This is a genomic window from Pseudarthrobacter sp. NPDC059871 (assembly GCF_042731175.1).
Taxonomy (GTDB): Bacteria; Actinomycetota; Actinomycetes; order Actinomycetales; family Micrococcaceae; genus Arthrobacter.
Genome location: NZ_JBHWJV010000015.1, coordinates 57672 through 114879 on the forward strand (window position 1 = coordinate 57672; position 57208 = coordinate 114879).

The 57208-nt window shown below is 65.6% G+C and carries 52 protein-coding genes and 1 tRNA gene (1 of these 53 running past the window's edge); 11 read left to right on the forward strand and 42 right to left on the reverse strand.

Annotation, left to right across the window (positions count from 1 at the left end; translation table 11 throughout):
• From dnaE to dinB, 23 genes are all read right to left on the reverse strand, one after another.
• Positions 1-2501 carry the 5' portion of a DNA polymerase III subunit alpha gene (gene dnaE, locus ACFV4R_RS18525; protein ID WP_377203814.1) on the reverse strand. 1057 nt of this gene lie to the left of the window's left edge, so the window shows 2501 of its 3558 coding nt (coding positions 1-2501); the start codon lies at positions 2499-2501; the stop codon falls past the left edge of the window.
• A gap of 50 nt (positions 2502-2551) precedes the next feature.
• Positions 2552-3478: an RluA family pseudouridine synthase gene (locus tag ACFV4R_RS18530; RefSeq protein WP_377203813.1), complete on the reverse strand. Its 927-nt coding sequence runs from the start codon at positions 3476-3478 to the stop codon at positions 2552-2554.
• Positions 3471-4043 (reverse strand): signal peptidase II, encoded by a 573-nt coding sequence (gene lspA / locus ACFV4R_RS18535; protein ID WP_314216304.1) that lies wholly within the window; start codon positions 4041-4043, stop codon positions 3471-3473. The genes ACFV4R_RS18530 and lspA overlap by 8 nt, the downstream gene beginning before the upstream one ends.
• A gap of 91 nt (positions 4044-4134) precedes the next feature.
• A complete protein-coding gene (locus ACFV4R_RS18540) occupies positions 4135-4821 on the reverse strand; it encodes a DivIVA domain-containing protein (protein ID WP_377203812.1) in 687 nt (228 codons plus the stop codon).
• A 176-nt stretch (positions 4822-4997) separates the two neighbouring features.
• Positions 4998-5285, reverse strand: coding sequence for a YggT family protein (locus ACFV4R_RS18545; RefSeq protein WP_056077522.1), 288 nt, complete (start codon positions 5283-5285; stop codon positions 4998-5000).
• Positions 5286-5406: 121 nt separating this feature from the next.
• On the reverse strand, positions 5407-5937 hold the full coding sequence (locus ACFV4R_RS18550; protein WP_015936785.1) for a cell division protein SepF: 531 nt from the start codon (positions 5935-5937) through the stop codon (positions 5407-5409).
• Between the two features lie 90 nt (positions 5938-6027).
• Positions 6028-6765: a YggS family pyridoxal phosphate-dependent enzyme gene (locus tag ACFV4R_RS18555; RefSeq protein WP_377203811.1), complete on the reverse strand. Its 738-nt coding sequence runs from the start codon at positions 6763-6765 to the stop codon at positions 6028-6030.
• Positions 6758-7447, reverse strand: a complete 690-nt coding sequence (pgeF, locus tag ACFV4R_RS18560) for a peptidoglycan editing factor PgeF (protein WP_377203810.1) — start codon at positions 7445-7447, stop codon at positions 6758-6760. The genes ACFV4R_RS18555 and pgeF overlap by 8 nt, the downstream gene beginning before the upstream one ends.
• Positions 7448-7455: 8 nt before the next feature.
• A complete protein-coding gene (gene ftsZ / locus ACFV4R_RS18565) occupies positions 7456-8703 on the reverse strand; it encodes a cell division protein FtsZ (protein ID WP_377203809.1) in 1248 nt (415 codons plus the stop codon).
• Positions 8704-8888: 185 nt separating this feature from the next.
• Positions 8889-9824: a cell division protein FtsQ/DivIB gene (locus ACFV4R_RS18570; RefSeq protein WP_377203808.1), complete on the reverse strand. Its 936-nt coding sequence runs from the start codon at positions 9822-9824 to the stop codon at positions 8889-8891.
• Complete coding sequence (murC, locus tag ACFV4R_RS18575; RefSeq protein ID WP_377203807.1) at positions 9817-11211, reverse strand: UDP-N-acetylmuramate--L-alanine ligase; 1395 nt, start codon at positions 11209-11211, stop codon at positions 9817-9819. Before murC ends, ACFV4R_RS18570 begins: the two co-directional genes overlap by 8 nt.
• The gene (murG, locus tag ACFV4R_RS18580) at positions 11208-12308 is read right to left on the reverse strand and encodes an undecaprenyldiphospho-muramoylpentapeptide beta-N-acetylglucosaminyltransferase (RefSeq protein ID WP_377203806.1); all 1101 of its coding nucleotides are present in this window, start codon (positions 12306-12308) and stop codon (positions 11208-11210) included. Before murG ends, murC begins: the two co-directional genes overlap by 4 nt.
• Before the next feature lie 6 nt (positions 12309-12314).
• The gene (ftsW, locus tag ACFV4R_RS18585) at positions 12315-13658 is read right to left on the reverse strand and encodes a putative lipid II flippase FtsW (RefSeq protein WP_377203805.1); all 1344 of its coding nucleotides are present in this window, start codon (positions 13656-13658) and stop codon (positions 12315-12317) included.
• 2 nt (positions 13659-13660) lie between these two features.
• Positions 13661-15238: a UDP-N-acetylmuramoyl-L-alanine--D-glutamate ligase gene (gene murD / locus ACFV4R_RS18590; RefSeq protein ID WP_377203804.1), complete on the reverse strand. Its 1578-nt coding sequence runs from the start codon at positions 15236-15238 to the stop codon at positions 13661-13663.
• Positions 15220-16329 carry a phospho-N-acetylmuramoyl-pentapeptide-transferase gene (gene mraY, locus ACFV4R_RS18595; protein ID WP_056077552.1) on the reverse strand — a complete coding sequence of 370 codons (1110 nt, stop codon included), beginning with the start codon at positions 16327-16329 and terminating at the stop codon, positions 15220-15222. Before mraY ends, murD begins: the two co-directional genes overlap by 19 nt.
• Positions 16326-17792, reverse strand: a complete 1467-nt coding sequence (murF, locus tag ACFV4R_RS18600; protein WP_377203803.1) for a UDP-N-acetylmuramoyl-tripeptide--D-alanyl-D-alanine ligase — start codon at positions 17790-17792, stop codon at positions 16326-16328. The genes mraY and murF overlap by 4 nt, the downstream gene beginning before the upstream one ends.
• Before the next feature lie 6 nt (positions 17793-17798).
• A complete protein-coding gene (locus ACFV4R_RS18605) occupies positions 17799-19436 on the reverse strand; it encodes a UDP-N-acetylmuramoyl-L-alanyl-D-glutamate--2,6-diaminopimelate ligase (RefSeq protein ID WP_377203802.1) in 1638 nt (545 codons plus the stop codon).
• Positions 19437-19515: 79 nt separating this feature from the next.
• Positions 19516-21318 carry a peptidoglycan D,D-transpeptidase FtsI family protein gene (locus ACFV4R_RS18610; protein ID WP_377203801.1) on the reverse strand — a complete coding sequence of 601 codons (1803 nt, stop codon included), beginning with the start codon at positions 21316-21318 and terminating at the stop codon, positions 19516-19518.
• A 44-nt stretch (positions 21319-21362) separates the two neighbouring features.
• Complete coding sequence (locus ACFV4R_RS18615; RefSeq protein WP_377203800.1) at positions 21363-22007, reverse strand: hypothetical protein; 645 nt, start codon at positions 22005-22007, stop codon at positions 21363-21365.
• Positions 22004-22996, reverse strand: a complete 993-nt coding sequence (rsmH, locus tag ACFV4R_RS18620; RefSeq protein WP_377203799.1) for a 16S rRNA (cytosine(1402)-N(4))-methyltransferase RsmH — start codon at positions 22994-22996, stop codon at positions 22004-22006. Before rsmH ends, ACFV4R_RS18615 begins: the two co-directional genes overlap by 4 nt.
• 181 nt (positions 22997-23177) lie before the next feature.
• A complete protein-coding gene (gene mraZ / locus ACFV4R_RS18625; protein WP_009358613.1) occupies positions 23178-23606 on the reverse strand; it encodes a division/cell wall cluster transcriptional repressor MraZ in 429 nt (142 codons plus the stop codon).
• A gap of 347 nt (positions 23607-23953) precedes the next feature.
• Positions 23954-24328: a DUF3040 domain-containing protein gene (locus tag ACFV4R_RS18630; protein ID WP_091719476.1), complete on the reverse strand. Its 375-nt coding sequence runs from the start codon at positions 24326-24328 to the stop codon at positions 23954-23956.
• A 271-nt stretch (positions 24329-24599) separates the two neighbouring features.
• The gene (gene dinB / locus ACFV4R_RS18635) at positions 24600-25760 is read right to left on the reverse strand and encodes a DNA polymerase IV (RefSeq protein ID WP_377203798.1); all 1161 of its coding nucleotides are present in this window, start codon (positions 25758-25760) and stop codon (positions 24600-24602) included.
• Between the two features lie 140 nt (positions 25761-25900).
• On the opposite strand from dinB, the gene ACFV4R_RS18640 reads away from it, so the two are divergent.
• Both ACFV4R_RS18640 and ACFV4R_RS18645 read left to right on the forward strand, forming a co-directional pair.
• Positions 25901-26431 (forward strand): hypothetical protein, encoded by a 531-nt coding sequence (locus tag ACFV4R_RS18640; protein WP_377203797.1) that lies wholly within the window; start codon positions 25901-25903, stop codon positions 26429-26431.
• The gene (locus tag ACFV4R_RS18645) at positions 26428-27522 is read left to right on the forward strand and encodes a polyprenyl synthetase family protein (protein WP_377203796.1); all 1095 of its coding nucleotides are present in this window, start codon (positions 26428-26430) and stop codon (positions 27520-27522) included. Before ACFV4R_RS18640 ends, ACFV4R_RS18645 begins: the two co-directional genes overlap by 4 nt.
• Before the next feature lie 9 nt (positions 27523-27531).
• Here the strand turns inward: ACFV4R_RS18645 and ACFV4R_RS18650 are convergent, their stop codons facing one another.
• On the reverse strand, positions 27532-27885 hold the full coding sequence (locus ACFV4R_RS18650; protein WP_377203795.1) for an Rv2175c family DNA-binding protein: 354 nt from the start codon (positions 27883-27885) through the stop codon (positions 27532-27534).
• Between the two features lie 241 nt (positions 27886-28126).
• Between ACFV4R_RS18650 and ACFV4R_RS18655 the strand changes: the two genes are divergently transcribed.
• Together ACFV4R_RS18655 and ACFV4R_RS18660 are read left to right on the forward strand one after the other, a co-directional pair.
• On the forward strand, positions 28127-29500 hold the full coding sequence (locus tag ACFV4R_RS18655) for a LysM peptidoglycan-binding domain-containing protein (protein WP_377203794.1): 1374 nt from the start codon (positions 28127-28129) through the stop codon (positions 29498-29500).
• Positions 29501-29601: 101 nt separating this feature from the next.
• Complete coding sequence (locus ACFV4R_RS18660) at positions 29602-31725, forward strand: PASTA domain-containing protein (protein WP_377203793.1); 2124 nt, start codon at positions 29602-29604, stop codon at positions 31723-31725.
• A gap of 79 nt (positions 31726-31804) precedes the next feature.
• Here the strand turns inward: ACFV4R_RS18660 and ACFV4R_RS18665 are convergent, their stop codons facing one another.
• Complete coding sequence (locus tag ACFV4R_RS18665) at positions 31805-33199, reverse strand: class II 3-deoxy-7-phosphoheptulonate synthase (RefSeq protein ID WP_015936763.1); 1395 nt, start codon at positions 33197-33199, stop codon at positions 31805-31807.
• A gap of 109 nt (positions 33200-33308) precedes the next feature.
• Positions 33309-34076 (reverse strand): lysophospholipid acyltransferase family protein, encoded by a 768-nt coding sequence (locus tag ACFV4R_RS18670; RefSeq protein ID WP_377203792.1) that lies wholly within the window; start codon positions 34074-34076, stop codon positions 33309-33311.
• 112 nt (positions 34077-34188) lie between these two features.
• On the opposite strand from ACFV4R_RS18670, the gene ACFV4R_RS18675 reads away from it, so the two are divergent.
• From ACFV4R_RS18675 to ACFV4R_RS18685, 3 genes are read left to right on the forward strand one after another with little or no spacing between them, the layout of a single operon-like run.
• Positions 34189-34977 (forward strand): alpha/beta hydrolase, encoded by a 789-nt coding sequence (locus tag ACFV4R_RS18675; protein WP_377203791.1) that lies wholly within the window; start codon positions 34189-34191, stop codon positions 34975-34977.
• Complete coding sequence (locus ACFV4R_RS18680; RefSeq protein ID WP_377203790.1) at positions 34974-35789, forward strand: alpha/beta hydrolase; 816 nt, start codon at positions 34974-34976, stop codon at positions 35787-35789. Before ACFV4R_RS18675 ends, ACFV4R_RS18680 begins: the two co-directional genes overlap by 4 nt.
• Positions 35776-36318, forward strand: a complete 543-nt coding sequence (locus ACFV4R_RS18685) for a hypothetical protein (protein WP_377203789.1) — start codon at positions 35776-35778, stop codon at positions 36316-36318. The genes ACFV4R_RS18680 and ACFV4R_RS18685 overlap by 14 nt, the downstream gene beginning before the upstream one ends.
• 4 nt (positions 36319-36322) lie before the next feature.
• Here ACFV4R_RS18685 and ACFV4R_RS18690 read toward each other — a convergent pair whose 3' ends face one another.
• Positions 36323-37414: an ROK family glucokinase gene (locus ACFV4R_RS18690; RefSeq protein ID WP_377203788.1), complete on the reverse strand. Its 1092-nt coding sequence runs from the start codon at positions 37412-37414 to the stop codon at positions 36323-36325.
• A 182-nt stretch (positions 37415-37596) separates the two neighbouring features.
• Between ACFV4R_RS18690 and ACFV4R_RS18695 the strand changes: the two genes are divergently transcribed.
• On the forward strand, positions 37597-39405 hold the full coding sequence (locus tag ACFV4R_RS18695) for an AMP-dependent synthetase/ligase (protein WP_377203787.1): 1809 nt from the start codon (positions 37597-37599) through the stop codon (positions 39403-39405).
• Between the two features lie 85 nt (positions 39406-39490).
• Here the strand turns inward: ACFV4R_RS18695 and ACFV4R_RS18700 are convergent, their stop codons facing one another.
• The gene (locus tag ACFV4R_RS18700) at positions 39491-42889 is read right to left on the reverse strand and encodes a pyruvate carboxylase (protein ID WP_377203786.1); all 3399 of its coding nucleotides are present in this window, start codon (positions 42887-42889) and stop codon (positions 39491-39493) included.
• A 301-nt stretch (positions 42890-43190) separates the two neighbouring features.
• On the opposite strand from ACFV4R_RS18700, the gene ACFV4R_RS18705 reads away from it, so the two are divergent.
• The gene (locus ACFV4R_RS18705) at positions 43191-44009 is read left to right on the forward strand and encodes a ParA family protein (protein ID WP_377203785.1); all 819 of its coding nucleotides are present in this window, start codon (positions 43191-43193) and stop codon (positions 44007-44009) included.
• Between the two features lie 68 nt (positions 44010-44077).
• Here the strand turns inward: ACFV4R_RS18705 and ACFV4R_RS18710 are convergent, their stop codons facing one another.
• From ACFV4R_RS18710 to gcvH, 5 genes are all read right to left on the reverse strand, one after another.
• The gene (locus tag ACFV4R_RS18710; protein WP_377203784.1) at positions 44078-44671 is read right to left on the reverse strand and encodes a MerR family transcriptional regulator; all 594 of its coding nucleotides are present in this window, start codon (positions 44669-44671) and stop codon (positions 44078-44080) included.
• Between the two features lie 229 nt (positions 44672-44900).
• Positions 44901-45404, reverse strand: a complete 504-nt coding sequence (locus ACFV4R_RS18715) for a bifunctional nuclease family protein (RefSeq protein WP_015936753.1) — start codon at positions 45402-45404, stop codon at positions 44901-44903.
• On the reverse strand, positions 45404-46120 hold the full coding sequence (locus ACFV4R_RS18720; protein WP_015936752.1) for a MerR family transcriptional regulator: 717 nt from the start codon (positions 46118-46120) through the stop codon (positions 45404-45406). Before ACFV4R_RS18720 ends, ACFV4R_RS18715 begins: the two co-directional genes overlap by 1 nt.
• Positions 46121-46143: 23 nt before the next feature.
• Complete coding sequence (locus tag ACFV4R_RS18725) at positions 46144-46620, reverse strand: FHA domain-containing protein (protein ID WP_015936751.1); 477 nt, start codon at positions 46618-46620, stop codon at positions 46144-46146.
• Between the two features lie 157 nt (positions 46621-46777).
• Positions 46778-47164 (reverse strand): glycine cleavage system protein GcvH, encoded by a 387-nt coding sequence (gcvH, locus tag ACFV4R_RS18730; protein WP_015936750.1) that lies wholly within the window; start codon positions 47162-47164, stop codon positions 46778-46780.
• A gap of 163 nt (positions 47165-47327) precedes the next feature.
• Here gcvH and ACFV4R_RS18735 point away from each other — a divergent pair, with 163 nt between their 5' ends.
• Both ACFV4R_RS18735 and ACFV4R_RS18740 read left to right on the forward strand, forming a co-directional pair.
• Positions 47328-48197, forward strand: a complete 870-nt coding sequence (locus tag ACFV4R_RS18735) for an Fpg/Nei family DNA glycosylase (RefSeq protein ID WP_377203783.1) — start codon at positions 47328-47330, stop codon at positions 48195-48197.
• Between the two features lie 584 nt (positions 48198-48781).
• The gene (locus tag ACFV4R_RS18740; protein WP_377203782.1) at positions 48782-49072 is read left to right on the forward strand and encodes a hypothetical protein; all 291 of its coding nucleotides are present in this window, start codon (positions 48782-48784) and stop codon (positions 49070-49072) included.
• Positions 49073-49154: 82 nt separating this feature from the next.
• On the opposite strand, the gene ACFV4R_RS18745 is transcribed toward ACFV4R_RS18740, so the two are convergent.
• From ACFV4R_RS18745 to ACFV4R_RS18785, 9 genes are all read right to left on the reverse strand, one after another.
• Positions 49155-49231, reverse strand: a tRNA-Pro gene (locus tag ACFV4R_RS18745).
• 158 nt (positions 49232-49389) lie between these two features.
• Entirely contained in the window at positions 49390-50940 is a 1551-nt protein-coding gene (der, locus tag ACFV4R_RS18750) for a ribosome biogenesis GTPase Der (protein WP_377203781.1), read from the reverse strand.
• 10 nt (positions 50941-50950) lie between these two features.
• The gene (locus tag ACFV4R_RS18755; protein WP_377203848.1) at positions 50951-51631 is read right to left on the reverse strand and encodes a lysophospholipid acyltransferase family protein; all 681 of its coding nucleotides are present in this window, start codon (positions 51629-51631) and stop codon (positions 50951-50953) included.
• Positions 51632-51662: 31 nt separating this feature from the next.
• Positions 51663-52376 carry a (d)CMP kinase gene (cmk, locus tag ACFV4R_RS18760; protein ID WP_377203780.1) on the reverse strand — a complete coding sequence of 238 codons (714 nt, stop codon included), beginning with the start codon at positions 52374-52376 and terminating at the stop codon, positions 51663-51665.
• Complete coding sequence (locus tag ACFV4R_RS18765; RefSeq protein WP_377203779.1) at positions 52376-53485, reverse strand: prephenate dehydrogenase; 1110 nt, start codon at positions 53483-53485, stop codon at positions 52376-52378. Before ACFV4R_RS18765 ends, cmk begins: the two co-directional genes overlap by 1 nt.
• A gap of 3 nt (positions 53486-53488) precedes the next feature.
• Entirely contained in the window at positions 53489-54700 is a 1212-nt protein-coding gene (locus tag ACFV4R_RS18770) for a pseudouridine synthase (RefSeq protein WP_377203778.1), read from the reverse strand.
• A 112-nt stretch (positions 54701-54812) separates the two neighbouring features.
• Positions 54813-55478 (reverse strand): SMC-Scp complex subunit ScpB, encoded by a 666-nt coding sequence (locus ACFV4R_RS18775; protein ID WP_377203777.1) that lies wholly within the window; start codon positions 55476-55478, stop codon positions 54813-54815.
• A complete protein-coding gene (locus ACFV4R_RS18780; RefSeq protein WP_377203776.1) occupies positions 55475-56287 on the reverse strand; it encodes a segregation and condensation protein A in 813 nt (270 codons plus the stop codon). Before ACFV4R_RS18780 ends, ACFV4R_RS18775 begins: the two co-directional genes overlap by 4 nt.
• Positions 56288-56294: 7 nt before the next feature.
• Positions 56295-57194: a ParA family protein gene (locus tag ACFV4R_RS18785; protein ID WP_045732436.1), complete on the reverse strand. Its 900-nt coding sequence runs from the start codon at positions 57192-57194 to the stop codon at positions 56295-56297.
• Between the last annotated feature and the right edge of the window lie 14 nt (positions 57195-57208).

Sequence of the window (57208 nt, forward strand, 5' to 3'; positions counted from 1 at the left end):
ATGCGACGGCACTCGTTGAGGTAGATGGCCGACTTGTCCTTGTCGTCACCCACCGACGTCAGCAGCGCAGCCATGTATTCGGGTGCGTAGTGCGCCTTCAGGTAGGCGGTCCAGTACGAAATAACGCCGTAGGCGGCCGAGTGGGCCTTGTTGAAAGCGTAGTCCGAGAACGGGAGCAGGATGTCCCAGAGCGTCTTCACGGCCGCCATGGAGTAGCCGTTGTCCTGCATGCCCTGGGAGAAGCCGGCGAACTGTTTGTCCAGTTCCGATTTCTTCTTCTTGCCCATGGCGCGGCGGAGGATGTCTGCCTGGCCCAGCGAGTAGCCTGCCAGCTTCTGCGCCACGGCCATAACCTGCTCCTGGTACACGATCAGGCCGTAGGTCCCACCGAGGATCTCCTTGAGGGGTTCCTCCAGTTCCGGGTGGATGGGGATGACTTCCTGGATGCCGTTCTTGCGGAGCGCGTAATCGGTGTGCGCGTTGGCACCCATGGGACCCGGCCGGTAGAGCGCAAGGACAGCGGAAATGTCTTCGAAGTTGTCAGGCTTCATCAGCTTGAGCAGGGACCGCATGGGTCCGCCGTCGAGCTGGAACACGCCCAGGGTGTCGCCGCGGGCCAGGAGCTCGTAGGACGGCGCGTCGTCGAGCTCCAGGTTCTCGAGGTCCAGGTCGATGCCGCGGTTCATCTTGATGTTCTCGAGGGCGTCGGAAATGATCGTCAGGTTACGCAGGCCCAGGAAGTCCATCTTGATCAGGCCCAGGCCCTCGGACGTGGGGTAGTCGAACTGGGTGATCACCTGGCCGTCCTGGAAGCGGCGCATGATGGGGATGACGTCGATGATCGGGTCTGAGGACATGATGACGCCGGCGGCGTGCACGCCCCACTGGCGTTTCAGGCCCTCAATGCCCAGGGCCGTCTCGAAGACCTTGGCGGCCTCCGGATCCGTGCTGACAAGCTGCCGGAAGTCCCCTGCTTCGCCGTACCTTTTTGATTCCGGGTTCTGGATGTCTGCCAGCGGAATGTCCTTGGCCATGACGGCCGGGGGCAGGGCCTTGGTGAGCTGCTCCCCCATGCTGAACGGGTAGCCCAGCACGCGCGAAGAGTCCTTGAGAGCCTGCTTGGTCTTGATGGTGCCGTAGGTCACGATCATGGCCACGCGCTCGTCGCCGTACTTGCGCGTCACGTAGTCGATGACTTCGGAGCGGCGCCGGTCATCGAAGTCGACGTCGAAGTCGGGCATGGACACGCGGTCCGGGTTAAGGAAGCGTTCGAAGATCAGGCCGTGCCGCAACGGGTCGAGGTCCGTAATCCGCATGGCGTACGCCACCATGGATCCTGCACCGGAGCCACGGCCGGGGCCGACGCGGATGCCGTTGTTCTTGGCCCAGTTGATGAAGTCCGCCACCACAAGGAAGTAGCCGGGGAAGCCCATCGAGGTGATGACGCCCAGCTCGTAGTCCGCCTGCTTGCGGACCTCGTCCGGGATGCCCTTGGGGTACCGGTACTGCAGGCCCAGGTCCACTTCCTTGACCAGCCACGAGGTTTCGTCCTCGCCCGGCGGGCAGGGGAACCGCGGCATGAAGTTGGCGTTCGTGTTGAACGACACTTCGCACCGCTCGGCGATGAGCAGCGTGTTGTCGCAGGCCTCGGGGTGGTCGCGGAAGAGTTCGCGCATTTCCTGCGGGGACTTCAGGTAGTAGCCGCTGCCGGAGAAGGCGAACCGGGAGCCGCCGTTGTCGTAGGTGGGCTCCAGCAGGGTCGAACCTGACTGGATGGCCAGCAGCGCCTCATGCGCCTTCGCGTCGTGCTCGTGCGTGTAGTGGAGGTCGTTGGTGGCCACCAGCGGCAGGTTCAGTTCCTTGGCCAGCCGCAGCAGGTCACCGGTGACGCGCCGCTCGATGTCCAGGCCATGGTCCATCAGTTCGCAAAAGTAGTTCTCGGCACCGAAGATGTCCCGGAATTCCGCGGCGGCTTCCACGGCCTCGCGGTACTGTCCCAGGCGCAGCCGGGTCTGGACCTCCCCGGAAGGGCAACCGGTGGTGGCGATGAGGCCCTCGGAGTAGGTGTTGAGCAGTTCCCGGTCGAGCCGCGGCCACTTACCGAAGACAGAATCCAACGAGGCGATGGAGGATGCCCGGAACAGGTTCCGCATGCCCACGTTGTTGTAGCTCAGGAGCGTCATGTGGGTATACGAACCGCCACCGGAGATGTCGTCCTTGCGCTGGTTCTCCTCGCCCCAGCGGACGCGGGTTTTGTCCCCGCGGGCGGTTCCGGGAGTCACATAGGCTTCGACGCCGATGATCGGTTTGATGCCCTTGGCCTGGGCTTTCTGCCAGAAGTCGAACGCACCGAACAGGTAGCCGTGGTCCGTAGTGGCCAGCGCCGGCATGCCCAGCCGTTCGGTTTCGTCGAACAGCTCCCCCAGCCGGGCGGCTCCATCCAGCATGGAATATTCGGTGTGGGTGTGCAGGTGGACAAACGAATCATTGCTGGAAGTCACCGGACTATTCTATGCGCTGCCCGGTTACGGCCCTGCCAGGATGATCCAGTTCAGGCCTGTCCCGAGGCGAGCACGTCGAGGGCGAAGGCCAGGTCCTGGGGATAGTCGCTGGTCACGCGCACCCGCTCACCCGTCACGGGGTGGTCGAAGCCGAGTTCCCGTGCATGGAGCCACTGCCGCGTGAGCCCAAGGGTTGCAGCCAGGCGCGGATCCGCGCCGTACGTGAGGTCGCCGGCGCAGGGATGGCGGAGTGCGGAGAAATGGACGCGGATCTGATGCGTGCGGCCGGTCTCGAGGTGCACTTCCACGAGGGACGCCTTGCCAAAGGCTTCCAGTACCTCATAGTGGGTCACGGACGGCCGGCCCTCTTCCGTCACGGCAAACCGCCAGTCGTGCCCCGGGTGGCGGCCGATGGGTGCATCGATGGTTCCGGTCAGGGGATCCGGCAGGCCCTGGACCACGGCGTGGTATACCTTGTCCACCGTCCGCTCCTTGAACGCACGTTTGAGGGCCGTGTAGGCCCTCTCGGATTTGGCCACCACCATCACACCGGACGTCCCGACGTCGAGCCGGTGCACAATCCCGGCCCGTTCCGGCGAACCCGACGTGGAGATGCGGTAGCCGGCACCGGCCAGCCCACCCACCACGGTGGGCCCCACCCAGCCGGGAGAAGGGTGCGCGGCAACCCCCACCGGTTTATCGACGACGACGAAATCGTCGTCGTCGAGCAGGATCTTCAGGCCTTCCACAATTTCCTCCACGACTTCCAGCGGATCACGCCGCTCCGGAATGGTGACCTCCAGCGTGTCGCCGGCCGCCAGTTTCGCTGACTTGCCAAGGGCTTTACCCCGGCTGAGCACGTGCCCTTCCGCGATCAGGGCGGCGGCGGCTGAGCGCGAAATGCCCATGATGGCTGCAAGGCCCGCATCCGCGCGGGTCCCACCGTATTCTTCCGTGACGACGATCTGCTCAGGCATCGGCGTCCGTGCCCTTCCGCTCGGCATGCACCCGTGTTCCATCAAGGGAAATGCCGCGAAGAGTCAGGATGCAGATGATGGCCACGGCGGACACCACCGCGGAATCGGCGATGTTGAAGATGGCGAAGTTGGGCAGCTGGATGAAGTCCACCACATGGCCCATGCCGAACGAGGGTTCCCGGAAGAGCCGGTCCGTCAGGTTGCCGAGCGCCCCGCCCAGCAGCAGGCCCAGCGCAAGGGCCCACCAGACAGACCCCAACTTCCGGACCTGGAAGAGGATGGCGACGGCGACGGCGGCCATGATGATGGAAAACACCCACGTGACGTTCTCACCGATGGAGAAGGCTGCGCCGGAGTTTCGGATGAAATACCAGTGCAGGAGCGGCGGCAGGACCGGGATGCGTTCGCCCTCCACCATGGAGGACGTCACCCACATCTTGGTCAGCTGGTCAAAGACGTAGGCAAATACTGCGAATCCGGCGAAGAAGGACAGCAGCACCCCGCGTCGTGGGCGGGGTGACGGCGGGACAGGGCGTGCAGCGCCGGCGGCAAGTTCGTCAGTCATGGTGCTTTCATTCGTAAAACCGGGGTCAATGCCAAAAGCCGGTGGCCGAGGAATCCTCAGCCACCGGCTTTCAGAATACGTGCTGTACGTGCTAGTTGGCTTCGCTGACTTCCGGCGTCGCCACGGAGCCGCGGGCATCCAGATCGCGCAGCTGGCCTTCGATGTAGGCCTTCAGGCGTGAGCGGTAGTCGCGCTCGAAGCCGCGGAGCTGCTCCACCTTGCGTTCCAGGACGGAGCGCTGCTGCTCGAGTGCACCGAGGATCTTGCGGGACTTTTCTTGGGCGTCATTGACGAGGCTGCTGGCTTCGATCTGCGCCTCGGCGATGATCTTGTCCTTCTGCGACTGGCCGTCGGCAACGTGGCGGTCGTGCATCTGCTGCGCCATGGCCAGCAGGCCGGCAGCGGATTCAGCGGAGGGAGTGGACGTGGAAGCCGCTGCAGCAGCAGGGGCTGCGGCGGCGGGAGCGGCCGGCTGGACGTCCTTCTTCTTCGCCTCGGCAGCTTTGGCCTCAGCTTCGGCCTTTTCGCGGGCTTCGTCCTTGTCAGCCTTGACGGGCGCGGGAACCTTCTCCACCACGGGGGCGGCAGCGGCGGTTGCCGGAACGCTGGAACCAGCGTCGGCGAGCTTCTTACGGAGCTCGTCGTTCTCCTGGTTCAGGCGGCGAAGTTCAACGACGATCTCGTCCAGGAAGTCATCAACTTCGTCCTGGTCGTAGCCCTCGCGGAACTTGGTCGGCTGAAAGCGCTTGTTGACAACGTCTTCTGGCGTCAAAGCCATCTGGTCACCTCACTGGTCTGGTTAGTCAGTAGGCCTTCCGGCCGTCAAAACTACGGTACCTAAATTTGGTCTGCTATCTCTAATTCAACACTGCAGTGTCAAACTCGAGTTTCCCTGCTTCACACTATCCGGTCCCGGTGGCACCGTCCTGCGTTGCATGGGTGTAAATCTTTGAATCAGGCGAAGCTTCTGGTGATTCCCATCGCAATGCTGACCGCGATGAAGAGGATCAGGAATCCGAGGTCCAGCGAGATGCCGCCCAAACGCAGCGGCGGGATCAGCCGGCGGAGCACTTTCAGGGGCGGGTCCGTGATGGAGTACACAGCGTGCGCCACCACCAGGGCAACGCCGCGCGGCCGCCATTCCCGGGCGAACATCTGCACCCAGTCGAATACCAGGCGGATGATCAGGGCAACAAAAAACAGCAGGAGCGCGAGATAGACAAGTCCGAAAACAATTCCCATGCCTTAACTCATATCTCCATGTTCAAAAAGCCGATGCCGCGGTGGCGCCGATGTGTTGTGTCTATTTCAGCACAGATGCCAGACAGGTGTCCCTGCCTGGCATCCGTTCAACGTCTGCGGGTCAGCTCTGGTTGAAGAAGCTGGCCTGGGTGTCGCTGGCCTTCTTGTCATCGCCGATGACCTCAACGTAGGACGGCGACAGAAGGAATACCTTGTTGGTGACCCGTTCGATGCTGCCACGCAGGCCGAACACCAGCCCGGCGGAGAAGTCCACCAACCGCTTGGCATCCGACTCACCCATGTCGGTGACGTTCATGATCACCGGAATGCCGTCCCGGAAGCTCTCACCGATGAGTTTGGCATCGTTGTAGGAGCGGGGATGGATAGTGGTGATCTGGCGGAGGCCTGAGGTCTCTTCGCGGCTGGAAGCCGCACGCTTGATGGGAGTCACTGGGGCGCGGTATTCCTCTTCAGGGGTGTAGGACGTTTCACGGCTGACCTCGCGGACGGGTGCAGGAGCACGGCGTTCCTCGCGGTCTGCTTCCATTGTTTCGTCCTCATCCTTACGTGTGTTCAGTTGCTCGGACTCGTAATGCTCATCGCCGTCGGCGAGCCCAAGATAGATCATTGTCTTGCGCAGAGCGCCGGCCATGGTCGACTCCTAATCGTGTCCCGTAAGCGGGCCGCCCAATGACTTGACAGCACTGGAGTCCCCCGCCCATCACTTCCAACAGTCCCGACGCTACCCCACGGCCGGACGCGATCCGAGAATATCGGAACCGATCCGCAGGTGTGTCGCCCCAAATTTGATCGCAGCTTCAAGGTCCTGGCTCATACCGGCCGAAATGCCGGATGCCGCCGGGTGGGCCTGCACCAGCAGTTCAGACACCCGGGCGAGCTTTTCGAAGGCCGGTTCCGGCGCGGCACCGAGCGGAGCCACCGCCATGACACCTGCCAGGCGCAACCCTTCCGCAGCGGCGATCCGATCGGCCAGGGCCGGAACGTCGGCGGGCAACGCGCCGCCCCGGTGCGCTCCGGCGTCGTCCTCCAGGCTGACCTGGATGAAGCAGTCCAGCGGCGCCCGCCCCGTGGCGTCCTGTTCGTTCAGCACCCCTTTGGCCAGCGCGTCAACGAGCTGGGGCCGGTCCACCGAGTGGACAGCAGCTGCATAGCGCACCACGGACTTGGCCTTCTTGGTCTGCAGTTGGCCGACGAAATGCCAGGCCAGGCCGGCCCCAGCCAGCTCGGCGGCCTTGGCAGCGGCCTCCTGGTCCCTGTTCTCGCCGACGTCGGTGACGCCCAGGGCGGCGAGGCGGCGGATGTCATCTGCCGGATGGAACTTAGTGATGACGATCAGCCTGGGCGGCTGGCCTTCGCGCGAGGCCGACCCGACTGCCCTGGCGATGCGCTCCCGTACGGCCTCCAGCCGCCCGGCGAGTTCGCGGAGGCGGGCATCACCGGCGGTTACGGCGTCATTCATGGCACCACACCAAACCTGCAAAACGGCCGGTGTGGCGGTCCCGGCGATAGGAGTACAGTGACGGCGTCTCGAGGGTGCAGGGCCCGCTGTATTCAACAGTCACGCCGGCGTTTTCCAGCTGGCTCCGTGCACCGGCCGGCAGGTCGAGGCCGGGAGTCCCCCAGGAGGTTGTGCTCCGGGCGGCAGGCACTGCGGCCACGACTTCCTCCTGCATGGCACCGGGGACTTCGTAGCAGCGTCCGCAAATCGAAGGTCCAAGCCAGGCCCGGATGCCGGTGGCCCCCAATGAGGCCATGCTCTCCAGTGTCGCGGGGATGACTCCACTGGCGAGGCCGGGGCGGCCGGCGTGGGCCACCGCCAGGACCGGTCCATCGGTTGACACACCGGCCAGGATTACGGGGATGCAATCTGCCACCATCACCGCCAGCGGAGTGCCGCGTGACACCATCGCGTCCGCCTCGGGGGCAGGACTGATGGAGTCCATCAGCACCACGTCCGTTCCGTGGACCTGGTTCATGAACCGGAGGCTGCCGGTGCTGACGCCGATCTCCCGCTCGAGCCGCGCCCTGCGTTGCCGAACCGCTTCGGGATCGTCACCGACATGGAGTGCCAGGTTGCCGGCGTCGCTGTTCGTAAAAGCGGCCGACACCCCCGGAAGGATGCCGGCCCGCCAGTGGAACAAGCCGCTGCCTACTTCAGGAAGTCGGGGACATCCAGGTCGTCCTGGTGGTTGCCGGTAAGGTCCGGCTCCACTACGGACGGCAGGTCCACGTCGAAACCGGAATCTGCCGGTACTGCAGTGGGGCGCTGCTGGCCCCAGTTGCTCAGGCCCGCGGCGCCGACGCCTGCGTGGACCGGCTGGACGTTGGGCTGGTGGCCGCCGCCCTGGTGGTTACCGGCGGACGGTGCCTGCGACGGCGCAGGTGCTGCGGGCCGCTGCGGCGCAGCCTGCGCCTGCGGCTGGGACTGATCCATGGACGGCGAAGTGGCCTTGACGTCGTCGAAGCCTGCTGCGATGACGGTGACCCTCGCTTCGTCGCCGAGGGCGTCATCGATCACGGCACCGAAGATGATGTTCGCCTCGGGGTGGGCAACTTCCTGGACCAGGCGCGCGGCTTCGTTGATCTCGAACAGGCCGAGGTCCGAGCCACCCTGGATGGACAGCAGCACACCGTGGGCGCCGTCGATGGAGGCCTCCAGCAGCGGCGAAGCGATGGCAAGCTCTGCGGCTTTGACGGCGCGGTCTTCGCCACGGGCGGAGCCGATGCCCATGAGCGCGGAGCCGGCACCCTGCATGACCGACTTGACGTCGGCGAAGTCGAGGTTGATCAGGCCCGGGGTGGTGATGAGGTCGGTGATGCCCTGGACGCCGGACAGCAGCACCTGGTCGGCTGAGCGGAAAGCGTCGAGGACCGAGACGTTGCGGTCACTGATGGACAGAAGGCGATCGTTGGGGATCACGATCAGGGTGTCCACTTCGTCGCGCAGCGCGTCGATGCCGGATTCGGCGGAGCCCGCGCGGCGGCGGCCTTCGAAGGTGAAGGGACGGGTAACGACACCAATGGTCAGGGCGCCAAGGGAGCGCGCAATGCGGGCGACGACGGGCGCGCCGCCGGTGCCGGTTCCGCCACCTTCGCCGGCGGTCACGAAGACCATGTCGGCTCCCCGCAGCACTTCCTCGATTTCGTCGGCGTGGTCCTCGGCGGCCTGCTTGCCCACCTCCGGATTGGCGCCGGCTCCGAGGCCGCGGGTCAGTTCCCGGCCGACATCGAGCTTGACGTCGGCGTCGCTCATCAGCAGTGCCTGGGCGTCGGTGTTGATGGCGATGAATTCAACACCTCGGAGGCCGACCTCGATCATGCGGTTGACTGCGTTCACGCCACCGCCGCCGATGCCGACGACTTTGATGACGGCCAAGTAATTCTGCGGAGCTGCCACGTTACGTGTCCCTTGTTCGTGTCTTATTGCGAAAAACTGATGGTGAGCTTGAAGCCTGTAACCTTAACCTTCGAGTTGAAGGTTATAGTTATGTCAAGTAACTCATGTCTGTGACGGTATTTCCTCTGGTTCCCACATTCAATAACCGGGTCCGCGTGTCGGATTAATACCGGAAAGAAAGCCGCTCACCGTGTCACCGGATGCCGCGGAACACTGACGTCGTAGACCTGCACGGGGTTCTTCGAATCCGCGGGAACCTTCAGCAGCGCAGCCAGCACCTTGGCCTTGAGTTCCTTCTCCGAGGCGTTGCCCCACACGATGGTCTGGCCGTCCACCAGCTTGAGCTCCACAGCATCAACGGACTTGGCGGAAGCGTTCGACAACTTCGCCAGGACATCCGCGGGAAGGGCACCCAGCACAGCGGCGGTGGCCTTGAACAGGTCCTGTCCAATGGCACCGGCGCCGCCGTCGATCAGGGGCAGGGATACGGACGCCGGGTCCGCGGTGGTGGCCAGCTGCACGCCGTCCACGTCCACCAATTGGTACTGCTCCCCCTGCTTGACCAGGGCCACGGGTACCCGCTCGTGCACGGTGACGGTAAGCCCGGAGGGCGGCCTGGCTTCGGCAGACGCGGACTTGACCTGGACCAGTGGCTCGAGGAGCCGGCTGACGTCGTCGTCGCCGATCTGGGGCAGGGGCTTCCCCTGCAGCGGTTCGAGCGCCGCCTGAACCTGCGCAGGCGTCAGCAGCGACGTGCCGGACACGGTAATGGTGCGCAGCGCCAGCACCGGCGAGTACACGGCACCGGCCAGAAGGGCCGCCACCAGCGCACACACAGTGCACACCACCAACAGCAACCTCCGCCTGCGCCGCTTCCCCCTGGGTTCCGGGAAGGCGAGGACGTTGGCGGCCGGGCCGGAATCAGCAGCGGGCGCTTTCCTGCCGCCTGTCCCGCCGGTGCGGGCGGAAGCCTTCTCCGACGTCTGGACCGGCACACTCCGCGACGCCGAGATCACCTCGTCCGCATCCGGGGAGCCTGCGGCACCCGTTTGGCTCTGCCCGCCGGTCGCCGTGCCTTTACGGCCCGCCGGGGTGTAGGTGGGACGGCGCGTGCTAGCCACGCAGGGCCTCCACGATCCGCTGACCGTATCCGGTCACGTCGCCGGCGCCGGCGGTCAGCACAATGTCCCCGTCCGCGGCCGCCTGCGCGACGGCGGCCACGGCCTCTTCTGCGCTCACCAGGCGTCCCCGGCCGGCCATATGGTCGGCAATGAGCTTGCTGGTGACGCCGGGGATGGGGTCCTCACGGGCAGCGTAGATGTCCAGGACCAGCGCGGTATCCGCCAGGGTCAAAGCTTCAGCAAATTCCCGGGCAAATTCCCGGGTGCGGGAGAACAGGTGCGGCTGGAACAGCACGTGCACCTTGTGCTCCCCCGCGACTGAGCGCGCGGCGGTCAGCGCAGCGCGGACCTCGGTGGGATGGTGGGCGTAATCGTCGAACACCCGCACGCCGCGGGCTTCGCCCTTCAGCTCGAACCGGCGGGACGCGCCGGAGAAGGAGGCCAGGGCTGCCGCGGCGGCGCCGGGTGCAACGCCGAGTTCAAGCGCGACGGCGAACGCGGCCGCCGCGTTCAGCGCGTTGTGCCGGCCGGGTACCTGCAGTGCGAGGTCGAACCGCCCTTCCGCGGTGGATACCGCAACGCTGCCGGGGCCGTCGTCGTGAAGCTTCAGGTCGGCGTCGCCGGTGGTGCCATACAGCAGGACTCGGGTGTTGCCCGCCTGGCGGGTGCGCTCGGCCAGTGCCCGGGCGCCGGGGTCGTCGGCACACGCCACCAGGAGCCCGTCGGCGGGCAGCAGGGCGGCGAACTTGTCGAACGACTCGTACACGGCTTCGGCTGTGCCGTAGTGGTCCAGGTGGTCAGCTTCGACGTTGGTCACCACGGCGATCTGAGGCCGGTAGTTCAGGAATGAACCATCCGATTCGTCGGCTTCCGCCACAAAGATCCCTGACGTGCCATGCGCGGCATTAACCCCCAGGGAAGGGACGTTGGCGCCGATGGCAAAAGATGGATCCAGGCCGGCGCCCTGGAGCAGAACCGTGACCATCGACGTGGTGGTGGACTTGCCGTGGGTACCGGCAATGGTCACCACCGTGTCCTCCCCCATCGTGGCCGCCAGCGCTTCGGACCGGTGCAGCACGGGCAGCCCGGCCTGCCGGGCCGCGGCCAGCTCTGGATTGTCCGCCCTGATCGCCGACCCCGCCACGACGGTCTGGGCATCGCCCAGGTTGCCGGCCTTGTAACCGACGGCAATCCTGGCACCCTTTACGGCGAGGTCGCGCATGACAGAAAGGTCCTTGGCATCGGATCCGCTGACGGGGACCCCGCGCGCCACCATGATCCTGGCCACGGCGGACATGCCGACTCCGCCCACCCCGATGAAGTGGACCCGGCCCAGGGACACGAGGGAACCCTGGGTTTCGCTGCCGGAAAGGTCATGGTTGCTCATGCGGACACCGCTTCCAGGATGAGGGCAGCCATCCGCCGGTCGGCGTCACGGACACCCAGCCGGTAGGAGTTGGCTTCCATGGTGGCCAGCCGTGCCTTGTCGGTGACCAGCGGGACGAGTTCCTTGGCCAGCCATTCGTCGGTGAAGTCGCGGTCCTGGACCAGCAGGGCACCGCCGGCAGCCACCAGGCCCGCGGCGTTCAGGGCCTGTTCCCCGTTCCCGATCGGCAATGGCACCAGGACGGCCGGCACGCCAACAGCGGCCACCTCGCAGACGGTCGCAGCGCCGGAGCGGGCCAGCAGCACATCTGCCGCAGAGTAGGCGAGTTCCATCCCGTCCACGTATTCCACCTGTCGGTAGCCCGGCGCGGCCAGCGGCTGGCCATCCCCGTCCAGGACCGACTTGCCGCGCCCGGTGATGTGCAGGGTTTGAATCCCCGCGGCAGCCAGCTGCCCCACGGACGCAGCGATGGTGCGGTTGATGCTTTGGGCGCCGGAGGATCCACCGGTGACGATGAGGGTGGGCTGCTGCGGATCAAGTCCGAGGGCTTCCCGGGCGGCGGTCCGCGCAGCGTTCCGGTCCAGGCCCGAGATTTCTGTCCGCATGGGCATGCCGACATGCACGGCGTGCCGCAGCGGCGTCCCTTCGAAGGCGACGGCCACCCGCGAAGTCATCCGTGCGCCCACCCTGTTGGCGAGCCCGGGACGGGCATTCGCCTCGTGGATGACGATGGGGATCCGGCGCTTCCGGGCCGCGAGGTACATCGGCGTGCACACGTATCCGCCCACACCCACCAGCACATCGGCGTCAGCCCGGTCCAGGATGTCTCCGGCCTGGCGGACTGCGCCGGCGAGCCTGGCTGGAAGCCGCAACAGGTCGGCCGACGGTTTGCGCGGGAACGGGACCCGGTCGATCGTCGCCAGTTCAATCCCTGCCGCCGGGACGAGGCGGGTTTCCATGCCGGACGGTGTGCCGACTGCGAGGATGGCGGCGTCCGGCGAGGCGGTCTTCACGGCCGCGGCGATGGCAAGGAGCGGACTGATATGGCCGGCTGTGCCGCCGCCGGCCAGGACGATGGAAGGGTTCTTCGGGTTCATGTGGGATCAGGCACGCTTTCTTGCAGTCTTCTTATTCCGCGGGGCTTTCTCCCGCCCCGTGGCCTTGAACTTCAGCATCCGTTTGGGACGGATGGCAGGCGCCATCTGTTCCCGGGCCAGGGAAAGCACCACGCCGATGGCGCAGAGGGACATCAGCAGCGCGGAGCCGCCATACGAGATGAAGGGCAGGGGTACGCCGATCACGGGCATAAGGCCGGTCACCACGGACATGTTCACGGTGGCTTGGCCCAGGAGCCACACCATGATGGTGCCCGCAAGGACGCGGTGGAAGGTGTCTTCCTGGGCCACCACCACGCGGTAGATGGCCGCGCCGAGGATCGCAAAAAGGATGAGGACGACGACGGTGCCCACCAGGCCCAGCTCCTCGCCGATGATGGCGAAGATGAAGTCGTTGTGGGCTTCGGGGATCCAGCTGTACTTCTGCCGGCTTTGTCCCAGCCCCACGCCGAACCAGCCCCCCGAAGCCAGCCCGTAGAGACCGTTGGTGGCCTGGTAGTTGGCATCGATGCCGTCGGCGCAGGACTCGCCCGTCCACCAGGAGGTGATGCGGCACATGCGGTTGGAGCTGGTGATGGCCATGATGGCCGCGCCGGCGGCGCCCAGCAGCCCGGCGATGCCGAAGAAGTACAGGGGCACGCCCGCGAAGAAGAGCGCCGCGGCGGCGATCATCATGATGATCATGGCAGTGCCGAGGTCGTTGCCGATCAGCACCAGGCCGATGACGATGACGGCCACCGGGATGGCAGGGACAAAGACGTGCTGCCAGCGCCGCAGCAGCTTGGCCTTCATGGCCAGCACAGTGGCCATCCAGAGTGCCAGGGCGAGCTTCGACGCCTCGGAGGGCTGGAAGGTGATGCCGCCGAGGTCGATCCAGTTCTTGTTGCCGTTGACTTCCGCGCCCACCACCTGAACCAGGGCCAGCAGGACCATGGCGGCGATGATTGCGGGCCAGGCGAGGCGCTTGAGCCACACCACGTTGATCCTGGACAGGACGAACATGGTGAAGATGCCGATGCCCGCGAACATGCCCTGCTTCAGGGCGTCTCCGTAAGGCGATTTTCCGGCGGCAATGGACTCCACGCTGGAGGCCGACAGGACCATCATGATCCCGATCGCCGTCAGTGCCAGGGTGGAGCCGAGGATGAGGTAATACGTGGAGCCGTTACGGGATGTTCCGTTGCCCTCAAGGGCTGACCAGAAACTGCGGTAGGCCTTCCTGAGCCGGACCGTAACAGGTGCCGGGCGCTGCGCCTTCGTGACTGTGGAGCCGGTGCCGGCCGGACGGCCTGGCCGCCCGGCTGGTTGCCGGCGCGTGGGCGTGCTGACCATTTTTACTCCTCGCCGGTCTTGGCCTGCCCTTCCACCAGCCCGCGGACAGCTTCGATGAATGTGTTGCCGCGGTGTGCGTAGGAAGAGAACTGATCCATGGAGGCAGCTGCCGGAGCCATCAGCACAGTATCGCCGGAGCCGGCCAGCTGGGCTGCTGTCGCAACGGCCAGGGACATGACCTGTTCCCCGGCAAGGGGGGAACGGGTACCGGTGGCACCTTCCGCTGCAGCAGTCTGCACCTCTTCAGTGTCACCCGGCGCAGCCGCGATCACGGGGACATCCGGCGCGTGTCGCTGGAGGGCACCGGCAAGCTCGGAGGAGTCGGTGCCGATCAGTACCACGGCCTTGAGCCGGTGGGCCTGCTCGCGGACCAGGTCGTCGTAGGTGACGCCCTTGGAGAGGCCGCCGGCAATCCAGACGACGTTGGTGAAAGCCGCCAGTGAGGCTGCGGCGGCGTGGGGGTTGGTGGCCTTGGAATCGTTGACCCACAGCACGCCTTCGTGGCGGGCTACAGGCTGGATGCGGTGGTCACCGGGCACGTAGTCCAGGATCCCCTGGCGGACGGCAGCGGCATCCACCCCGTAGGCGCGGACCAGTCCCGCGGCCGCAAGCGCGTTGGCCACCATATGCCGGGGAGCGATCGGACCGAGGTCGGCCATGGCCGCGAGTTCCGCGGCGCTGTCCCGCCGCTCTTCAATGAAGGCGCGGTCCACCAGGAGACCCTCCACGACGCCCAGCATGCTGACCGCGGGAGTGACGGTGGTGAAGCCGATGGCGCGGCACCCTTCCACGACGTCGGCGTTCTCCACCATGCGTTCGGTTTCGAACTGCTCGGCGTTGTAGATGCAGGCCTTTTGGGTCTGTTCGTAGACCTTGGCCTTGTCCGCCAGGTAGGAGTCGTAGGAGCCGTGCCAGTCCACATGGTCTTCGGCAACGTTGAGGCACACACTGGCCAGCGGGGACAGGGATTCCGCCCAGTGCAGTTGGAAGCTGGAGAGTTCGACGGCGAAGACGTCGTACTCGACGGGTTCCCGGATGGCGTCAAGGATGGGCTTGCCCACGTTGCCCACCGCGATCGCCTTCAGCCCTGCGGCCCGCAGCATGGACTCGGTGAGGCCCACGGTGGTTGTCTTGCCGTTGGTGCCGGTGATGGCAAGCCAGTCGGCGGTCTTCCGTCCCTCGCGCTGGCGGACCCGCCAGGCAAGTTCGACGTCGCCCCAGACCGGGATGTGTGCCCGGGCCGCTGCAGCCAGCAGGGCCTGGTCCGGACGCCAGCCCGGCGAGGTGACGATCAGTTCCGGAAGTTCACCGTCGATCCGCGGAATGCGGGTAACAGCTTCCTCGCCGAGAAGGACATCGGCAGCACCGACGATTTTCAGGGTGTCGGCCGAGGCCTTGGCGGTGTCGCTGGTGGCGGCGTCAACCACCACTACCCGGGCGCCCAGTTCGATCAGGGTGTCCGCGGCGGCAAAGCCGGAGACACCGATGCCAGTGACTGCCACGCGCAACCCGGACCAGTCAGAGTCCCAGGTAACGAGGTTTTCCAGGCGGGGGGAAACGGTCACAGCAGCACAACCCATTCAGCGTAGAAGATACCCAGCCCGACGGCGACGAAGAGGCCGCCGAGGATCCAGAACCTGACCACCACTGTGACTTCGGCCCAGCCCTTGAGTTCGAAGTGGTGCTGCAGGGGAGCCATCTTGAAGACACGTTTGCCACCGGTGGCCTTGAAGTAGCCCACCTGGATGATGACGGAGAGGGTGATGAGGACGAAGAGTCCGCCAATGATGCCCAGCAGCAGTTCGGTGCGCGAGAGGATCGCGAACCCGGCGATGGCACCGCCGATCGCCAGGGAACCGGTGTCGCCCATGAAGATCTTGGCCGGCGAAGTATTCCACCAGAGGAAGCCCACCAAGGCTGCGCTCATGATGGCCGCCAGCAGGGCGAGGTCCAGGGGGTCGCGGACGGAGTAGCAGCCGCTGCCGGCTTCCCGCGGCGAACCGCAGGCCTGGTTGCTCTGCCAGATACCCATCAGGGTGTAGGCGCCGAAGACCATGACGGAGGCGCCGGCCGCCAGCCCGTCCAGGCCGTCGGTGAGGTTGACGCCGTTGGTGGCGGCGGTGACGATCAGGTTGGACCAGACCACAAAGAGGATCGCCCCGAGGACGGTCCCGCCGAAGGCGAGGTCGAGCCACGGGAGGTCACGGACCAGCGAGATCTTGGTGGAGGCGGGTGCGAGCCCGGATTCGTCCGGGAAGTTCAGTGCCAGCACGGCGAAGATGACGCCAACGGCGGCCTGCAGGATCAGTTTGGCCTTGGCGTCCAGGCCCAGGCTTCGCTGTCGCGAGATCTTGATGAAGTCGTCGAGGAACCCGACGAGGCCCATGCCCACCATGAGGAACAGCAGGATCAGCGCGGAGGCGGACGGCCCCGGGGAATCCGGGTTCATCAGGAACATGATGAGGTGTGTGAGCCCGTAGCTGAGCAGAACGGCGGCTACCACCACGGTGCCGCCCATGGTGGGCGTTCCGCGCTTGGTGTGGTGGGACGTGGGTCCGTCATCGCGGATGAACTGGCCGTAGCCGCGGCGGACCAGCAGCCTGATGAACAGCGGGGTGCCGACGAGGGCGCAAAGCAGGGCCAGCCCGGCGCCGATCAAAAGTGCAATCACAGCTGTGTGCTCCTTTCATCGGCGTTCAGGGGGGTTTGTGGGGGTAATGCTATCCGATCGCCCAGATGGCGCAGGCCCACGCTGTTGGAGGACTTGAAGAGGACCAGATCGCCCGGCTCAAGCTCGGCGCTGAGGAGTTCGTAGGCCTCGTCAGGGGTTTCGGCGAACAGGCATTCGTCACCCCAGGAGCCTTCCTGGACGGCAGAGACGTAGAGGGCCCGCGCTTCCCGGCCCACCACCACCAGCCTGGAGATGTTGAGCCGGACCACCTGGGTGCCCACGGCGGTGTGTTCCCGGATGGAGTCGTCGCCGAGTTCAAGCATCGCCCCAAGTACCGCCCAGGTCCGCCTGCCGCGCCCAAGATCGGCGAGCGTGCGCAACGCTGCCCGCATGGATTCGGGATTGGCGTTGTAGGCATCGTTGATCACCGTGACGCCGTCCGCACGTTCGGTGCGTTCCATCCGCCAGCGGCTTGCCGCGCTTTGGCTGCTCAGGCCGGTGGCGATGTCTGCGCCGGACATGCCGGCGGCGAAGGCCGCTGCCGCCGCGGCGAGCAGGTTGCCGGTGTGGTGTGACCCGATGAGCTTGCTGGCCAGGTGGTGCGGGCCGTCGCCGCCGGGCAGCTGGAGGTCGAATTCCGGGTTGCCTTGTTCGTTGGTGTCGGCGCCGAGGGCCTGCACGGCGGCTCCGTCGCGTCCTTCGGCGCTGAAGCCAAGCACGGTGGCCGTGGTGCGGCTGCGCATGGCGGCCACCCTGTCGTCATCGAGGTTGATGATCGCGGTCCCGCCGGCAGAGAGGCCTTCAACCATCTCCCCCTTGGCTAGGGCGATGTTCGCCACTCCCCCGAATTCGCCGGCGTGGGCGGTTCCGACCGCGAGGACCACTCCGATGTCCGGCTTCACCATGTCGGCGAGGTACCGGATGTGGCCGATTCCGGTTGCGCCCATTTCGATCACGAGATAACGCGTGCCCTCGTCCGCCTGGAAGACGGTCAGCGGGACGCCCACCTCGCCGTTGTAGGAGCCTTTCGGTGCCACCGTTACCCCCCGGGAGGCGAACAGCCCTGCCAGCAGGTCCTTGGTGGTGGTCTTGCCGGCTGAGCCGGTGATGCCGACGACGGTGAGTTCCTGGCCGGCTGCGGCCCGGGCGGCACGGATGCGCCGGACGGCCTCCGCGGCCAATGCGCCCATGGCGAGGACGGCGTCATCCACCAATACCGATGGGTAGGAACTGCCGTCAGGCCTGGCCGCCTGGCGCTCCACGAGCGCCAGGACGGAGCCTGCTTCGAACGCTCCGGCGATGAAGTCATGCCCGTCCGCGTGTTCGCCGGGTTTGGCCACGTACAGCGAACCCGGTGTGGCTTCCCGGGAGTCCGTCACTACCGATGTAGGCGTGATTCCGGGATCGGCGTCCAGGCGCCCCTTGGTGATGTCGGCAATTTCGGCCGCAGTAAAAGCAATCATCTCGGTCTAGGACTCTATCCGGTCGTCTTGGAGAACGTTGAATCCCCTGGCTGTCAAGGCGGTGCGCAGTTCCACGCGGTCGTCAAGGGCCAGATTGACGCCTTTGACTTCCTGCCAGACTTCATGGCCGCGGCCGGCCACGAGGATGCTGTCCAGCGGGCCTGCGAGCTCTACTGCGCGCCGGATGGCCTCATCCCGGGGGAAGACCTCCAGGATCTCGCAGGGCAGCGATTCGCTGCTGCGCGCGTCTTCTGCACCCGCCAGGACGTCGGCGCGGATGGCGGCTGCGTCCTCGTCGTGAGGGTCGTCGTCAGTGATGATGACAGTGTCCGCAAGGCGGGCAGCCACCGCGCCCATGGCGGGGCGTTTACCCTGGTCGCGCTGGCCGGTGGCACCGAAGACAACGATCAGCCGGGAGCCCGGGGCCGGCGGGCGGACGGCTTCGAGAGCGCGGGCCAGTGCATCGGTGTTGTGGGCGAAATCGACGACGGCGGCGGGCTGCTCGGCGACGAGTTGCATGCGTCCGGGGACGGCAACGGTGAACGGGTCTGCCGTGTCCAGGGCGTCCTGGAGCACAGCGGTGTCCACCCCGCCGGTGAGGACCATGATCGCCGCCAGGGCGGCGTTGGCGACGTTGAAGCTACCGGGCAGTCCCGTGTGCAGGCGCAGTTCTGCGCCATCGGGACCTTCGAGCGTGAAAGTGGTGCCGAGGCCGCGGGGTTCGGTGGCGGCCACGGTCCAGTCCGCGGCTGCCCGCCCGTCCGTGCTGAGCGTGGTGACCGGGATGCCGGCGGTGCCGGCCAGGCGGCGGCCCCACTCGTCGTCGACCGTCACTACTGCCTTGCGGGCGCGCGCAGGCGTGAAAAGGTCGGCCTTGGTGGCGAAGTAGTCGTCCATGGTGCCGTGCAGGTCCAGGTGGTCCTGCGTCAGGTTCGTGAAGCCGGCCACGTCAAACACCACGCCGTCCACGCGCTGGTACGAAATGGCGTGCGAGGAAACCTCCATGGCTGCCGCGCCCAGTCCCCTTTCGCGCATGAGTGCCAGCAACCCGTGCACTTCAGTGGACTCGGGGGTGGTCAGCAGGCTGGGAATGGGCTCGGTGCCGGCGAGGATCTCGATGGTCCCGATCAGGCCGGACCGGGTACCAAGGGCGCGAAGCAGGGAGTTGATGAAGTACGTGGTGGTGGTCTTGCCGTTGGTGCCGGTTACGCCGAACAGCGTGAAGTCCTCTTCGGCCCCATCGGTGCTGCCGTAGATGGCCGCGGACAGCGGGCCAACCACATTGCGGGGTTTGTCCACCACGAGGACCGGCACCGGGGTGTCGTTGCCCAGCGCCAGCAGGCGCGCGCCGACGTCGTCGGTCAGGACGGCTACCGCCCCGGCCTCCACGGCCTGTGCCACGAAGTCCGCGCCGTGGCGGGACGCGCCGGGGAGGGCTGCGTAAAGGTCGCCGGCCTCGACAGCTCGGGAGTTCAGGGTGATTCCCGTGACCGTGACGTCTGCTGCATGTCCGGGAACGGCGACGCCTACGGCGGCGCCGATGCTCTCCAGACGCACCGGTTCGACGGCGGTGGGCCGGAACCTGGCTTTGCTGGCAGGAGCGGCCGGAAGGGCGCTGCTGTGGGACGGCGTGAACTCTGACAATGAATCTCCGATGGTGCTAGTGGATCGTGCCCGGCTGTGGCCGCAGCGGGCGCTGCTGCAGCGTGATGGAGCCGGGGTGCTACTTGGCGAACTGGGGCAGCCTGGCCGGTTCGCCGGTGGACGGCTGGACGTTGTAGGTCCGCAGTGCCTGGCTCATGACCGACCGGAAGACCGGCCCGTTGGTAATCCCGTAGATGCTGCCCTTGGGCCGCTGGAGTACCACCTCAACAATAAACCGCGGATCATCCATCGGCGCCATGCCCACCATGGAGGCGGTGTAGCCGCAGAATCCGGACTTGCCGTCGTCGCAGGGCGATTCCGAGGTGCCGGTCTTGGCACCCACCCGGTAGCCGTCGATGGAGGCATCCTTGATCTGACCCTCGGTAACGGCGCTTTCCAGGATGTCCTGGACCTGCTGGGCGGTGCTGTCGGAGACTACCTGGGTAGGGGGTGCCGCCGGCACCTTTTCCTCGGTTCCGTCGGCAGAAACATACGAGTCGATCAGGCGCGGCTGGAGCATCACCCCATTGTTGGCCACTGACTGGAATGCCCGCACGGTCTGGAGGGTGGACTGGGACACGCCCTGCCCGAAGAGGACGGTGAATTCCTGCCGTCCGTCCCACTGGTCTGCGGGGGTGAGAATTCCGGAGGCGGTAGCGGGGAGCCCGATGTCCGGTGCCTGGCCAATGCCGAACTTCTGCAACCAGTCGTGGCGCTGTTCCTTGCTCAGGGCCTGGCCGGCCATCACGGTGCCCGTGTTCATGGAGTAGCCCAGGATGCCCGCGAGGGTGCGCTTCTCGGTGCCGTGCGAGAAGGAATCGGTAAACGTCTGGCCGTTGACCGTATACGAGGGGGGCAGCGTGTATTCGCTGAGCGGGTTGGCTTTGCCTTCCTCGATCAGGGCCGCTGCGGTCAGCATCTTCTCCACGGAACCCGGTTCGTAGGCTGCGGTAACGGCCCGGACGCCGCGGTCCTTGGCGGCCACCAGGCCCGGGTTGTTCGGATCCGGGGAGTTGGTGTCCGCCATGGCCACCAGGTTGCCGGTCTTGACGTCCATCACAATGATGACGCCCCATTCGGCGCTGAGCTTGTCCGCCTGGCTTTGGATGGCCTGCTGCGCAAAGTACTGGAGGTCGGAGTTGATGGTGAGCTTGACGTTCTTGCCGTCTTGCGGCTCGGTCAGCTCGTCCACGCCCACCGGGATCCGGAGGCCGTCGGCCCCGATTTCGAAAAGGCGCTTGCCATCCGACCCCTTCAGGAGGTCGTCCTGCGTCTGTTCGATGCCGGCCTGTCCGCTGCCGCCCTCCTGCAGGAAGCCGATGATGCCGCCAGCTACGGAGCCGTTGGGGTAGACACGCTTGCTGACGCCTTCGGTCACGATGCCGGGCACCTGGAGTTTGGAAATGCGGTCCTCGACGTCCGGTTTCACGTCCTTGGCCACAATGTAGTAGCGCGACTCACCGGTAACGGATTTGACGATGGCGTCCTTGTCCATGCCCAGGACCGCTGCCAGCTCGGTGAGGCCCTGGTCGCGGCTGATCTCGACGAGTTTTTCCTTGCCGTCGACATTATCCAGGCGCCGGTAGGACTCGGTCTTGGTATTGAGCTGCTGGTCCACCACCACGTTGTAGCGGATCACACTGTTGGCCAGGACCGTGCCGTTGGCGTCCAGAATGCTGCCACGCTCCGCCGGCAGGACCGTTTCAGTCATTCGCTTGTTGAGGGCCGCTTCAGCCATGCCACCGACGTCCAGGCCTTGGACCAGGAACAGCTTTCCGCCAACCACCAGCAGGAGGGAGAGCATAATGCCCAGGCCCAGGCGCAACCGCCTGGTGGGGTTGGGCGCTTTGCCGTTCACTGGCTTACCGGTCCTCTGCGCCACTGATCTTCCTTGCTGTTCGTCCCTCGTGCCTGCCAGTCCCGCTCTTACTGTCCGGGCACCTTTTGCTGCGGTGCTGGAACTGAGCCGCCGTTGAGTTCGGCCGCGGAGGCCTGGCGGGCCGGTGCTGCCGCTGCGGGCGCCTCAGCGGCGGGAGCCGCGGCGGCGGGCGTGGTTTCTGCTGCCGGCTTGCGGCTTGCCAGGGGTTCACCCGTTGAAGCCGGCGGCACCACGATCAGCTGCCCCGGGACGGCCGGGGCAGGAATGACGGCACCTTCGGTGGCACCCTTCACAGCCGGCGTGGCCTTGCCGGTGACGGACAAAGTGGAGAGGTCGATCTGCCCCTTGACGGTTGAAGCCACCATTCCCAGATCCTTGGCCTTGGCCGCCAGGTTCTGCGGGGCCTCGAAGTTCTGCACCTGCTGGGTGAGGTCCTGGTTCTGCTTGGTCAGCGTGCTCTGCTTGGCGCGAAGTTCCACCAACTGGTACTGCGCAGTGGATACCGAGATATTCAGGACCAGGACTGCCACCAGGGCAACTGCAAGCATGGCGAAGCAGAGAACGACGAAAGGAGCACGCCGCTTGCGGGGCATGCTCCGCACCACGGACAGCGGGGTGCGGCTCTTCCGTTCCTCGCGCTGCGCCGGATTGCCGGGAGCGGCGGGAAAGTTCTTGACGGCAGCGGTGCTCATGCAGCTCTCCTGGCTCTGATTCGTTCCGCCGCGCGGAGCCTGGCTGAGGCGGCACGGGGGTTCTCGGCGATTTCGACGGCGGTGGGCACCTCGGTGCCCTTGGTCAGGATTTTGAGTTCGGGTTTATGCTCTTCCAGTTCCACCGGGAACCCGAGCGGGGCGGAGGACTTCGAGCGGCCCTGGAGGACGCCCTTGACGATCTTGTCCTCCAGGGAGTGGTAGGACATGACCACGATTCGTCCACCCATGGCCAACGCATCCACAGCGGCCGGGACGGCGCGCTCCAGGACGTCGAGCTCCTCGTTGACTTCGATCCGCAACGCCTGGAAGGTCCGCTTGGCCGGATGTCCACCGGACTTGGCTGCTCCGGCAGGGACCACCGATCGGATCTGTTCCACCAGCTCTCCGGTGGTGGTGAAAGGCTTCTCGCCACGTGCAGCGACGATCCGGTTTGCGATGCGGCCCGCGAACTTCTCCTCGCCCCACTTCCGGATGATCCGGACCAGCTCATCCTCGCTGTATGTGTTGACGACGTCCGCAGCAGTCTGGCCACGGCTGGTGTCCATCCGCATGTCCAGGGGAGCGTCGAAGGAGTAGGCGAAGCCGCGCTCCCGCTCATCAAGCTGGAGCGACGAGACGCCTAGGTCCATCAGGATGCCGGAGATTTCGGTGACGCCAAGGTCCGCGAGGACTTCGGGGATTTCGTCGTAAACGGCGTGGACCAGGTCCGTCCGTGCGCTGAAGGGCGCAAGCCGCTCCCCCGCAAGGGCGAGCGCTTCCTCGTCACGGTCAATGCCGATCAGGTGGAGGTCCGGGAAACGCTGGAGCATGGCTTCGGAGTGCCCGCCCATGCCCAGCGTGGCGTCGATGACGATCGGGGGTTTGCCCTGCTGCCGTGCGGCATCGAATCCCGGGGCCAACAAATTGATGCACCGGTCCCGAAGGACCGGCACATGGCGTTCGGACGTTGGCTTCGGTTGTTCGTTCATGCCTCGTCCCTTCTCGCCGTTGTGGTAGCTGCTTCCGCTTCCGGGATCAGATCCCCATCCGCACCTACCGTCCCGCCTGCCTGGCTCCGGGGAAGTGAGTCAGGTTGGCTGTCCGATCGGCCGGCTGGAGATCTCATCCAGGAAACTTCCTGCGTGAAACTCCTGCTTACCGCTCCGGGATTCAGAGAATACCCGGAATGGGATCGTCCGTTTCAGAGAAGGCTGTTTCCTTCTCCGCGAGGTATTCATTCCAGGCCTGGGCGTCCCAGATCTCGGCACGGGAGCCCGCGCCGATAACGGCCAGTTCCCTTCCGAGTCCTGCATACTCCCGGAGCGCGGGAGGAATTGTCACGCGCCCCTGCTTGTCAGGTACCTCGTCAGAGGCCCCAGAGAGAAAGACACGGATATAGTCACGTGCCTGCTTGGAGGAGATTGGCGCCTCCCGCATCTGCTCGTGGACCCGTGCAAATTCCTTCTCACTGAAGACGTAGATGCAACGTTCCTGGCCCCTTGTGAGCACCAGCCCGCTTGCAAGTTCCTCGCGGAACTTCGCGGGGAGAATGATCCGTCCCTTCTCGTCCAGGCGCGGCGAGTGAGTGCCCAGAAACACTGGCCCACCGCCTGTCCGATATCAGGAAATGCACATCCCCTATGTTGCAACCACCCTCTTATGCCCTCCACATTACTCCACTTTCCCCCACAGTCAACGCAAAATGGGGCGTGGTGAGCCATAAAATTGGGATATCGCACGCGGAATGGCGCCATTTTCAACCGGTGGTGGGAAGTGGAGTGGATTTCCAGGGCGCAGCGGGAATCATGGGGCCGGGCAACTGCGCGAATTGGCAGCAAAGAGCGTTAAACAGGAAAAGACCCGCCGCAGCGGGTCTTTCTGTTGTTCGCTCCCCTGCCGGGGAGCGGAGTGGAGGCTCCGGGTGTGGCCCGGGTAATCGGTGAGACCTAGGGCTCTCCGCGCCGGCGTTCGTCCCAACGCTCCTCAAGGTTGCTCATGAAGGAACTCCGCGGTTTCCCCGGCTTGCCGGTACTGCCCTTGGCGCCATCCTTGGCTGCCGAGGAACTGCGCATCGTCGCAAAGTACACGCCACCACCCATGACGATAAAGCCAAGGACGCCGACGAAGATACTCTGCAGCGTGACGCCAACCAGCAGCAGGAACACGCCTGCCAAGGCACCAAGGACTCCGATCACCACATGCCTGGTTGACCACGAACGCCCGGGGTCAGACCCCATGGAGTTCGCAAACTTCGGGTCGTCCTCGTGAAGCTGCTTCTCCAACTGCTCAAGCAGCTTTTGTTCGTGCTCCGACAGCGGCATCACGACCTCCTTCGTAGGCCAACGTCCGGGCTTGTCCCAGAAATTACTCCTGCACCCTTAACGGCTGGTGCGCCTGTTCGGTTCCAATCTTCCCGCCTGGGTAGGAAGTTGAACCGGGCGCACAGCCGCCGGAGCGGAAGCATGTCCAAAACGGTCCGGCAGTAGTCCAATCACTCAAAAACTATGTATCTCTAAGGATAGTTTGTTGCGGTCCGTTCTGAAAGACGGCGATTTCTTCCGAAACACGGTGACGGACGTCTTTTGGTCCGTTTTAACCTGCGCTGCTTCCGGGTTCCATGAGGCGGGCAGGAAGTACCGATTTGGAACCGAATTTTCGGGTGACCTCGTCCAGGACCTGTTCCGCGGCGCGCCAGTTCTCATCCCGCCGGTCGATGGTGAGCTGCACTGAGGTTGTTGCCGTGTCCTCCAGCTGCTCGGCACGCACTCCCACCAGCCGGACGGACATGGCACGGGGGCCGACCGACTCCAGCAACTGGACCGCCACCGCATAGATCAGCTGTGCACTGTCAACGGGAGCCTGCAGGGTGCGGCTGCGGGTGATGGTGGAAAAGTCCGCAAAGCGCAGTTTCAAGGCCACTGTCCTTGCCACCATGCCGGAGCTTCGCAGGCGTCCGGCCGTGCGGTGGGACAGCCGAAGGAGTTCGCGGTGGAGGAGGGCATCATCGGATGTGTCAACGGCAAAAGTCTCTTCCGCTCCGATGCTTTTTTCCAGCCGTACGGGCGTAACCGGCCTGGGGTCGATGCCCCAGGACAGCCGGTGCACGTGCTCACCGCCGGCACCGAGCATCCGGCGGAGGGTGGACACGGGAGTGGCGGCCACATCCGCCACCGTCCGGATTCCCATCCGCGCCAGGACTTCAGCTGTCTTTGCCCCGACACCCCACAGCGCACCCACCGGCAGGCTGTGCAGGTACGGCACGGTTTGATCGGGGCCGATGAGCAGCAGGCCGTCCGGTTTGCAGCGGGTGGAGGCGATCTTCGCCACGAACTTCGATTCGGCTATGCCCACGGATGCCGTGATGCCGAGCTCAGAGGCGACCCGGCGCCGAATGAGTTCACCGATGCCCCTCGGGGGGCCCAGCCTGCGGATTGCTCCGGTGACGTCAAGGAAGGCTTCATCCACGCTGAGCGGCTCCACCAGTTCAGTAACGGATTCGAAGATGGCCATCAGCTGCGCCGAGACTTCGTAGTACAGCTTGTGGCGCGGTTCGATGATGACGGCCTGCGGGCACATCCTGGCAGCGACGGCCATGGGCATGGCTGATTTGACGCCGAAAGCGCGCGCCTCGTAGGAGCCGGACAGGACCACTGAGCGCTCCCCCGGAAAGCCGACGATCACTGGCTTGCCGCGAAGTTCGGGGCGTGTCCGCAGTTCGACCGAGACGAAGAAGGCGTCCATGTCCACGTGCATGATGCACTTCCGCCTGCCGCCCGGAAGGCGTGCCGCGGCTGGTTGGTTTCTGGCGTCGGGCCCCACGGCTGCAATCCTATCCGTAGGTACTGACTAAACTGGAGGCTGAATCCGGCATCAACACCAGGAGGAAAGTCCCTGTGACGGTCATTGGAAACTTCAAACCGGCTGGCCTGGCCGTTCTTGCCGCAGGCGCGGCACTGGCCCTGGCAGCCTGCAGCCCGACCCCGTCACCGGCACAGCCGTCACCGTCCTCCCCCGCCACTGTGCCCGCGACTGCACATGCAACCACTACTGCGTCGGCCAGCCCCAGCGCCTCCCCGAGCACCTCGGCAACTGTGGGGGCGCTTGTGGAAGGCTTCCCGCAGCAACTCCTCCCCCTGATGCCGAACGCGACTGTCGTGTCCAGCAGCTTTGACAAGTCGTCCGCGCCCGCAACGGCCGCCCTGGTGGCGACTGTCACCGGACCCACGTCCGCCGTCGTCGACTTCTACACGAAGGCGCTTGAAGCGCAGGGTTTCAAGGCGGTACCCGGGGACACCGTAGGAGCCGTGGCCTCCAAGGACTTTGTCCGCGGTGACAGCGAGACGGTCAACCTTTCTGTGGTTGAAGCATCCGGAGTGGCAACCTTCACCATCGGTGCCAACGTGGCTGCTGAGTCCGCCAAGTGACGGGCGCCGAGCAGCTAAGGAACGAACAGGCCGACTTTGTGGCCTCGGTGGCCGGGGAATTGACCGGCTTCCTCACCTCCCGCCAGGGGATCATGTCCGGCATCTCCCCGGACATCGACCCCATCATGGGTTCAATCTCGAACCTCGTCACCGGCGGCAAGAGGCTGCGCGCCCTGATGTGCTACTGGGGCTGGCGCGGGGCGGGCGGAGACGCCGGCGCTGCCGAGGTGGTGACGGCAGGAGCCGCCCTGGAACTCTTCCAGGCCGCCGCCCTGATCCATGACGACATCATCGACCGCTCGGATACCCGCCGTGGCGGGCCCAGCGTCCACCGCAGGTTCAGCCAACTGCACGAGGCCCAGGGCTGGGCCCTGGACAGCGGGCGGTTCGGGCAGGCAGCAGCCATCCTTGCCGGCGACCTGTGCCTGTCCTTCAGTGAAGAGGCATTCACGGATATTGGCGAACGGGCGGCCTCGGGCAGCCGGGCCCGGTTGATCTTCAACCTCATGAGGGCTGAAGTCATGGCTGGGCAGTACCTGGACATCCTGGAAGAGGTGGCCGGGCCGGTCCGCGACCGCGCGGGCGCCGTCAGCCGGGCGCAGTCGATCATCAGGTTCAAAAGCGCCAAGTACTCCACTGAGCACCCCCTGGCCCTGGGCGGTGCCCTGGCCGGCGCAACCAACGATTTGCTGCGCGGCTATTCAGCCTTCGCCCTTCCCCTGGGTGAGGCATTCCAGCTTCGCGACGACGTCCTGGGAGTGTTCGGGGACCCCCTCACCACGGGCAAACCGGCCGGAGATGACTTGCGTGAAGGCAAGCGCACTGTCCTGGTGGCGCTGGCCCTGGACCAGGCTTCTCCGGCGGAGTCCGCCTTCATAGACTCCAGGCTGGGGAGCCCGGAGCTGGATGACGGGGACGTCCAGGAAATCCGCCGGATCATCGAAGACTCAGGAGCGCTGCAGGCCACCGAAGTGCTGATCGGGGAATACGGCAATGCGGCCTACGAGGCCCTGGAGGCGCTCGAGCTGGATGAGCTGCCCAAGACCGCACTCAGGAGGCTGGCCGAGGCTACGGTCAGCCGGGCCTCCTGAGGACAGCAATTACCAGGCCAGTGTCTGTGCCCTGCGCCGGATCTCGGTCTTTCGTCCCTCACGCAGGGCGTCAATGGGCCGGCCGCGAAGCGACTCGTCCGGAGTGAACAGCCATATGATCAGGTCTTCGTCGGAGTAGCCGGCGTCGGCCAAGACCACAATGGTGCCTTTAAGGCTATCCACCACCTGGCCGTCCTGGAGGAATTCTGCAGGTACCGAGCGGATCTTCCGCTCGCCCACACGCGCAGCCGCGAGGGCACGCTCATCAATCAGGCCATGGACCCTGGTAATGGAAACATTCAGCAATTGGGCGACATCGGGGAGGGGCAACCATTCGCCCACAAGGTTTTCTACGTTACTCACGGATCAAGGTTGCCACGGTGCGCGGCCCGGCGCCTAGTCGCTCCGTCGGCCGACTACTCCTGTGCTGCGGACACTCCGAAATTCTTCCTTACGGCAAAAGTGCGAATTCTTGTGCTAACCGCGAATTCATGAGAGATTCTCACTGTTCACACTCGTAACAAAGATCACTCGAGTAACAGTAGTATCAAGCACTAAAGCGGCACCCCCGCCCGCACCCGCAGTTGAGAAGAGGATCCCTTACATGACGATGTCCCGCTCGCCGAAGCAACCCCCCAGGCCGAGCTTGCCGATGATTGCTGCGACGACGGCGGCACTGCCGGCGGTTGTCCTGTCGTCCCTGGCCCTCGCACAGCCGGCCACTGCCCAGCAGCCGGCCAAACCGCTCCCCGCGACCCTGACCGCGGCGATAAACGCGCAGGCAGCAGCCAAGGCCACGGCAACGGTTATTCCAGCCTCATCCGTTTCCACCACGATTCCGGCGGCCTTTAAACCCGCACAGAATTCCGCGCCTGCCGAATACACAGTCGCCCGCGGAGACACCATCAGCGCCATTGCCGGAAAATTCAACCTGAACACCGGGGAAGTGCTCAGGCTGAACAATCTGCAGGCGAACACCATCATTTACCCGGGGCAAAAGATTAAGCTGTCCGGCAGTCCTGCCGCAGCAGCCCCGGCCCCCGCCGCGCCGGCAGCTGCACCCGCTTCGGCCGCTGGCGCCTCCTACACCGTTAAGTCCGGTGACACGTTGGGCGCCATCGCCGCCCGGCACAACGTCAGCCTGGCGGATGTCTTCAGCTGGAACAACCTCAACATGAGGTCCATCATCTACCCCGGCCAGAAGATCAAGGTGGGCGCCGGCGCGCAGGCACCTGCTGCCCCCGCCGCAGCGGCGCCGGCGGCCCCACTCGCCAACACGTCAGCCCCTCAGGCTCCGGCAACCGGCTCCTACACCGTCAAGGCGGGCGACACCCTGTCCGCCATCGCATCGCGCCATGGGGTGAAGCTGCCCGAGCTTCTTTCGGCGAACGGGCTGAACCTCGGCTCCATCATTTACCCGGGCAACAAACTGAACGTCCCCGGCTCAGGCTCGCAGCCTGCTGCTGCGCAGCCGGCAGCGCCCGCCGCCCCGCTGGTACCCAGTTCCTTCCTTGGGTTCACCTACCCTCCGGCGGTGGTGAGCTCCGCCAATGAGAACAAGGCACTCCTGAATGCTTCCCCGGTCCCGTCCCGGGCAGAGATGCAGAACATCGTGGCGGACACCGCCCGCCGCATGGGTGTCGAGCCGTCACTGGCCCTGGCGTTCGCCTACCAGGAGTCCGGTTTCAACCAGCGCGCGGTCTCCCCCGCCAACGCCATTGGGACCATGCAGGTCATCCCCAGCTCCGGCCAGTGGGCCTCGGACCTGGTGGGCCGCAAACTGAACCTGCTCGATCCCTATGACAACGCCACAGCGGGTGTTGCGATTATCCGCCAGCTGCTCGCTACCAGCAAGGACCGGGACACCGCCATCGCAGGCTACTACCAGGGCCAGTATTCGGTCAGCAAGTACGGGATGTACGACGACACCAAAACCTACGTGGCGGCCATCAAGGCACACCAGAAGAACTTCGGCTAAAGGCTTGGCTGGCCCGCGTTGAGGGGGCCGGCAGCCACTGATGGAACGGGTTCGGGCCGCTTGACGGTCCGGACCCGTTCCATTGCAACTAGGATCGGAGGGTGCAGGAAAACGTGTCTGACCCCCTTGTAGGAACGCTGGTGGATAACCGCTACGCCATCAGGTCCAAGTTGGCGCGGGGCGGCATGTCCACTGTGTACCTCGCCGAGGACCAGCGGCTGGAACGCGATGTGGCCCTGAAAGTGCTGCATCCGCACTTCTCCGCGGACGAAAGTTTCCTGGGCAGGCTGGGCCGTGAAGCCAAGGCCGCAGCCAAGCTGTCCCATCCCCATGTGGTGGGTGTCCTGGACCAGGGCTTTGACGGCCACACGACGTACCTGGTGATGGAGTACATCAAGGGACACACCCTGCGGGACGTCATCACGGGCAAGGGTGCCCTGCCGCCACGGCTGGCGTTGGCCCTGATCGATCCGGTGGTGGAAGGCCTTGCGGCAGCGCACGCCGCCGGCTTCATCCACCGCGACGTCAAACCCGAAAATGTCCTCATCGCCGACGACGGCCGGATCAAGGTGGGCGACTTCGGCCTTGCCCGGGCCGTGACAACATCCACCAGCAGCGGCGCGCTGATCGGAACGGTTGCCTACCTCTCCCCCGAGTTGGTCTTGGGCCGGCCCGCCGATGCCCGCAGTGACGTTTACTCCGTCGGCATCATGCTTTATGAAATGCTGACCGGCAAGCAGCCCTTCGGCGGCGACGTTCCCATCCAGGTGGCTTACCAGCACGTCAACAGCACAGTGGGTCCCCCGTCCGCGCTCGTTCCGGGCCTCGCAACTGAAGTGGATGAACTCGTGCAGTGGTGCACGGCGAACGATCCCGAGAACCGCCCGGTTGATGGAAGCGCACTGCTGCAGGAACTCCGCCACATCCGCACCAACCTGACAGACCCCGAACTCGACCTGCAGCCACCGGCAGCGCTGGGAGCTTCCCTGCACGGAATTCCCGGGACCACGGGACTGCCGGGGGAAACGGATCCCTCCGCTGGGCCCAGCCATACCGAGTTCATCCCGCACATCAGCAACCAGACGTCCGTCATGCCCGCCGGCCGTCCGGTGCCGCCGCCCTACCAGCCGGCAGGCCATGCCACGGCAGCCCGCAACCCGACGCCGGCACCCCGCACCAGCCACGCCCTCACCCCGCCAGGCGAGGACGAGAGTCCGGCCTGGGCCCCGGCTCCCCCGGCACTGAGCAAGCGGGCCCAGCGCAAGGCGGAAAAGGACGATGAGAAGGCCCGCGCACGGGCTGCTGCGACACCGGCCCGAAGCCTGCGCGAAGGCAACCCACGGCGGAGGGGCATTCTGTGGATCATCGTCCTGGTTATTGCTGCGCTGCTTGCAACCGGAGCGGGCTGGTTCTTCGGGATGGGTCCGGGTGCGGCGGCAGCAATACCGGCGGTGGCCAACAGGACCGTAGCGGAGGCCCAGCAACTGCTGAGCGATGCAGGCTTCCGTTCGACCACCAGCGACGTCTTCGATGACGCCGTTCCCAGCGGCCGGGTGGTAGGCAGCGACCCGCAGGCGGGAGCGGAGATCCGCAAGTTCCAGCCGGTTTCTCTGCTCGTATCAAAGGGCCCCCAACTTTACCCCCTGCCGCAACTCACGGCCGGCACCCTCGACGATGCCAAAAACGCCCTCAACGCCGCTGGAATGGCTCTGGGAAAAGTTGCCGAACAGTTTGATGAAGAGGCAGCGGCGGGGACTGTGCTCGCCCAGGATCCTGCGGCCGGCACTCCCGCCCGGCGGGGCACCGCGGTGGCGATGGTGGTCTCCAAGGGCCCCGAGCCCATCGCCGTTCCCTCAGTGGTGGGGAAGGCCGAGAACCAGGCCGTTGACGCCATCGAGGCAGCAGGCTTGAAGGCGGAGGTGGCCAAGGACGAGGTCTTCGACAGGAAGGTCCCCGAGGGCGCCGTGGTCAGCCAGAGTCCTGCCAACGGGACGCTGACCCGCGGCGGCACGGTCACCTTGACCATTTCGAAGGGTCCCCGGATGGTGGAGGTCCCAAGCTTTATTGGCAAGCAGGCCGGGGAAGCCGAACAAGCATTGCGGAAGCTTGGATTCGAGGTCCGGCTTAACAAGGTCCTGGGCGGATTCTTCGGCACCGTCAGGGACCAGGATCCGGTGGACACCGACGTTCCGGAAGGCTCCGTCATCACCCTGACAGTCGTGTAGAAAGCGCCTCGGACGCGCAAGAGGCGCGGCCCGGATGATGCGGGCCGCGCCTCTTGGCTCGATGTTCGGATGCCGTTTGTCAGTTCTTGGCGAGTGCCCCAGCCACCAGGAACGCCATTTCGAGTGACTGCATGTGGTTCAGGCGGGGATCGCAAACAGACTCGTAGCGGTCAAGGAACGCGTCCTGGTCAATCGGGTCCGCGCCGCCCAGGCACTCCGCAACGTCGTCGCCGGTCATCTCGGCGTGCAGGCCGCCCGGTACCGTGCCCAGGGCGTGGTGCACCTCGAAGAAGCCGCGCACTTCGTCGATGACGTCGTCGAAGTTGCGGGTCTTGTACCCGTTCGGTGAGGTGACCGTGTTGCCATGCATGGGGTCGGTGACCCACAGGACCTGAGCACCGGACGCCGTAACCTTTTCGACGACGGCGGGCAGCTTTTCACGGATGTTGCCGGCTCCCATGCGGGTGATGAAGGTCAGGCGGCCCGGTTCACGTTCCGGGTCCAGCTTGTCGATGAGCCGCAGGGCATCGTCACCGGTGGTGGACGGGCCGAGCTTCACGCCGATGGGGTTGCGCACCCGCGACAGGAAGTCGACGTGGGCGTGGTCGAGTTCGCGGGTCCGCTCCCCAATCCACAGGAAGTGGGCCGACGTGTCGTAGGGGAAACCCGTCCGCGAGTCGATCCGGGTCAGTGCGCGTTCGTAATCGAGCAGCAGCGCTTCGTGGCTGGCAAAGAACTCCACACGCTTGAGGGCCTCGAAGTCCGCGCCGCAGGAGTCCATGAACTTGATGGCGCGGTCGATGTCGCGCGCCAGGGATTCGTAGCGGGCGTGCGCGGGGTTCTCGGTGAAGCCCTTGTTCCACTGGTGGACGGACCGGAGATCGGCGAAACCACCCTGCGTGAAGGCCCGGATGAGGTTCAGCGTAGACGCAGAGGTGTGGTAAGCCCGCAGCATCCGGGACGCGTCGTGTCCGCGGGACTCGGGGGTGAACTCATATCCGTTGACGATGTCGCCCCGGTAGGCCGGAAGGGTCACGCCGTCCCGGGTTTCGTCATTGGAGGAACGGGGCTTGGCGAACTGTCCTGCCATCCGGCCCATCTTGATCACGGGCATGGCCGCACCGTAGGTCAGCACCACGGCCATCTGGAGGATGGTCTTGACGCGGGCGCTGATCTTGTCTGCCGTGGCTGCCTCGAAGGTCTCCGCGCAGTCGCCGCCCTGCAGGAGGAATGCCTTGCCTTGCGCTGCCGCGGCCAGGCGCTCCCGGAGCACGTCCACTTCGCCGGCGAACACCAGCGGCGGAAGCACCGAAAGCTCCTTCACGGAGGCATCGAACACCTCCCTGTCCTGCCAGCTGGGCTGCTGAGAGATGGGCAGCTCGCGCCAGTCGTCAAGTCCGGGATAGGTGGCGGCACCGCTTTGGGAGTTGCCGGACAGGGGAAAGGCTGGGTTTGCAGATAGCTGAGTCACCATCTAAGACTAGCGTCCGCGCAGGTTGGCTGGACACCGTGCCGTCACGGTTCCCGGCCCTTGCGTCACAACGGATGGACGGCGCCGGAACACCCATCCGCCGGGCACCCGGTCAGTGTGCCGCCGGCTCCCCGCCGGAGTCGTCTCCGCCAGCCGGCGGCGACGCCAACGGCTCCGCCGCGGCGGCCGGCTCGCCGGGCTTGCCGGCCAGGCGCAGCTTCACCACGGCGGCGTATTCGTCCACGTACTCCTGCCCGGACAGCCGCTGCAGTTCCAGCATGATGCGGTCCGCCACCGTCCGCTGGGTGCCACGGTCCTCGGCTTGGTCCTGGTAGCTGCTGAAGTCGAGCGGTTCACCGAAAATCATTCCGATCCGCCGGATGTTGGGGAGCCGTTTTCCGATGGGCTGCACCTTGTCCGTGCCGATCATCGCCACGGGGATGACGGGGACCCCTGCCTGGAGGGCCAGCCTGGCGACACCCACCTTGCCCCGGTACAGCTTGGCATCGGGACTTCTGGTCCCTTCCGGGTAGATCCCCAGCAGGCCGCCGCTGGTCAGTACGTCCATGCCGGCGCTGAGGGAGGCAGCAGAGGCTGCGCCGCCGGACCTGTCCATGGGCAACTGGTTAGTGAGCCGGAAGAAGAGCGCTGTCAGTCGGCCCTTGATTCCGGTGCCGGTGAAGTATTCGGACTTGGCCAGGAAGACCACCGGGCGGCGGACCATCAGTGGCATGAAGATCGAGTCGGAAAACGACAGGTGGTTCGAGGCGATGATCGCGGCGCCCTCGGCCGGAATGTTGTCCAGGCCCTTGACCCAGGGGCGGAAAAGAAGCTTCAGAACAGGACCGAGGAAAATCCTCTTCATGACCCAATAAAACACGCGGTGAACCTCTCGGAAGGTCGGCCCCAGGCTCCGCTCCGGGCCTGTTTCAGCAGTTCAGGTGCAACCCTACTCTAGTGAGATTTATCCGGAACAGTGACACGATGTAGGCATGACTGAAAGCAGCACACCGCCCCGGCCCGTCGCGTTCAGTTATCCCGGCCATGGCCCCAATGCGGACATCGGCATCGCCATTTGCCACGGCTTCACGGGCAGCCCGCTCAGCGTGCTGCCGTGGGCGGAGCATCTCGCAGCCCAGGGCTATGCGGTGAGCGTCCCGCTGCTGCCCGGCCATGGAACGGACTGGCGGGAACTCGCCCAAACGGGGTGGCGCGATTGGTTCGGCAGCTACGAGGCGGCCTACCTCGATCTCTCCGCCAGGACTTCCACCTGCTTCGCAGCAGGCCTGTCCATGGGCGGTGCAGTGGCCCTGCTGACCGCCGCCAGGCATAAGGCAGCCGGTGTTAGCATCGTCAATCCCGGCCTGAGTTTCTATGACCGGCGCGTGCGGGTGATCGGGCTGCTGAAGTTCTTCCAGCGCACCACCATTCCCATTCCGGAGGAACATTCGACGGCGCCCGCCACTGAAGACGGCGACTACTCGCGGACGCCCTTGGCGGCAGTGCACGAGCTCAAGAAGCTGTTCAACGCAACACTCCGGGAACTGCCTGCGGTCACGGCACCGGTGCAGGTCTTTAAATCCGTGACCGACGAGGTGGTACCGCCCACCTCCCTGGAACTGCTGAGGGCACGGCTGCGCGACAGGGTGACGGAGGTGGTTGAACTTGCGGGCAGCGGCCACGTGGCTACGCTGGACGTTGACGCGCCGGAAATCTTCGCCCGGTCCAGCGAGTTCTTCCGTGACCATGCCCGCCAATCCAGCCCTTCGGAGACCCTATGACTGCCGGCCCGGACCACAGTCCCTTCAGCAGTGCCACCAGCGGCTCGGGGCCACGCGCGGGCGTAGTGCTGTCGCATGGGTTCACCGGCAGCCCGCACAGCCTGCGCAGCTGGGCGCAAGCGCTTGCCGAGGCCGGCTTCGCGGTGCGGATGCCGCTCCTGCCGGGCCATGGCACCAGCTGGCAGGACCTGTCCCGCACGCGGTGGCAACAATGGCACGGCGCCCTGGATGATGCGTTCCTGGAACTCGATGCCGAATGCGAGCACGTTTTCGCTGCCGGGCTGAGCATGGGCGGCGCCCTTGCGCTGCGGGTCGCTGCCACGCGGCCGGTGGCCGGCGTGGTCCTGGTGAACCCCGGGCTGGTGATTGATGACCCGCGCGCTCCGCTGGCAGGGATCCTGAAGCTGGTCATGAAGAGCACCCCTGCCATCGCCAACGACATCCTGAAGGCGGGCATCGATGAAGGTGCCTATCCGCGCACTCCCGTCGCCGCTGCACACGAACTGAACAAGATGTTCAAGGACACCGCCCGGCTGCTCCCCCGCATCACCGCGCCGGTCCAGGTCTACCGGTCAGCCGTGGACCACGTTGTGTCGGACAGCAGTATTTCAGTCCTGCGCCGAGGCCTGACCCATGCGCCCCTGGAACTGGTCCGTCTGGAGAACAGCTACCACGTGGCCACCATGGACAACGACGCCGAACAGATATTCCAGGGCTCGGTGGACTTCATCCGGGCAACGCTTGCTGCGTTGGCGCCCGGGATGGCGGCTCCCGTCCCGGGGTCCGGGGAGGCCGGAAATGAACAGGCCTGATTCCGGATCCGCGGACCAGGGCGCCAACCAGGATGACGCGGTCTGGCTCGACCTGGTGGCACGGCTGGAGGCTGACACTCCGCCGCCGGAGCGCAACCTGCCGGATCCTCTTGCCAAGCCGGCGGGGCCGGCGTCCTTCCGCGACTTTGATCCGCTCAATCTGTCCGGTGCCGCACCCGTGGAACGTTCGGCTGCCGAGCGCCAGGACAGCCAACGCGGAGAGCCCGGCGATGACGAAACGCCGGAGGCGCCTCCGGCCGGCCCGCGCGACTACGGCGTGGAGGATGAGGGAGGCGACTTCGTGCCGGAAGAGCCCCCCAGCCTTTCCGGGACAGACCCCCTGACCATGCTGGCCTGGCTGGCCGCAGTGGGCGGGCCCATTGCGCTGCTGCTTTCCGCGATGTTTTGGCGGTCCGCGCCCGTGTTGGCCATATGGGGCATTGTTGCTGCATTTGTTGCCGGCACGGTGTACCTCATCATGAAGCTCCCGCAGGAAAAGGACGAGGACGACGACGGCGCCCGGGTCTGAGCCGTCAGCTGCGGACCCTGCTGCTGACGCGGGAAAGGTCGGCGGCACCAATGAGGCCGGCGTTGGGCCCAAGGTGGGCCAACTGGATACCGGCGGCGGGACGGAAGCCACGTCCGGTCAGGTTCCTGGCAAATGCCTTCCTGGCGGGCTCCACCAGGAGATCGCCTGCTGAGCACAGTCCTCCGCCGATGACGAACAGTCCCGGGTCGAGGGCGGCAGCCAGGTTGGCAAGCCCCAGGCCGAGCCACTCCCCCACCTCTTCGATCAGTTCGCGGGATGCCGTGTCTCCGGCGAGGGCGAGTTCGGTGACGATGGCACCGGTAATGGTCTCCGCGCGGCCACCGACGGCAGCCAAAAGATCCTGGGCGACGGGCGAGTTGCTGCTGGCAAGCATCCTCGCTTCGCGGCCGAGGGCGTTGCCGGAGGCATACTGTTCCCAGCAGCCGCGGTTGCCGCATTCGCAGCGGTGGCCTCCGGGCATGATCACCTGATGGCCAAACTCGCCCGCCACGCCGAAGCGGCCCCGTTCCACCCGGCCATCCATCACCATGGCCCCACCGATTCCGGTGCCAAGGGTGATGCACACCAGGCGGCTTTCACCTTGCCCGGCGCCGAACCGCCACTCGGCCCACGCGGCGGCGTCGGCGTCGTTGGCCAGCAGCACCGGGCGCCGCAGGAGCTGCTGGAGGTTGGCGCGCAGTGGCTCGTTCCGCCAGGCGAGGTGGGGGCTGAAAAGGACGGTGCCGCCGTCGAGGTCCATCCAGCCGGCGGCCCCGATGCCCACCGACCGGATCCGCCGCCCGCTGCCGAGCTCTTCGACCAATTCCACGATGACCCGTTCCACGGCCCGGGGATCAGTCCCGGGCGTGCTGCGGCGGGCTTCGCTGAGGATCCGGCCTTCCTCATCCACCACACCTGCAGCCACCTTGGTGCCGCCGATGTCGATGCCGATCGCCAGTCCCCGGCGGCCCAGGCGCGCCCGCCCCCGGGAACCTTTACCCTGCCCTGAAGTGGCGCGGTACGGGGCGGACCGCCGCTTCCACGGCGCGGATCGACGGAGGTGGCCGGCCTGGTCGCCGGAGGGCGGTGCGTACATAGTCCCCAATTCTAGGCTCGCGGCCGCACCTCCGGAGCCGGGGCACGCTGGCTCCGGACCAGCCCATGCCGCATTGACGGCTAAGTTACCGGCCAGTAACTTTAGATACAGCACTGTCCTGCGGCGGCATACTAGGCTTGTGGCATGCCCCCTGCGGGACGACGGATATCAAAGGAGCTATAGTGCGCCAATTCAGTGTTCCGCCCCTTGTTGTTGTTCCACCGGAGACCAACATCACCGACCTGCTGCTGCGCCAGGCCAAGAAGGCCAGCAACCCGGCACTGTTTTCCCGCCTTGACGCATCAGGCTCCTGGCAGAACGTGTCCGCCAGCGACTTCCTGGCCGACGTCAATGCCCTGGCGAAGGGTTTGATGGCCAGTGGCGTGGGTGCTGGCGACCGGGTGGGAATCATGTCCCGGACCCGCTACGAATGGTCCCTGGTGGACTTCGCCATTTGGTTTGCGGGCGGCATCTCGGTTCCGATCTACGAAACCTCGTCCCCGTCCCAGGTGGCCTGGAACCTCGGCGATTCCGGGGCCGTTGCCGCCTTCGGCGAATCCGCGCACCACGAAAACATCATCCTGCAGGCCGTCAACGCCGAAGGCCTCACCGACCTGCAGCACGTCTGGCAGCTGGAAGGCAACGGCCTGGATGCCCTCCGCGAAGCCGGGCGCGGCGTCAGCGACGACGAACTCGAGTCGCGGCGGAGTACTGCCGGCCTCGCTGACACCGCCACCATCATCTACACGTCCGGCACCACCGGGCGGCCCAAGGGTTGCGAACTGACGCACGGGAACTTCGTGGAGCTCTCGGACAACGCGCTGGCCATCATCGGCGAAATCGTCCACGAGGACGCCAAGACCATCATGTTCCTACCGCTGGCACACGTCTTCGCACGGTTCATCTCCGTCCTGGCCATGGCTGCCGGGACCACGGTGGCGCACACGCCGGACATCAAGAACCTGCTCGCGGACCTGCAGAGCTACGAGCCCACGTTCATCCTGGCCGTGCCACGCGTTTTCGAGAAGGTCTACAACTCGGCCATGACCAAGGCAGAGGACGGCGGAAAGGGCGCCATCTTCCACAGGGCCGCCGATACCGCCATCGCGTACTCGAAAGCACGCCAGGAAGGCCGCATCGGACTGGGCCTCAAGCTCCGCCATGCGCTGTTCGACAAGCTGGTGTACGGCAAGCTGCGTGCTGCGATGGGCGGCCATGTGGCCCACGCCGTGTCCGGCGGCGGCCCGCTCGGCGAACGCCTGGGCCACTTCTTCCAGGGCATCGGCATGCAGGTCCTCGAAGGGTACGGCCTGACCGAAACCACTGCCCCCATCTCGGTCAACACCCCGTCCCGGATCAAGATCGGGTCTGTGGGCAAGCCGCTGCCCGGCAACGCCGTAAAGATCGCCGAGGACGGCGAAATCCTCACCCAGGGTGTCTGCGTGATGCGCGGCTACTACAAGCGCGACGACCTCACCGCGGACACGTTCGACGACGGCTGGTTCCGCACCGGGGACATCGGCAGGCTCGACGAGGACGGCTTTGTCTGGATCACTGGCCGCAAGAAGGAGATCATCGTGACGGCCGGCGGCAAGAACGTGATCCCCGCCCTGTTGGAGGACCAGATCCGGGCCGACGCCTTGGTCTCGCAGGTCCTGGTTGTGGGTGACAACCGTCCGTTCATCGGCGCCCTGGTCACCCTTGACCAGGAGGCGCTGCCGGGCTGGCTCCAGCGGCACGGACTTCCAGCCGGAACCTCCCTTGAGGACGCAGCGGACAACCCGGTGGTCAAGGCAGCGGTGCAGGACCTGATCACCGCCGCCAACGGGTCTGTTTCACAGGCCGAGGCCATCAAGTCGTTCCGGATCGTTCCGGCCGACTTCACCGAGGCGTCCGGACACCTGACGCCGTCCATGAAGGTAAAGCGGGCACAGGTGATGAAGGACTTCGAGACCATCATCGAGGAGATGTACTCGGCCCCCCGCGCCTGACCCAAGCACTGCTGCACTAAAAACGAAAAGGTCCTCCCGGCTGCTGCCGGGAGGACCTTTTCATTGCCTTATCTGTTGGACCGGGCTACTGCTCCACCACCAGGAGCAGGTCTCCGCCCTGCACCTGCTCCACCGCAGAGATGGCGAGCCTGCCCACCTTGCCGCCCACCGGCGTCGTAATGGATGCTTCCATTTTCATCGCCTCGATGGTGGCAACGGTATCGCCGGGGTTCACGGTGTCACCGGCCTTCACGGTGATGGTGACCGCGCCCGCGAACGGAGCGGCAACGTGGCCGGGCTGTGCCGGGTCCGCCTTCTCGGCGGCCTTGACGTTGCTGACCACCGAGCGGTCACGCACCACGACCGGCCGGGACTGGCCGTTGAGCGTGCACATGACAGTACGCATGCCCTTTTCGTCGGGTTCGGAGACGGCTTCCAGGGAAGCGATCAGGCGAACACCGCGTTCAAGTTCGATCTCGTGCTCGGTGCCCTGCTGCAGCCCGTACAGGTAGTCGCGGGTGTCGAGGACGGAGATGTTGCCGTAGGTCTCCACGCTCTTCAGGTAGTCCTTGGTGGGACCGTCGAAGAGCAGCCGGTTCAGCGTGTGCTGGCGGGTCTTGGAGTCGGACTTGAGCGCGGCGCTGTCCTCGGCGCTGAGCTCGACGTCGCGGACCTTGATGCTGCGTCCCTGGAGGGCCTTGGTGCGGAAAGGCTCCGGCCAGCCTCCGGGAGGGTCGCCGAGTTCGCCGGACAGGAATCCGATCACGGAGTCGGGGATGTCGTAGTTCTGCGGGTTCGCCTCGAAGTCCGCAGGATCGGCATTGAGGCCCACCAGGTGCAGGGCAAGGTCGCCCACCACCTTGGAGGACGGGGTGACCTTGACCAGGTGGCCCAGGATCCGGTCGGCTGCCGTGTACATGTCCTCGATGGCTTCGAACCGCTCCCCCAGGCCCAGCGCAATGGCCTGTTGGCGGAGGTTGGAGAGCTGGCCACCGGGAATCTCGTGCTTGTACACCCGGCCGGTGGGGCCCGGAAGGCCCGATTCGAAGGGCGCGTACACCCGGCGGACTGCTTCCCAGTACGGTTCCAGGGAGCTGACGGCGTCCAGGCTGAGACCGGTCTCGCGCGGCGTGTGCGCCAGTGCTGCCACCAGTGCCGATGCCGACACCTGGCTGGTGGTGCCGGCCAGGGAGGCCGAAGCCACGTCCACGGCGTCCACACCGGCATCCACGGCAGCGAGCAGGGTAGCCAGCTGGCCGCCCGCCGTGTCATGGGTGTGCAGGTGGACGGGGACGTCAAAGCGTTCGCGGAGAGCGGCCACCAGCTTGGCGGCCGCGGAGGGCCGCAGCAGGCCGGCCATGTCCTTGATCGCCAGGATGTGGGCGCCGGCGTCGACGATCTTCTGGGCCAGTTCGAGGTAGTAGTCCAGCGTGTACAGCTTCTCCGCCGGGTCCAGAAGGTCGCCCGTGTAGCACAGGGCCACTTCGGCGACGGCCGTGCCGGTGGCGCGGACTGCCCGGATGGCGGGGGCCATCTGGTTGACGTCGTTCAGGGCGTCGAAGATCCGGAAGATGTCGATGCCGGTGGCCGCTGCCTCGTTGACGAAGGCTTCGGTGACTTCCTCGGGGTACGGGGTGTACCCGACGGTGTTGCGGCCGCGGAGGAGCATCTGGATGCAGACATTCGGCAGGGCTTCGCGAAGCGCTGCAAGGCGGTCCCACGGGTCTTCGCCGAGGAAGCGGAGGGCGACGTCATAGGTTGCCCCGCCCCAGGCTTCAACGGACAGCAGGTCCGGCATCAGGGCGCTGACGGCCGGTCCGGCAGCCACCAGGTCGCGGGTGCGGACCCGGGTGGCGAGCAGCGACTGGTGGGCATCGCGGAAGGTGGTGTCCGTGACGGCAACGGCGGTTTGCCCGCGCAGTGCCTTGGCGAAGCCTTCCGGTCCCAATTCTCGCAGTTTCTGGCGGGAACCCGGCGCTGCCTGCTGGCCCTTCACCGACGGGAGCTTCGCCGCGGGGTCCGAGTGGACGGTCAGTTCGCCGTTGGGCTTGTTGACCGTGACGTCGGCCAGCCACGTCAGCAGCTTGGTGCCGCGGTCAGCGGACACCCGTGCCTTGAGCAGCTGGGGGCGCTGGTCGATGAAGTTGGTGGCGACGTCACCGGCGATAAAGTCGGGGTCGTCCAGGACGGCCTGAAGGAAGGGGATGTTGGTGGAAACGCCGCGGATGCGGAACTCGGCAAGGGATCGGCGGGCGCGGGCCACAGCGGCGGGGTAGTCCCGGCCGCGGCAGGTGAGCTTGACCAGCATGGAGTCGAAGTGCGGGCTGATCTCGGCGCCGGAGTACACAGTTCCGCCGTCGAGCCGTACGCCGGCACCGCCTGCTGAGCGGTAGCCGGTGATCTTTCCGACGTCAGGCCGGAAGCCGTTGGACGGATCCTCGGTGGTGATGCGGCTCTGCAGGGCAGCGCCCTTGAGGTGGACGGTCTCCTGGGAGAGTCCCAGGTCAGCCAGGGTTTCGCCCGAGGCGATGCGCATCTGGGCCTGGACCAGGTCCACGTCCGTAACTTCCTCGGTGACCGTGTGCTCCACCTGGATGCGCGGGTTCATTTCAATGAAGACGTGCTGGCCGGCCCGCTCGCCTTCGGTGTCCACCAGGAACTCGACAGTGCCGGCGTTAACGTAGTTCAGCGCCTGCGCGAACTTGACGGCGTCCCGGTACAGGGCCTGGCGGATGTTTTCGTCCAGGTTGGGGGCGGGGGCGATCTCGATGACCTTCTGGTGCCGCCGCTGGATGGAACAGTCCCGCTCGAAGAGGTGCATCACGTTGCCCTCGGCGTCGGCGAGGATCTGCACCTCGATGTGGCGGGGGCGCAGGACGGCCTGCTCCAGGAACATGGTGGGGTCGCCGAAGGCGGCGTCCGCCTCCCGCATGGCCGATTTGAGTGCCTCGGGAAGTGCTTCACGGGTGTCCACCCGCCGCATGCCACGGCCGCCACCGCCAGCCACTGCCTTCGCAAAGATGGGGAAGCCGATCTCATCGGCGGCGGCAAGCAGTTCGTCCAGGTCCTTGGACGGCTCGCTGGACTTCAGCACCGGCACGCCGGCCGCGCGGGCCGCCTTCAGTGCCGCCACCTTGTTTCCGGCAAGTTCCAGGACTTCGGCCGGCGGACCAACGAAGGTGATGCCGGCTTCCTTGGCCGCGCGGGCCAGGTCCGGGTTTTCCGAGAGGAAGCCGTAGCCGGGGTAGATGGCGTCAGCGCCGGCCTCTTTGGCCACGCGCACCACCTCGGCGACGTCCAGGTATGCCCGGACGGGATGCCCTTCCTCGCCAATCAGGTACGCCTCGTCCGCTTTCTGCCGGTGGATCGAGTTTCGGTCCTCATGGGGAAAGACGGCAACGGTCTTTGCGCCCAGCTCGTAGCCGGCGCGGAAGGCCCTGATCGCGATTTCGCCGCGGTTGGCCACCAGAACTTTGGAAAACATACTTCTCCTGCATCATTGCGGGTGGATCGGTGAGTGGTCACAGTGTCTAGGACCCACAAGGACAAACACAAATCTTTGTGTCAGCCATCACAGATTTCCCCGTCATGTCCTGATCGGTTTGTGCCGGGCCGTCCTGATCAGACCCGCCTGCACCGCCAGTGCCATGCCGGGCGCCCATAAAGCAGGATTCACCGCGGCATCCACATATGATGAGTAGGGCGGCAGGACCGTCCGGCTTCGGTTCCGCCGGAGCAAACATTACCCCCAACACGGCATCCGGCGTTAGGTTTTGGTCTCTCAAGTGCAAGTAGTCAGCATCAGCAGCCTCAAGGGTGGAGTCGGCAAGACTTCCGTCACCACAGGATTGGCGTCTGCGGCGCTGGCCGCGGGAATCAAGACCCTCGTGGTGGACCTCGATCCCCACGCGGACGCAACCACGGCCCTGGGCGTGCAGCCCGGAGAGCAGCTTGATATCGGACGGATGCTCAAGAGCCCCCGCCGTGCCAAACTCGCCGAAAACGTGGTGCGGAGCACCTGGAGCGCCCGCGCCCACTCAAACGGTTCTGGCCCCGCTGTCCTGGATGTCGCCGTCGGCTCCGCCTATACGGGGATCTACGACCGTCCGGACCTTGGCCGGCGCGACCTTCGCCGGCTCACCGCGGTCCTGGCCGGTGCAGGCAACTACCAGCTGGTGCTGATCGACTGCCCGCCGTCGCTCAACGGCCTTACCCGGATGGCGTGGTCCGCCAGTGACAAGGTGGCCCTTGTGGCCGAACCCGGGCTCTTCTCGGTCGCGGGTACGGAGCGCACCATGCGCGCCATCCAGCTGTTCAGGCAGGAGTTCGCGCCCAACCTTTCACCGGCCGGCATCGTCGCCAACCGGGTGCGGACCGGATCCTCCGAGCACACCTACCGGCTGGCCGAGATGGAGTCGATGTTTGGTGAGCTGCTGCTGAGCCCACGGATCCCCGAGCAGGCCAACTGGCAGCAGATCCAGGGTGCAGCGCATCCGGTGCACCACTGGCCGGGCGACTCCGCCAAATCCGCCGCCGCCCTGTTCGATGAACTGCTGGCCAACCTGATGGCTGCAGGCAGCGGCCTCCGAAGCCGCGCGCGCTAAGGAATCTTAAATGAACAGGGGCTGCACTCCTCCGGGAGGAGTGCAGCCCCTGTTCGTTGGTCTGCAGATCAGCTGATCTTGCGTGCGGCCCGCCGCTTGCTGAGCTCGTCGTCAGGGAACGTCTGTTCGGCGGCGTGCTCGCTGGGCAGTGATGCCAGGCTGCCCTCCACCTCGCGCCATACGCGGCCCACCGCAATGCCGAAGACGCCCTGGCCGCCCTGGACGAGATCAATGACTTCGTCCGCGGAGGTGCATTCGTAAACGCTGGCGCCGTCACTCATCAGGGTGATCTGGGCAAGGTCTTCAACGCCGCGTTCACGCAGGTGCTCCACGGCGGAGCGGATCTGCTGGAGGGAGACCCCGGTATCAAGGAGCCGTTTGACCACCTTGAGGACCAGGATGTCGCGGAAGCCGTAGAGGCGCTGCGAGCCGGACCCGGCCGCGCCGCGTACGGCGGGCTCCACCAGTCCGGTCCGGGCCCAGTAATCGAGCTGCCGGTAAGTGATACCGGCCGCCTTGCACGCGGTGGGACCGCGGTAGCCGGCGTCCTCGTCCAGGACAGGGAGGTCTTCGGTAAAGAGGAGGCCCTGGGCACCGCTTACGGGCACGGTGGCACCGGCCGTGGGCTGCTTCAGCCCGCCTGCTTCACCTTTAGGACTCACCTGGATCCTCCTTGTCGTACGCTCCCGGGAACAACTGCAGCAGCGTGGGCATGAAGACCATGCATGTAATTCACGCGGGGCGCACTTTCCAGTGTGACTTGCGCGGCTGCCGTAAGCAATGGGAACTTGATACTTCGACGTTAGGCCCGGAGGGTCACAAGGTCAAAGACGCTGGCGCTTTGACGGGGCGTGTCGAAACTTTCAGCCTCAACTTTAACCTTAACGTGACCTAGCCGTCGAAATCTTCCGGCTCCACGTCATCGAGGAATTCACGGAACCTGCGCAGCTCGCGCTCCTCGTCCACCGTGGGGTTCGGCTCCGTGTCCTCGCCTTCGTCGTGCTCGGTGATGCGGACTCCGGCTTCGTCCATCACCGAGTCTGCGCACCAGATGCGGCACTTCGCCCGCAAGGCAATAGCGAGGGCGTCGGAAGCGCGCGAACTGACAGTGGTGCCGTTCTCGAACTGCAGCTGCCCGTAGAAGATGTTGTCCTCCACGGCAACAATGTTCACGCTGACCACCGAGTGGCCCAGCGATTCCACGACGTCAACCAGGAGATCGTGCGTCATGGGCCGGGGTGGAACCACGCCCTGCTGGGCCAAGGCGATGGCGCTGGCCTCCGGCGTTCCGATCCAGATGGGGACGTGGCGCTCCCCATGCATCTCGCGGAGCAACACCAGTGGCTGGTTGGACGGCAGTTCGATCCGAACGCCAACAATCTCGACTTCAATCATCAGATGTCCATGCGTGAGATGTGGTCCTGTACCAAAGCACGGTGCAGGGTGAGGCAGAGGTCGCTGATTTCGCGGGCTGCCTCAGCTGCACGCGCCTGGGATGCGGAGTCCTTGCGGGACGCCAGGGGTGCCACCGCGCGTTCCACGAGGCCGAACTCCCGTTCGGCCGCCGCCTGGAAGGGACGGAGGTGGCGTGGCTCAAGTCCATGGCCCTCGAGTTGAACGCAGGCACGCGCAACCTGGAGGGCATGTTCGTCGAACCGGCCATTGGTGTGGCTGATGAGACCGAAGTCCAGGAGGGACTTCAGGAGCGGGACGCTGGCGCCGGATTCTGTCCGCAGCTGCTCTTCGGTGAGCTTGCGGCCATGGTTCTGGAGTTCGGCAGCGAGTTCGTCGGACACGATCCGCGGTGAAACCACGACGCCGGGCGGCAGGTTTTCCGGACGCTCTCCCCTGTCGATGGCATCAAGGTAGTCCTTGATGACCTTCAGGGGGAGGTACTGATCCCGCTGCAGGGCAAGGACAAAACGAAGGCGTTCGACATCGCCGTCGGAGTACTGCCGGTAACCCGCCGGAGTGCGCCGGGGGTTGATGAGGCCCTTTTCCTCAAGGAACCGGATCTTCGACGCTGTCATGCCCGGGAAGTCGGCACTGAGCTGGGCGAGTACCTCGCCAATGTTCAGGACCTGGGGTCCCCGGCGTTCGGGTTGTGCCATTGCCACAGGCAGCGGTCCCCGGATCAGCCGCGGCCTGCAGCTGTGGCAGGGCTCAGGTAGAAGGTAAGGCGGAACTTGCCAATCTGGACTTCGCTGCCCGACTTGAGCTCCACAGCATCCACGCGGTCGTGGTTGACGTAGGTGCCGTTCAGGCTGTTCCGGTCCACCACTTCAAAGCTGCGTGCCGTCCGCCGGAATTCGACGTGGCGGCGGGAAACTGTGACGTCGTCGAGGAAAATGTCAGCGTCAGGGTGTCGGCCCGCCGTCGTAACGTCCGAGTCGAGGAGGAAGCGCGCTCCGGCGTTCGGTCCGCTGTGCGCTACGAGCAGCGCCGAACCTGCAGGCAGGGCCTCGACGGAGTTGCGCTCCTCAAGGGAGAGCTTGGGCGCGATGGTGGGCTCATCCCGGATGGGGGTGAGATGGATCGAGGTGGTCTCCGACGCCTTAGCCGCACCCGTGCCGTATTCCCCATCGGCAGGGTTCTGTGTGTGGCCAGCCATGGATTCCTCCTCTTCCCGCTGCCGCCCGTCAGGGCTGCAGCCAACGTTTGCCCGCCGGACCTTCCCGGCAGGTCCGGTTCCGGCTCCGCATCCGGCCGTTGACGTGCGAAGACGTTCGTGCCTGCGAGGCGGGCCGGACCGGCTTTACCGGTTAGCTTTAGCCTACCTGCTGTTCGTACTCGGATGCACTGAGCAACGAGTCAACAGCGTCTGCTTCGGCCAGTTTGACCTCGATCAGCCAGCCGTCGCCGTACGGATCAGTGTTGATGAGTGCGGAATCGGAGTCGAGTGACTCGTTGCGGGCCACAATTTCGCCCGAAACCGGCGCGTAGATGTCGCTGACGCTCTTGGTGGATTCGACTTCGCCCACCACTTCGTTGGCCGTAACCTTTGTACCCACTTCGGGCATCTGCGCGTACACAACATCCCCAAGGGCGTCCTGGGCAAAGTCGGTGATGCCCACGCGGACCACGCCGTCAGCGTTGGGGGCAGTGACCCACTCGTGCTCGGCGGTGTAGGACAGGTCTTCGGGAATGTTGCTCATTGGGGGCCTTTCGTAGGGCTGGACACCAAGGTCAGGAGGCGCGGAAACGAGCCGCCGCTGAAAGTATAGGCATATCTGCCGGGGCGTTCACGGGGGTGTCTGCGAAGATGGGACGCATGAGCGCGCTTCGTTGTGCCGGACTGAGCGGAGAGGGCGGGTAACCATGCCGGAGCTTCCTGAGGTGGCCGGCCTGGCCACCTTCCTGGACGGACAGCTGCGAGGCGCCGTCCTGACCAAACTGCAGGTTGTTTCCTTCGCGGTGCTCAAGACGGCGGATCCTCCCTTTAATGCGATTGAGGGCCGCACCGTGGCCGGAGTCCGCCGCTTTGGGAAGTTCATCAGCATCGACACCGATGGCATGTCCCTGGTGTTCCATCTGGCCCGCGCCGGCTGGCTCCGCTTCACGGACTCCCCCGCAGACAGCCAGTTGAAAATGGGCAAAGGGCTGATTGCCGTCCGCTGTGCTTTCTCCGGACCGGACGGGCCGCGCGGGTTCGACCTCACGGAGGCCGGTACCAAGAAGAGCCTTGCTGTGTACGTGGTGCGGGATCCGCAGGACGTACCCGGGATCGCCGCTCTGGGTCCGGATCCGTTCACGGAGGCGTTCGACGCCGGCATGCTGGCCGAGATCCTCGGGGCCAGTTCCCAGCAGATCAAAGGCCTCCTGCGCAGCCAGAGCGTGATCGCCGGCATTGGGAACGCCTACAGTGACGAAATCCTGCATGCGGCCCGCATTTCCCCGTTTGCAACCGCTAAATCCCTGGACCGGGAAACTGTCCAGGTGCTGTACGAGGCCATCCACGGCATTCTGGGCGAAGCACTGGCCGAAGCCCAGGGCAAACCTCCGAAGGATCTGAAGGACGTCAAGCGCAGCCATATGCGCGTTCACGCGCGCACGGGGTTGCCGTGCCCGGTCTGCGGGGACACCGTGCGGGAGGTGTCGTTCGCCGACACAGCGCTCCAGTACTGCCCCACGTGCCAGACCAAGGGCAAGATCCTTGCTGACCGCCGTACATCCAAGTTCCTGAAATAGCCGGCCCAAGAGGGAAGTGACGTTCGCGGCGGCTGGGCAGCGCCCGCGGCTGCGGGACATTTCAGGGCGGCGGAGCCGGGCATCGGCGTGCTACCCGCGGGTAGGCGGCCTACGGCCGCACCGGTTGCCGGAGAGACGCTGGAAACGCCTCACTCCCCCATGTTTGCAGGGATCGCAGGTAAGGGAGGCAAGTCCCTTCCCACGCCGGAAACACCTTAGTATCCTTGATGTCACGTCCCCCGAATGCACATATCCAGGCGGACGGAAACTGGTTACATGAGGGTCCAGACACAGGCGCTCACTTCCCACACAAAGTGCCCCTCTGGGCCTTTTGCATGTGTTCAGTCATCACTGAAGCGCCCCCTCAACCGTGAACCGGGGGAAACAGGTTCACGCGCTGGGCCGGCGCCCGCACCCTCAAGCCGAAGCTTCCATACTCACGCGACAGGCTTGAGTGACAACCGCAGACAGGCGAGTCGACAACGACGTGGACCGCGCCCATATGACGGCCCGTGCCTGCCCATTCTGCCTGCTTGCCTGCTCCTGCGGGGTATCGATCCATTCGATCACCTGAGGAAAATGTCATGAAGAGAACAGCACGTTTTTTGAGTTCGACTGTCCTGGTGGCAGGACTCACGCTCGGCGGCTCGGCAACTGCCGCTTTCGCCAACAGCAACGACAAGGTCAGCGACCACAACTCGTCCTATTCCAGGACGTACGACAAGGACCGGCACGACCGCAGCGACCGTGACCGCGACCACCGCGATCACCGGTACCTGTTCATCTGTTTCGACCGCCGCGGCCACCACTGGTTTGAGTGGGGCGACAGGTACGACAACAGGAGGAATTGCTACGTGATCCGCGTGCGGTACTGATCCGTCAGTGCATCAATTAGCGCTTGCGGGCGTTAAAGCGAAAGGGCCGCTTTCCGGAGTTGTTCCGGAAAGCGGCCCTTCATGGTCGGGCTGACAGGATTTGAACCTGCGACCCCTTGACCCCCAGTCAAGTGCGCTACCAAGCTGCGCTACAGCCCGCTGGTTCCGCCGTTCTCCGCTGCAGGTTATCCCGGATTTCTCCGAAGATTTCCATCAGCAGTCCGGCCGAACCACCTAGAAGAGCTTACACGATCGAAAGGGGTGCTTATGACACTTTCCGGGAATCAGGCCCGGACGTGTCGGAGTCAACACCCGCGCTAGCGCTTCTTGCCGCGTTTTTCGCGGACGCGCATGTTGACCTCAATGGGCGTGCCTTCGAAGCCGAAGGTTTCCCGAAGCCGGCGCGTGATGAATCGGCGGTACCCGGGATCGAGGAAGCCGGTGGTGAAGAGCACGAACTTCGGCGGCCGGCTGGAGGCCTGGGTACCAAAGAGGATGCGCGGCTGCTTGCCGCCCCTGACGGGGTGCGGGTGGGCAGCCACCAGTTCGCCGAGGAAGGCGTTCAGGCGGCCGGTGGGGATGCGCCTGTCCCAGTTTTCCAGGGCAAGGTCCAGTGCGGGGACCAGACGGTCCTTGTGCCATCCGGTCTTGGCCGAGATGTTAACGCGCGGGGCCCATTCGACGTGCGCCAGGTCCTGTTCGATTTCGCGTTCCAGGTAGCGGCGGCGTTCGTCGTCGAGGAGGTCCCACTTGTTGAAGGCCAGCACCAGGGCACGGCCCGACTCGATGGCCAGCTGAAGGATACGGACGTCCTGCTCGCTGAGGACCTCGTCCACGGCGAGGAGCACGACGGCGACCTCCGCCTTCTCAAGGGCAGCCTGCGTCCGCAGCGAGGCATAGTAGTCAGCGCCCTGCGCCATGTGCTGGCGGCGGCGGATACCTGCAGTGTCCACGAAGCGCCAGGTGCGGTCGCCAAGTTCAATGAACTCGTCCACGGGGTCCCGGGTAGTGCCGGCGGTGTTGTCCACCACCACGCGTTCGGTTCCCGCGAGCTTGTTCAACAGTGAGGATTTCCCCACGTTGGGGCGGCCGATCAGCGCGATGCGGCGGGGACCGCCGGAACGCTCCACGCCTTCAACGGTGGAAAACTCGGGCAGCACATCCATGACGTGGTCCAGGAGGTCAGCGACGCCGCGGCCGTGCAGGGCGGAGACCGGGTACGGCTCGCCGAAACCAAGGCCCCACAGTGCGGCGCTGTCGGCTTCCTGGGCGAAGTCGTCCACCTTGTTGGCCACCATGATGACCGGCTTCTTGCTGCGGCGGAGCATCTTCATGACGCCTTCATCCGTGGCGGTGGCGCCGACGGCGGAATCGACCACGAAGAGGACGGCGTCGGCGAGTTCCACGGCCATCTCGGCCTGCTCGGCGACCCGTGCGTGGATGCCACGGGCGTCGTGTTCCCACCCGCCGGTGTCCACGAGGGTGAAGTTCCGGCCGTTCCAGCTGGCCGAGTACATGACGCGGTCGCGGGTGACGCCGGGGGTATCCTCCACCACTGCTTCGCGGCGGCCGAGGATGCGGTTCACCAGCGTGGACTTGCCCACATTGGGCCGGCCGATGATGGCCAGGACAGGATCCAGCTTGACGGGACCGTCCAGGTCATCGTCGCCGTATTCGCCGCTGAGCAGGGCGGCATCTTCCTCATCCAGCTCGTAATCCTCCAGGCCTGCCCGGAGGGAGGCAGCACGGAGCTCGGCTTCGTCGTCGCCGATCGCCGCTAGCCGCTCGGCCACCTGGTCGGTGCCGGAAGGCGTGTACTCGTACTCGGCGGAGCCGGAATGCCCGGATGTCTGCGTGGTGTCGCTCATTGCACTGTCCTTAGTGGTCATCTGCCGGCGTCCCGGCTACTGCTGTTAAGTCTTGGGGAGCATCAGCGAACGGCAACGGCTGCCCACTGAGCTGAATGGCGTCGCGGACGTGCCCGGCCAGCGCTGCGCGGATTTCCTGCGCCGCCCTGTCCATTGAAGCACGGCCTGTTTCCCCTGCCCTGCGGGTCAGGGTCAGGGCGGGGCCGAAGGCCACATGGAACCGGCGGCCCGGCCGGGGCACGGAGTCGAGGTGTTCCCCACCAACACGCGTGCCCAGGATGGCCACCGGCACCACAGGTGCGCCGGAATTGAGGGCAAGCCAGGCAACGCCGCCGCTGATCCCCGCGGCGTCCCCGCTCCCCCGCGTACCTTCGGGCAGGATCCCGACGCAACGCCCGGCGTCGAGCACGTCCTTGGACCGTTGCAGCGCGGCGCGGTCGCCGCGGCGGTCCACCGGCAATTGCCCGGAGGCGGCAAGGACACGGCCAAGGAATCCCTTGAACATCTCCTGCTTCACCAGGATGTGCATGGGCCGCGGCGCGGCCCCGAACATGACCGGTCCGTCCAGGTAGCTGATGTGGTTGCCGGCAAAGATCACCGGGCCGCCGGTGGGCACGTTGTCCCGGCCGGTCACGGCGGTGCGGTAGACGAGATGGTCAAGGATCCAGCCGACAGGCCGGCTCCAGGCCATGGTCCAGCCCCCGGGTGCCCCGGTGGTGCCCTCAGTCACGGTTGAGGACCTTGGTGACAATCACCAGTGCGGCATCCACGGTCTGCTCAAAGTCCAGGTCCGAGGAGTCAAGCGTCACCACGCCGGAAGCAGCCTGGGTGAAGTTCACCACGGCTGAGTCCTTGGCGTCGCGGTGCGTGACCTGGGCTGCCAGTTCCTCGGCGTTTTGCGTCCCGCCGAGCTGGAGACCGCGCCGGCGCAGCCGTGCTTCCTCGCTGGCAGTCAGCAGCATGCGCACCTCAGCACCGGGGGCGACGACGGTGGTAATGTCCCGGCCCTCCACCACCATGCGGCGGTGGTGCTTTTCGATCAGGTCGCGCTGGCGGCGGATCAGTTCGGTCCGTGCACCCAAGGTGGTGGCCACCGCGCTGACGGCGGAGGAGATGACGGGTTCGCGGATGGCATCAGTGACGTCCACGCCGTCCACCCTGACATATTCCTCGTTGGGGCTGGTGCTGACTTCCAGCACCAGGTCCCGCGAGGCCTGTTCCACGGCTGCGGCATCCTCCAGGTCTATGCCGGTGGTGACACAGTGCCAGGTGAGGGCCCGGTACATCGCCCCGGTATCCAGGTAGGCAATCCGCAGCCTCCGGGCCACTTCCTTGCTGACGCTGGATTTACCGGAACCGGAGGGGCCGTCGATGGCAACAACGAGCGGCCGGCCGATGCGCAGGGCGCGCACGGATTCGAGGAGTTCTTGTGTCATTACTGAAGTACCCGCCATCCGCGGTCGTTGAGGGCTTCGATCAGGTGGTCGTGCTTATTGGGCAGCACTGATATTTCCACCATACCGACGTTCTGTCCGGAGGAATGGTCAAGCCGCAGGTCTTCCAGGTTCACGCCGATCTCGCCAATCTCCGTGAGCAGCTGCGCAATCTGGCCGGGCCGGTCGTCCACCAGCACGGTAAGCCAGGAATACGCCTGCGGCGGTCCGCCATGCTTGCCGGGGATCCGGGCCTGGCCGGCATTGCCCTCGCTCATCAGCTGAGCGAGGTCCAGCCTCGCCCCCGGTGCGGTGGGGTTTTCCAGTGTTCCGATCAGGCGGTTCAGGTCTTCCCGGACGCCGTAGAGGATGTCCACTACCTTGCCGGCGTTACCGCCCAAAATCTGCACCCACAGAGTGGGATCGCTGGCAGCGATCCTGGTGACGTCGCGCAGCCCGTTCCCGGCAAGGGACAACGCATGGAGCGGTGTCCCCTGCAGCCGGCTGGCCAGCAAGGATGACATCACCTGGGGCAGATGGGAAACGAGAGCTACAGCTTCGTCGTGCTCGTCCGGAGTGAACTGTGAAACGACCGCACCCAGGTCCGTTGCGAGCGAACGCGCAATCTGCAGGGCTGCTGCGGAGGTTTCCTCCGAGGGGCACACCACCCATGGCATGGACGTGAAAAGCTCACCGCGGGCTGCAACCGGTCCGGACTTTTCGCGTCCGGCCATGGGGTGCGTTCCCACATAGCGGGCCAGGTCCGTGCCGCTGCTCCGAAGGCTCGACAGGATGCCTGCCTTGACGCTGGCGATGTCCACCACCACGGCGTCCGGGTAATCGGACAGCGCGGTGGTGACCACCCCGGCCGTGACATCCGGCGGTGCCGCCACCACTACCAGCTGCGGTGCAGCGCCGGCCAGCTCTGTGAGAGGCCGGCCAGCGCCGATGTCAACAGCCACCGCCTGGTTGGTGGGCGAAGGGTCGGACAGGAAAACGGGTACGCCGCGGCCCCTCAAGCCCAGGCCGATGCTCGTCCCCAGCAATCCGGTGCCGATCACGACGACAGGCCCGTCCAGGTGCCCGCGGCCGTGGCTCTTGAACGCGGACATGCCTCAGAGTCCTACGGACGCCAGCAGGTGGCCGACTTCCTGCTTGCCGAGGTTGCGGATGCTGCCCTGGCGCTGGTCGCCCAAACCGATGGGTCCCACCTTGACGCGGACCAGCCGCTGCACCGGGAAACCGACGGCATCGAACATGCGGCGGACGATGCGGTTCTTGCCCGAGTGCAGCACCACTTCGATCAGCACGTGCCCGGGAGTGGAGTCCACCAAGCGGAAGGAGTCCACGGCTGCCGGCCCGTCTTCGAGTTCCACACCGGCTTTCAGCTGCGCGCCGATTCCCTGCGGGAAGGGGCCGCGCACCTGGACCAGGTAGGTCTTGGGGACTTCGTAGGAAGGGTGGGTGAGGCGGTTGGCCAGTTCGCCGTCGTTTGTCAGGAGCAGCAGCCCCTCGGTGGCGACGTCGAGGCGGCCCACATGGAACAACCGCTCACCGGTGTTCTTGTTGTTCTTGAGGAAGTCGCTGATGCACGGCCGGCCATCGGGATCCTCCATCGTGGACACAACGCCCTTGGGCTTGTTGAACACCATGTAGACGAGGTTTTCATCCAGCTGAATGCGCAGCCCGTCCACGTGGATGACCGCCGTAGTGGGATCGATGCGGACCCCAAGCTCGGTCACTACCTGGCCGTCCACCTCGACCCGGCCTTCAGCAATCATCTCTTCGCAGACGCGCCGGGACGCAACTCCTGCGGAGGCCATGACTTTTTGCAGGCGTACGCCGTCGGCGTCGTGCAGCTCAGACTGGGGAACGTCGGTGCGGGGGCGCTTCTTGCGGCCCGGCTTCCGGACCGGCCCGAGGTTCTGCCCGAAGCGTTCGCTGCCGAAGGCGCGGGAGGCCGCTGCGCCGGGAGCACCCGTGCGGGGCTTGGGCTTCAGGGCACCCGGGGTTCCCGGAGCTTTCTTGGCGCCCGGCTTGCGGGCGGCAGGCTTCCGGGAAGAAGGCTTGCTGGACCGCTCCGGCGCGCCACCTTGCTGGGAACCGGCCAGATCCGGGTCGATGAACCGTTCTTCGCGCGGTTTGGGGGCGCGGTGCGGGCGGTCGCTGCCGAAGCCCTGGCCGCGCTGGCCGCCGCCGGCGGAACCTCCGCTGAATCCTCCGCCGGCAGTCCCCCTGCGGGGGGTGTTGCCCTGCGGCTTGTTCCGGTCCGCGCCGCCGCGTCCGGAGCTGTTACGTGGTGAACCCTGGCGTCCCGCCTGTGTCATGACCCGTCCTCTGCTGTTTTGGCCGGCAAAGCTGTCCACGGACAACCCTAGCCAGCCGGGCAGAAACTATCTGCCCTGGTGGATATTCATCTGCAGGCCGGATTTTCCGGACCTACATTCTGTCGGCGTCGTAGAACTCCGCGATGCCTTCCAGCCCCGGGAGGTGCGGGGAAAGCTGCGGAAGCCCGGCCACAGAGCTGATTCCCATCCGTTCAAGGAAGTAGGAGGTGGTCCGGTAAAGGATGGCCCCGGACTCGGGATCCGTTCCCGCGTCCTCGATCAGCCCGCGTTGGGCAAGAGTCCGTACGACAGAGTCAACATTGACCCCGCGAATTGCAGACACCCGAGCCCGGGAAACGGGCTGCCGGTAAGCGATGACCGCCAGCGTTTCCAATGCCGCCTGCGTGAGCCTGGCAGTCTGCCCCTCGAGCACATACTTCCCGACGATGTCGGCGAAGTCCGGGCGGGAGTAGATCCGCCAGCCACCGGCGATGTTCCGCAATTCAAAACCCCGGGGGCTGGAGCCAAAGCCAGGTGAACTGGCCTGCTCCTCATCCGGGGCGTTAACAGTATACCCGTTGTAATCAGCCTGAAGATCCGCCAGTAATTCCCGGACCTCCCCCAGCGTCAGTTCCAGTCCGGCCGCCAGTTCATCTTCGGTGGCCGGCTGGTCAACCACCATGAGCACGGCTTCAAGCGCGGCCTTGGCACCACCGGGCAGGTCGCGGAGCCCGGATCTGGCATCGTCATGGCCCTCGGGGCTGTCAGCGGTGTTCACGGTTGTTCCTCATATTCTTCGCTCAGGTTTTCCGCCGACCAGTCGCGCTCCCCTGCCGTCCAGTGGATGGCCAGGTCCGCAAGCGGTGACAGCTGGTCGAAGGCCACGGCCCTGTCCCGGTACAGCTCCAGGAGGGCCAGGAACCGTGCCACCACCACCAGCGTCGAATCGGCGTCTGCGGTCAGCGCCCTGAAGGTCAGGGGTGATTCCTGCTGCAGGCGAACACCCAGGATCTCCGCCTGTTCCTTGACGCTGACCGTGCCGCCATGCAGGTGCCCCAGGCCCACCTCAATTGGCTTCGGAGCCTTGGGCCGGAGGGCCGCGGCGGCGAGGGCGGCGAACTGCTCCGGGGTGTGCTTCCACACAAGTTCCGGAAGCATCGCGGCGAAATGCTCCTCGAGGGCCACCTGGCGGGGAAACCGACGGCCCTCCTCGTGGAGGGTACCGCCCAGAAGCCCTGCCACCTGCTTGAAGGCCTTGTACTGCAGCAGGCGGGCAAACAGGAGGTCCCTTGCCTCCAGGAGGGCGATGTCTTCGTCGCTCTCCACCTCGCCGGCGGGCAGCAGCCGGGCCGCCTTCAGGTCCAGCAGCGTGGCTGCGATGACCAGGAACTCACTGGCCTCGTCCAGCGCCCAGTCCTCGCCAAGTTCCTGCAGCTTGCGGATGTACTTGATGAACTCATCGGTGACTGTCGCAATGGCAACTTCGGTGATGTCGAGCTGGTGCTTGGCGATGAGTCCGAGAAGGAGGTCGAACGGGCCGGTGAAGTTGGCCAGCCGCACCTCAAAGCCGGGTTTGGATTCGGCCACGGCGTGGCTAGGGTGCGCCGCCGCGCGAAATGAGCTCCTTGGCGAGGCGGCGGTAGGCGTCCGCCCCCACGTGGGTGCCGGCGTAGCTGGTGATGGGCTCTGCGGCCACCGTGGCGTCCGCGAACTTGATGGAGCGCTTGATGACCGTTTCGAAAACCTTGTCCCCGAAAGCTTCCACCAGGCGGGTGATGACTTCCCGGCTGTGCAGGGTGCGGGCGTCATACATGGTGGCCAGCACGCCATCAACCTGAAGGCGCGGGTTGAGCCGGTCCTGGACCTTGTCGATGGTTTCGACCAGCAGCGCTACCGCGCGCAGGGCGAAGAATTCGCAGATCAGCGGGATGATGACGCCGTGGGCGGCGGTGAGGGCGTTGACTGTCAGCAGGCCGAGTGACGGCTGGCAGTCGATGAGGACGACGTCGTAATCGTCTTCGACCTTCTTCAGCGCACGGTCCAGGACCTGTTCGCGGGCTACCTCGTTGACCAGCTGCACTTCGGCAGCAGAGAGGTCGATGTTGGCAGGCAGCAGGTCCACGTTCTCCACGCCGGTGTGGTGGATGGCTTCGCGGATGTCCACCTTGCGGTCCATCAGGACGTTGTAGACCGTGAGGTCCAGTTCGTGGGGGTTGACGCCCAGGCCTGCCGACAACGCACCCTGGGGGTCGAAGTCCACCAGCAGGACGCGCCGACCGTATTCGGCGAGGGCTGCCGCGAGGTTGATGGTGGATGTGGTCTTCCCGACTCCGCCTTTTTGGTTGACCATGGCGATGACGCGCGCGGGCCCGTGGGAGGGCAGCGGCGCGGGTTCGGGGAACTCACGCAATGGGCGACCCGTAGGGCCCATCACCGCGTTGTCGAGGTCGAATTCCGTGCCTTCCAGAGTTGCCGCACCCTGTTCGCTGCTCACGTATCTGTCCACAC

Bases quoted from the DNA above. Each gene is read 5' to 3' on its own strand.
- ACFV4R_RS18765 (WP_377203779.1), bottom strand. From the start codon at position 53,485: ATGTCCGCGTTCAAGAGCCACGGCCGCGGGCACCTGGACGGGCCTGTC.
- ACFV4R_RS18755 (WP_377203848.1), bottom strand. From the start codon at position 51,631: ATGGCCTGGAGCCGGCCTGTCGGCTGGATCCTTGACCATCTCGTCTAC.
- ACFV4R_RS18550 (WP_015936785.1), bottom strand. From the start codon at position 5,937: ATGGCCGGCGCTCTGCGCAAGACAATGATCTATCTTGGGCTCGCCGAC.
- ACFV4R_RS18675 (WP_377203791.1), top strand. From the start codon at position 34,189: ATGACTGAAAGCAGCACACCGCCCCGGCCCGTCGCGTTCAGTTATCCC.
- ftsW (WP_377203805.1), bottom strand. From the start codon at position 13,658: ATGGTCAGCACGCCCACGCGCCGGCAACCAGCCGGGCGGCCAGGCCGT.
- ACFV4R_RS18690 (WP_377203788.1), bottom strand. From the start codon at position 37,414: ATGTACGCACCGCCCTCCGGCGACCAGGCCGGCCACCTCCGTCGATCC.
- ACFV4R_RS18685 (WP_377203789.1), top strand. From the start codon at position 35,776: ATGAACAGGCCTGATTCCGGATCCGCGGACCAGGGCGCCAACCAGGAT.
- cmk (WP_377203780.1), bottom strand. From the start codon at position 52,376: ATGACACAAGAACTCCTCGAATCCGTGCGCGCCCTGCGCATCGGCCGG.
- ACFV4R_RS18655 (WP_377203794.1), top strand. From the start codon at position 28,127: ATGACGATGTCCCGCTCGCCGAAGCAACCCCCCAGGCCGAGCTTGCCG.
- ACFV4R_RS18740 (WP_377203782.1), top strand. From the start codon at position 48,782: ATGAAGAGAACAGCACGTTTTTTGAGTTCGACTGTCCTGGTGGCAGGA.
- ACFV4R_RS18530 (WP_377203813.1), bottom strand. From the start codon at position 3,478: ATGCCTGAGCAGATCGTCGTCACGGAAGAATACGGTGGGACCCGCGCG.
- lspA (WP_314216304.1), bottom strand. From the start codon at position 4,043: ATGACTGACGAACTTGCCGCCGGCGCTGCACGCCCTGTCCCGCCGTCA.
- ACFV4R_RS18725 (WP_015936751.1), bottom strand. From the start codon at position 46,620: ATGGCTGGCCACACACAGAACCCTGCCGATGGGGAATACGGCACGGGT.
- ACFV4R_RS18545 (WP_056077522.1), bottom strand. From the start codon at position 5,285: ATGGGAATTGTTTTCGGACTTGTCTATCTCGCGCTCCTGCTGTTTTTT.
- ACFV4R_RS18540 (WP_377203812.1), bottom strand. From the start codon at position 4,821: ATGGCTTTGACGCCAGAAGACGTTGTCAACAAGCGCTTTCAGCCGACC.
- ACFV4R_RS18615 (WP_377203800.1), bottom strand. From the start codon at position 22,007: ATGAGCACCGCTGCCGTCAAGAACTTTCCCGCCGCTCCCGGCAATCCG.
- rsmH (WP_377203799.1), bottom strand. From the start codon at position 22,996: ATGAACGAACAACCGAAGCCAACGTCCGAACGCCATGTGCCGGTCCTT.
- ACFV4R_RS18720 (WP_015936752.1), bottom strand. From the start codon at position 46,120: ATGGCACAACCCGAACGCCGGGGACCCCAGGTCCTGAACATTGGCGAG.
- ACFV4R_RS18665 (WP_015936763.1), bottom strand. From the start codon at position 33,199: ATGGTGACTCAGCTATCTGCAAACCCAGCCTTTCCCCTGTCCGGCAAC.
- ACFV4R_RS18555 (WP_377203811.1), bottom strand. From the start codon at position 6,765: ATGAATGACGCCGTAACCGCCGGTGATGCCCGCCTCCGCGAACTCGCC.
- gcvH (WP_015936750.1), bottom strand. From the start codon at position 47,164: ATGAGCAACATTCCCGAAGACCTGTCCTACACCGCCGAGCACGAGTGG.
- ACFV4R_RS18630 (WP_091719476.1), bottom strand. From the start codon at position 24,328: ATGCCGCTGTCGGAGCACGAACAAAAGCTGCTTGAGCAGTTGGAGAAG.
- murF (WP_377203803.1), bottom strand. From the start codon at position 17,792: ATGATTGCTTTTACTGCGGCCGAAATTGCCGACATCACCAAGGGGCGC.
- ACFV4R_RS18770 (WP_377203778.1), bottom strand. From the start codon at position 54,700: ATGACACAGGCGGGACGCCAGGGTTCACCACGTAACAGCTCCGGACGC.
- ACFV4R_RS18680 (WP_377203790.1), top strand. From the start codon at position 34,974: ATGACTGCCGGCCCGGACCACAGTCCCTTCAGCAGTGCCACCAGCGGC.
- ACFV4R_RS18700 (WP_377203786.1), bottom strand. From the start codon at position 42,889: ATGTTTTCCAAAGTTCTGGTGGCCAACCGCGGCGAAATCGCGATCAGG.
- der (WP_377203781.1), bottom strand. From the start codon at position 50,940: ATGAGCGACACCACGCAGACATCCGGGCATTCCGGCTCCGCCGAGTAC.
- murD (WP_377203804.1), bottom strand. From the start codon at position 15,238: ATGGGTTGTGCTGCTGTGACCGTTTCCCCCCGCCTGGAAAACCTCGTT.
- murC (WP_377203807.1), bottom strand. From the start codon at position 11,211: ATGAGCAACCATGACCTTTCCGGCAGCGAAACCCAGGGTTCCCTCGTG.
- dinB (WP_377203798.1), bottom strand. From the start codon at position 25,760: ATGCACGTGGACATGGACGCCTTCTTCGTCTCGGTCGAACTGCGGACA.
- ACFV4R_RS18715 (WP_015936753.1), bottom strand. From the start codon at position 45,404: ATGATTGAAGTCGAGATTGTTGGCGTTCGGATCGAACTGCCGTCCAAC.
- ACFV4R_RS18735 (WP_377203783.1), top strand. From the start codon at position 47,328: ATGCCGGAGCTTCCTGAGGTGGCCGGCCTGGCCACCTTCCTGGACGGA.
- murG (WP_377203806.1), bottom strand. From the start codon at position 12,308: ATGAACCCGAAGAACCCTTCCATCGTCCTGGCCGGCGGCGGCACAGCC.